Genomic DNA, 57671 nt, shown 5'->3' with positions numbered 1-57671 from the left:
TCAAAATTGAAGTCTGTAATATTTTCATTGTTAATATATTCTGCAGATTTATAATAATTATCTTGAGGTAAAAATACAAAATCATTATATACCTCTGAAATTTTCTTAACAATAGTTGTTTTGCCAGAACCTGAACCACCAGAAATTCCTATTATAAAAGCTTTTTCTTTCATTTTAAACTAATTTTTACTTAAATAAAATATTTCCGTCCATTTCACTTGGAATATCAATTCCCATTGTATAAAGAATAGTAGGACTAATATCTGCAAGTTTTCCATCATTTCTTAATTTTATTTTATCTTTTTGTAAATGAGTTAATTTTGAAATTATAGTAAACCAAACAGGATTTGAAGTGTGTGCTGTATAAGGTTTCCCAGATTCATAGTCAATCATTTGCTCTGCATTTCCGTGATCTGAAGTAAGAAATACTATTCCTTCTTTCTCTAAAACTTTGTTAACAACTTTTCCAACACATATATCGACAGTTTTACATGCTTTAATAGCAGCTTCAAGTACACCTGTATGCCCAACCATATCAGGGTTAGCATAATTAAGCACTATAAAGTCATAAATATCTTTGTCTAATGCATTTAATATGTTTTCTGTTACCTCATATGCACTCATTTCTGGTTTTAAATCATAGGTGGGAACTTTTGGTGAAGGAATTAATATTCTATCTTCTCCTTCATATACAGTATCTTGTTGCCCATTAAAGAAAAAAGTAACATGAGCAAATTTTTCAGTCTCAGCTATTCTAAGTTGTTTCAAACCTTTTTTTGATATCCATTCTCCCATTATATTTGTTAAGTTTTCAAGAGGGTAGGTTACGAATACTTTTGCTCTATTTGATTTCTGAATATTTTCATAATATTCGGTTGTGCATAAATAGCATAAATTATTTATTTTTTTTGTTTCAAATTCTTTAAAATCATCATGAATAAAAGCTTTAGTAATTTCTCTTGCTCTATCAAATCTATAATTGAAAAATATTATTAAATCATTATCTTGAATTACTTTAAATCCTTTTATTATTCGAGGTTTTATAAATTCATCTGTTTCATTATTATTGTAAGCATCATCTATTGCACTATAAACATCATTAAATAAGTTAGAATCACTTTTACCATAAACAAGCATATCGTAAAATAATTTAACTCTTTCCCATCTATTGTCTCTATCCATAGCATAATATCTACCTGTAATAGATATTATTTTCCCGAAATTAAATTTATGAATATATTCTTCAACTTCTTTAACATATTGATATGTGGATTTTGGTAAAGTATCTCTTCCATCAGAAATTATGTGGATATAGATTTTATCTCCATTATAGTTTTTAAGTCTAAAAAATTCTAAATACCCAAGTAAATGCTTTGTGTGTGCATGGACTCCTTGATCTTGTACTAAACCATAAATATGGATATTTGAATTATACTTAATTGCATGCTCATAAGATTTTAATAAAGCTTCATTTTTAAAAAATGTCTTTTCATCAATTTCTTTAGATATTTTGACTAGATTTTGATATACAATCCTTCCTGCTCCCATATTAAGATGGCCAACTTCTGATGATCCTTGATTTCCTTCTGGTAATCCTACAGCTAATCCCGAAGCTTCAATTAAGACTGTAGGAAAATTATTTAAAAAATAATTATGATTTTCTGGATTGCATAATTCTATAGCGTTATATTCTTTTTTGGGGTTAAATCCCCATCCATCTCTAATTAAAAGCATATAAGGTATTTTTTTTCTCATTTTTTATTCCTTATTAATTTATTTTTTAATCTTTAAGTTGACCCCAGTCTTTCCCCGAAGAAATATTTACTTTAAGTGGTACAATAAAATTTGGTAATTCAGATTTTAAGTTTTCCATAATTTCTTTTATTTCTAATTTTATCTTTTCTACAAAAGAATCTTCTATTTCAAGAATAATTTCATCGTGAATTTGACGGAGTAAATAAGCTTTTTCTCTATACGTTTGGGTAAGGAAATCATAAATTTGGATCGTTGCAATTTTCATTATTTCTGCTGCTGTCCCCTGTATTTGTGTATTAAGAGCTATTCTTGCTCCCATTTGTTGATCTACTTTATTATTTGACCTTATTTCTGGAATATATCTTCTTCTACCAAAAAGAGTATAGGTATAACCATATTCTCTAACAAAAGATATAAGTTCCTCTTCATATTTCTTTAACCTATTAAATTGTGAGAAATATTTGTTAATAAAATTACTTGCTTCTCCTCTTGAAATTTTTAATTGCTGTGAAAGTCCAAATGGTGATAAACCGTATATAACTCCGAAGTTGATAGTTTTTGCAATATTTCTCTCTTTTGGGGTTATTTCATCAATTTTTTTATTAAATATAAAAGATGCAGTAGATTTGTGGATATCTTCGCCATTTATAAATGCATTTATTAAGTTTTCATCTTTTGAGAAATGAGCTAAAACTCTAAGTTCAATTTGAGAATAATCCGCAGAAATTAAAGTAAAGTTTTCTTTTGATATAAAACCTTTTCGTATATTTATGTTGTAGTCATCATAAACAGGAATATTTTGTAAATTTGGATCATTTGAGGATAATCTCCCAGTAGTTACAAAAACTTGATTATAATTTGTATGTAGCCTATTATTCATATCTTTAAGATTCAATATTGGTATTATATAAGTAGAATAGAGTTTAGATAACTTTCTCCATTCTATAATTTTTGCAGGTAATAAATGCAAATTGCTCAATTCTTCTAATACATCTTCATCAGTAGAATAACCAGTTTTACCTTTTTTAACTGGAGGAAGATTTAATTTTTCAAAAAGGATTTTTTGAAGTTGTTTTGGGGAGTTAATTGTGAATTCTTCACCTGCTATTTTATATATTTCTTTTTCTAGCTCATTCAACATATTTTCAATTGTTTTCTTCTTTTCTAGAAAATAGCTTTCATCTACTAAAATACCATTTATTTCCATATGAGCTAGTATTTTTATTAATGGCATTTCAATTTTGTAAAAAAGTGTGCTTAAATTATAATCATCCAATAGTTTTTTAAATTTATTATATAGTTTCAAAGTTACATCAGCATCTTCGCAAGAATAATCTTTGACTTTTTCTATAGGATAGTTTGAAAGATTATAACCTTTTTCTTTTACAATATCATCATAATGTATTGTTTTATATCTTAAATATTTTTCTGCAAGATAATCTAAATTGAGTTTACCAGCATCACCAAGAAATAGTTTAGCTGCAATTATTGTATCAAAGAAAATATTTTTTATTTCGATATCATATTTTTTTAAGACTTTGTAATCAAATTTTATATTATGCCCAATTATAAATATATTTTCATCTTCAACAAAAGATTTAATAAGTAATAGCAAATTATTTTTATTCTCTTTTAGAAGGGATACATAATATGCTTCATTTTCTAAAAATGAAAAAGATACACCAATTATTTCATCCATTTGAAAATTGAATCCAGTTGTCTCTGTGTCCAATGCTATATATTTGATATTATTATTTTTTATTTTTTTTAATATCTTATTTAAATCTTCTTCTGTTTCAATAAGGTAATATTTTGAATTATCTATAGTTTTAAGTTCTGCTACTTGATCAAAGGGTTTGTTGGTAATTTTTTCATAAAGTTTTTTTAATTCATACTTTTTTAAAATATTTAAAGATTCTTCTGAAAATGAGGTAGGAATTTTAAAATCTTCTATTGAAAAATTGTAAGGTATTTCATTATTAAGTATTACAAGCTTTTTTGAGAGATAAGCTTTATCTTTGTTTAGTAATAGTTTTTCTGCAACTTTTTTACTTTCAATTGTATTTATATATTTGTAAATATTATCTAAAGTTTTATATTTATTAAGCAAATCTCTAGCGGTTTTTTCACCTATTCCTATTACTCCTGGTATATTATCAGAAGAATCACCAATTAAAGCAAGGAAATCTGTGATCTGTTCTGGATAAACACCAAATTTTTTATAAACTTCATTTCTATCTATTATTATTTCTTCCTTTGTTGAAGTTCCTGAAGCTATCATAAAAGTTCTATCATCTACTAATTGCATTAAATCTTTATCAGATGAATAAATATAAGTAGTGATATTACTATTTGTTTTAACTTTATTTGAAATATAAGCTATTATATCATCTGCTTCATAACCAGGAATAATTAATGTAAAAAAGTTAAGTTTATTTAATAGGTCAATGATTATGGGTGTTTGTCTATTTATTTCTTCTGGAGCTTTGTTTCTCGTTTCTTTATATGAAGGAAAAATCTCATGCCTAAATGTTTTTTCTTTAGAATCGAAAATAATTGCAATATATTCTGGCTTAAATTTTTCAATAATTGAAAAAATTTTTGTTAAAAAACCATTAATTATTGTAACATTTTCATTATTGGTTGTAAAAAGAGGGGTTTTGATCATAGAAAAATGTATCTTATAAATAATTGAATGCCCATCTACAAGAATAATTTTTTTATTTTGATTTTCCATAATTAAGTTAAATTATTTTTAATTTTATTTTTTCATAAAAAATTAATTTAATAATATTTATAATATATCTAAGATATGCTTAACAGAATTTATATAATTTATGAGTAGATTATTTAATTCATCATTGTAGGTGAAACCTTTAAAATTTCCAATATATAATCTTAAATCAAACATTTCAATTTTTAAATAATTATAAGGCCTATTATAAATTTTTGTAAATCCATATATATCTTTTGAAATTCTTATTATTTCATTAATAAAATTTTTATTTTTTAAATTTGTTATTATATTTTCATTTTTATTTATAATAAAAATATCAAAAAAAATTGTTTTTTTAATTTCATCTAAGATATTTAAAATATATTCTTTTATTTGATTTTTATTTACTGAATTTATAATATTTAAATTGTTTTTATTTTCAAAACATATTTTATTTAATAAACTGTTGTGTATATCTACTATTTTTAAAAGAGTTTTTATATTTTCCTGTGTTTTAATTGGGTCTCTACATATTAATCCATAAGTTTTATCTGTTTCTAATATATTTATTTCAAGTGATGGAGAATATTTTATATAAGTATTTTTCCCTTTCCTTTTTCCAATTCTATTAGCGATTTCTGCTTTTTGAATTAATATATCAAGAATATTACTGTCTTCTGGATAAACCGAAATCCCTATTGTTACAGATATTTTTCTATCAGAAAGAATTGTAGAGCTATTTATGTTATTTTTAATTCTTTCAGCTATAAATTTAGAATTTTCATAATCAAGATTTGGAATAAAAACTAAAAATTCTTCCCCCCCATATCTTCCAACTATATCATTTGCTCTTAACCCTGTTTTAATAATCTTTGCTATTTCATGTAAAACCTTGTCTCCATAATTGTGACCAAATGTATCATTTATTTGTTTAAAATTATCAATATCGATAAAAAAAAGAGAACCTTTTTTGTAGTTTGAAAGTGATATTTTAACTCTTTTTATAAAAGAATTTCTTAAATAAACATTTGTTAATGGATCGTAGAGATTTTCGAATAAAATATCATTATATCTCGTAGCAAATGAAAGTAGATTAGAAATAAAGTAGAATACTTCCTTGTTAATATTCCAAAAAGGATTTATATAAAATCTAGATTCTAAATGTATATAGTATCTAAAAGTATCTAGATAATAATATGAGGTTGATTTTCTTTTTTGGTTTATATTTTCTGTTAGAATAGGTATCAAGCAAATAAATATTGGGTTTTTAAAATTATCAGGGAGTTCTAAGTGTGTAATTGGTTCACCAGTAGAAATTAATTGGTTAAAAAATGAAAAAGAAAACTCTAAATTTTTATTTTTAAAAATTCTTGATTGAGTTTCATATATTTTCTCTATTTTATAATAATTGTTAATTGAATAAATTGCAGCATATGATATTTTCCCCCACTGAAATAAATATTTTATTATTATTTTTATTTTTTCTATTATATCAATATTATCTTCTCTAATAAAAGGCTCAAAAGTTTTAGTTATAAGTAAATTGGTTATATCATATTTGGTTTTTGATAAATATTGAATTTTTTTTGTTAACTTTTCTTTATTTAATATTTCTTCTAAAAGAAAATTGCTTTGTTTTAGTAAATTTTTTATAGGTTCTAAGTTAATAAAATTTTCTCTGTATAAAGAAGTAATTTTGTTATATGAAATTCTTAAATAATTTAAAAATTTATATAAAAAATCGTCTTCTTTAAAGATTATTCCAAGAATTCCTAGAATTATTAGATAATCAATTGAAAAATAAAAATTATCTAGTTCTATAAGTTCAGATATAAAAAATTCCTTTAACTCATTATTAATTCCATTTGTTTGGTAATTTTTTATAGCATTATAATATTTTAAAATATCGTTTTTATTTTCAATATCAAAATTTTTGATAGACTCAATATAGTTAACTAATGATTCTTTCAATTTAATCTTTACATTATAAACTACACTGTATAATAAAAAATAGTATAAATAATCTTTAATAACTTCTGAGTTTTCTTCTGAATAATTTTTATCAAAAAAACAATAAAAAGTATTATTTAGCTTTTTAAAATTTTTAGTAAGAAAATATACTTCTATTTTACAAGAAATAAATAATGAAAAATGTTCTGAAAAATTGCTATTATTCAATAAATTATTACCTTCTTTTATATAAGCATCAAGAACACTTTTTTTAGAAAAAATTGTTAAATAAAGTAAATATAAAGAAATAAACCTTAATTTATAAGGAATATCTGGATTCTTTTGAAATATATCTAATAGCTCTTTAGCAGTTTTTCTATATTTATAGAAATTAAAATGCTCAAAATATTTTATCATGAGGTTTATTAAAATAAATGCAAGTGTATCTTTGTTAGTATTGGAGAGCTTAGCATAATATAGAGACTTTTCTTGGTACTCTAAAGATTTTTTAGTATCATATAATGTTGATTCATGTATTACAGTAAGATTATTATATGTTAGAGCAAGTTGACTATACATTTTGAATTTTTTATAAATTGTAATAGATTCATTATATAAATTGATTGATTTCTGTATGTATTTAATCTTGTCAATTTTTTCAAGTATATATGCTATATTATGTTTGACCTTAGCAGAAAGGGGATATAATTTTATTTCTATAGAGTCATTATAAATAATATCAGAAATAGTTAAAAATGCTCGGTTCTTTTCTTCATAAGAGATAGATTCCTTTTTTTGAATTAAATGTGAGAGGCTAAATAATAGAAGGCAAATTTCTATATTATTTAAATAAGTAATATTTCCTTTTTTTAGTAGTAGTTCAAAAAAATATTCTATATTTTCATTAATGTCTAAATGTATTGAAAAATAAAATAATTCATTAATGAAAAAGTACAAGTTGTTGTTTAATATAAAATTTAAATCAATTTTTTTATATTCAGTTTTAAAATTTTCTCTTTTATAATCAAAAAAAATTAAAAATAAATCTATTAAAATTAAATAATTGTAAATTAATTTATCTTCTTCTATTTTTTTGTAATTTTTTAACCAATTTTGTAATTTAATAATAAAATATTTATTCAAGCATATTCTGTGAAATAAATAATAATTATAAATTAAAAAAATTATGTCATCATAATTATAGTTATTAATATCAATTGAAAACACGAATTCATATATGTCTGAAAATTCATCATACCAAGAATATATAGGATATTTTTTAATAAATTCAATTAACTCTTTTATTAACAAATCATTTTTATTTACTTGATATAGCAATTCAATATAAGTTTTTTCTTTAATAGGAGTAGTCTTATTATTTTTGAGAAAAAATATACCAAAGTTATTGAAAAACTTTTTATTCTTTGAAAAAAGAACTTTATTAAAAAGATATTTTAAAAAATTATTATAAAGTTCAAAAAATTTTAATTCATTTTGAATAATAATATTTTTTTTAAGTAATTCTGAAATCTCATTATGATTTAAATTTGGATATTTTATTTTAAAAATTTCATCAAGAAATAATGGTGTATCAGATATACAAAATAGATATATTATTAACTTTTGAGATAAGGTTAAAGTTTCAAGATTAAATCTTTGATTATAGAAATTTATTAAATTCTGAAATATTTCATTTTTTAATTTTCTTAAATTTTTATTATTAAGTATTGCAGAACAGTAAGAAAAGTATAAAGCATAAATATGTGAAGGATCATTTTCTATAAATTCTGTTGGAATTTTAAAATTCAATAAATTAAACATTTGTTTAAGAGCTTCCTGACCATCTTTCTCTTGAATACCTATTCTTAGTTTTTGTATACTTTTGTTGAATGATATTTCTAGTTTAGAGGAGAAAACATATAGTTTTATGTTTTTTGATTTTTGGATAAATTCGTTAATGATAAAATAAATAATTTTCCTACTTTTATTATCTAATGAAAAGAAATCATTTGTTACAATGTTTAAATTAAATTTATAAATAAATTCGGATAGAATTAAAAGCAGATTATTTTCATTTATATCTTTATTTGTTCTTAAATGGAGAAAGGTAATTAAATCATTAATATTATTAAAATAGATAGTATTATTTAATTGTGGTTTTAAATAATTGAAAAAATTATTTGAAAATATTTTGACAAAAAAAGTGTCATGATAGGCTATTAGGAAAAAATTATTATCATCTTTAATGATTTTATCAAAAAATTTTTTTAAATGAAAAGTAGATGAGTCTGGGATAATATTTCTATTAAAAAAATATAATTCCGGTTTTTCTGATAATATTCTTGAATAATATTTATAAATTAGCTCAAAGTTATAATTTGAATTTTCAAATTTATTAAAAAAATTGATAACTTTAGGTAATTTAATATTTAATGATAATACAATATTTTTTAAGTTTTTATAATCAATGTAAAATAACTCCTTCTCAAGATTTATGGGAAATAAATCTAAGAGTATAGGATCATTGGAGTCTTTATTAATTAAAATATTATATTTTTGTATATCGTTATGGGAAATATTAAAGTAATGCAAATAATTAATACTTGATATTATCTTAAATAGTGTTTCTATGATTAGTTTTTCATCTTTGGAATTTTCTTTAATAAAATTATCAATTGTAAGAGAATTTTTAATAAAAGGCATAGTATAAAAATAAGCTTCATGATCAAAAGTAATATCATCTAAAAAATAAACTTTATCTATAGATATTGGTTTTATAATAAAAGGATGATTAATATAAGATAAAAGTTTAAATTGTTCGATTAATTGAAAGTTTTTCTTTCTTGTAATTAAATTAAGATCAACAATTTTAAGAGCTACAATTGAATCACTCTCTATATCATGAACTTTATATGTTATACCATAATTACCTTTACCAAGTAGCTCTAAAATTTTGTATCTTTTATTAATTATTTGCATTTTTTATTAAATTTAATACTAAAATTCTAAAAAACAACTCTATTTCTAATTATGTATAATTATATTTTATTTGAAATAATTATAAATATTTTTTATTTAAAAATTTTACAATTTAACTATAAACTTAACTTTAAGCTTTTATTTTTATCTTCCATTAATATAGTTTCAATTACTTCTTCAACTTTATATTCTTTTTGTTCACCTGTATCTCTATTTCTTATAGTAATTGTATTTTTGCTTATTTCATTATCACCAGCTATCCCTATATAAGGATATCTTTCAAGTCTTGCTTCTCTAATTTTTTTAGATAGAGATTCTCCTCTTAGATCTATATTAACTCTTATTCCACTACTTTTAAATTTTTCATAAATAGACATAATATAATTATTATGAATGTCTGAAACTGGAATTAAAATTATTTGCTCGGGAGCTAGCCAAATAGGAAATTTACCTTCATAATGCTCAATTAAAAACGCCATAGTTCTTTCAAAGCAACCTATGGATGATCTATGTATTATTATAGGTCTCTTTTTGCTTCCATCAGAATCTATATAAAAAAGATCAAATCTTTCTGCAAGGGCAAAATCAATTTGAACAGTAAATGCAGTATCTTCTTTTCCATATACATTTGTCAGTTGAACATCAATTTTAGGGCCATAAAATGCAGCTTCTCCTTTCTCAACAGTATAGGGAAGATCAAGTTCTTCACAAATTTCTAGAATTATTTTTTCTGCTTCCTCCCAAAGTTCTGGAGCATCAATATATTTTTCCTTATTTTCTCTATCTCCAAGAGAAGCTCTGTACCAAGCTTTACTAGAAATTCCAAGAGTATCCATCATAAATTTAATTAAATCGATTACCTTATACATTTCCTCTTTTATTTGATCTTTTCTTAAAATAATATGGGCATCTGCTAATGTGAAATTTCTTAATCTTATTAGTCCAGTAAGTTCTCCTGATTTTTCATATCTATATAGAGGGGAAATCTCGGCATACCTTATTGGAAGTTCTTTATATGAGTGAATTTCATTTTTATACATAATAAAGTGATGAGGGCAAGTCATAGGTCTTAATATAAACAATTCTCCATCAATATCAAGAGGAGAATACATTGAATCTTTGTAATGATCAAGGTGTCCTGATATTTTATATAACTCAATACTTCCTAAAACGGGGGTGTAAACATGAAGATACCCTCTTTTTAACTCTTCATCAATTGTAAACCTTTCTAATATTCTTCTTAGAGTTGCACCTCTTGGAAGAAGAAGTGGTAAACCTTTCCCAATTATATCAGATATCATAAAAAGTTTCATTTCTTTTCCAATATTTCTATGATCTTTATTTTTTGCTTCTTCCCTTTTTCTAAGAAACTCATCTAACTCTTCTTTTTTGTCAAAATATATTCCATATATTCTTTGCATCATTTTGTTTTTTTCATCACCTTTCCAGTAAGCCCCAGATACTCTGTCTAATAAGAAACCATCGATATTAATTTCCTTTGTTTCTAAGACATGTGGGCCTTTACAGAGGTCATAAAATTCACCTGAATAATAAATTGAAACTTCTTTCTCACCCTCTTTTTCCAATTCTTCTAATAATTCTAATTTATAAATTTCCTGATCTTTTCTAAATATTTCTTTAGCTTCATCTATATTAAAAATCTTTTTTTCAAATTTAATGTTACTTGAAAGTAGTTTTTTGATTATTTTTGAAATTTCTTTTAAATCTTTTTCAGAAATAGGATTTTCAATATCAAAATCATAATAAAAACCGTTTTCAATTGCAGGACCAATGCCTAATTTAATTTTAGAATCTTTAAAATACTTTTTAACTGCATATGCCATTATATGAGCGAGAGAGTGTCTTTTTTTTTGCAAATCCTCAGATACTTTTTTTTCTTTTGAAATTAAAGGCATACTATCTCCAATTTATAAATTATTTGGTTTAATAAAATTAAATAAAATTTATTTTAATTCAAGCATTTATTTTTATAATAATAAATCTGCATTTAAAAACAAAAAATAAATATAAAATTAAAATTTAATTATTGGTGGGTAACCAGCAAAATAAAGTAAAATAGAAATTGAAAAATTTAAAATAAAAAATAAGAGTAATTTTATATACACATTTTTGTATGAAGTTTTAAAGTATTCTCTTGTTAATGATAAACAAAGATGAACAGGTGAAAGCATAACCCCCCAGAAACCAGATATTACAGAAATCATAATTAGTGAATAAATTAAATTGCTTCCTGAAAAATAAAAAGTTTTAAGTATTGGAAATGTTACTCCAACAGAAGCAACAGTTAAACCAGTTAAAAATCCAATTAAAAAAGGAGGAAGTGCGACAATTATAAAAGGATTAACTGATAAACTTGTCAATATTTTAGGTAATATTTTTAAAACATCTGATATAGTGATAAGTTCCTTAAAAAAAATTATTGATATAATTGTTAAAATTGTTGATAAAGAAAAAGATTTTTTAAAATTGCTTAGAATAACATTTGGTTTGATTTTGTTTACTATAAAAAATATGATTAAAATAATAGAAACTATAAAATTTATGTTTGTTTCAAAAGCTATTAAAATGATTAAAAGAACTATAATTGGCCAAAAGTTTATAAAGAATAGAAATAAAAAAGAATTTTTAAAATAATTAATAGAATTGATAAAAAAATTATTGAATCTTATATTAGTATTCTTATATAAACTCTTTTTTTCGATTTCTTTAATTGTTCTTTTATTTTTAATAGGAAATATAAAAATTATTAATGCTATTATTACATAGATAATAGAGTATAAAACTTGGTTATATATAATATTTTTAATTGAAATTTTAAAAAAGTTATTAATCAATAGAATAGCTGGATAAGTTGGCCAAAAGAATTCCCAAATATGTCTAAACACATAATTAATATGATGTTTTTCTTCTTGGTTTAGGTTTATTATTTTTCCTCCCTCTTCTACCATTGGGGCAGAAAAAAGTGCACCTCCAGGCATTGGTATAAGGCCTATTAATGCAGGGATTATTGCTAGTGTATATTTTAATTCTTTAAATTTGGATGAGAAAAGAATAAAAGTGTTTTTAAAATTTCCATTAGAGGATAGAACTTCACCAAAAAATGTTATTAAAATAACTGCTAATATTAAATTAATATTTGAATAAGAAAAAATAATATTTTTTAATGAAGCTATTACTATGTCTAAATTTACTTTATATAATAGTATGAAAATTAAAGAAACTATAAAAACAGATAGGTAAACAGATAATTTTAATCTTATAAAAATTATTAAAATAATAATTAAAGATAAAATCTTTAATAATTCAATCATTTTTTAAAATACCTAATATTATTTTAATTAAGATAACTTAATCTTTTATTTTTTCAATATAAAGTTTTTATTAAAAAATTAAAATATAAAATGTCTTAGAGTTATTAAAAAAATAGATTTTATAATTAATTAATGAAAACAATTTATTTGAATAGTAAATATGGAAATATTCTTGAGAATTTGATTCAATAATATTTTCGTTGATAATAGATTCTTCAAATTGGGGTAAGGTAAAGTTTAAAATGTCTTGATAAAGCTTTGGATTATTCTCAACTGATTCAGTTGAAATAAAAAAGATAGGTTTGTTTTCCCTTTTTATTATATAAAAATTATATTTTTTTTCTGAAAAGTATTCTAATATAAAAGAAAATAAATTTATAAATGCTGCAATCAATTTAAATTTATCTAATTTAATGTTTTCTTCAAAAAAATCATAAAATTCAATTTTTAAAATATTATTTTTTATAAATTTTAGAAAAAAAGATTTGATTAAATTAATGATTGAACTTGAGTGAAAAATTACCTCTTCTTTTATTTCATCTTTATATTTTAAAGAATAAAACTCAATAATTTGGTTTATATAAAAAAGTAGAGTTTTACTTGAATCATTAATTGCTTGGATATCTTCTTTAAGTTTTGGAGAAATATCACCCTCGATGCCTTCAAGTATGATTTCTGAAAAACCTATTATAGTATTTAAAGGAGATCTTAATTCATGGGCAAAGTTTGGTAAAAATTCTCTTAAAAAATTTAATTCTAAAGTGTTATTTTTAATATTTTGTTCATTTTTTAACATTAGAATATTTAATTCTTTTTCCTTAAATAGATTGCAGATAAATTTTATTGAATTAATATTGATCTCAAAGCAATTTTTTTCTGATTTAATATTTAAAATCAATTTATTAAAAGAATCACTATCTAATTTTAAATCTTCAAAACTAATAGGATAATTTATTTGATTAGTTTTATTGACTTCATTATTATTAATATTTAATAACATTTTTGCAGAATCATTTAAATATATAATTTTATAACTATTATCAAAATAAATAAATGAATCAGTAGATTCTTTAATTATATTTTTTATTATTTCTAATAATTTATTTATATACTCATTATCTATTATTAAATCATTTCTTAAAATTTTAATTTTTTCTATTAATATATCCAACTCTTCTATTAAAGATTTTTCTATATTAACATTTAATTCTTTATTTGTTAATGAATTTAAGTATAAATATATTTTGTGAATATTATTAACAAACCTTCTATAGTATCTAATAGTAAATCTATAAAATAGATATAGAAAAATAATAATAGATAAAATAAATAGAAAGATAAAAATAATTTGAAGGTTAAAAAAGGTTTTAAATGGAATTTCAAGAATAAGATATTTTTCTTTATCTAGAAATGTTAAAAAATAAAATTTGTAATTAAAATAATAATAGAATATACTTTTTTTTATTTTATAGGTAAATTTTTCATTTAGATCTAATCTATTATAGAAAATAAAATTAGAATCACTGTTTTTATTTTTTTTTAGTGTTATTGAGTAACAATTTATATTATTTTTAGCTGTATTTTCAATTAATAGTAATTTTATTTCTTCGAAATTTTCGAGGTTTTGCGATATAAATTTATGGATAATGATGAATTCTTCAGGACAATTAATATAAACATCTTTATATATATTTTTTTTTTGATTAAGATCAAGAAATTTAATAAAATCTTCTCTAAAGTTAAAATTTAAATTTTGAACAAGATTACTATAGAATTTAATATTTATTTTATAAAGGTAAATAGTAGTAACTATAAAAAAAGATAAAATAAGTAAGAAAATTATTAAGAAAATTTTAATATTATATTTTATTAAAATTTGTTTTATAGAATTCTTTACATTTGCCATTTTTAAAATAACCCATCAATATTTCCATTATCATCTATAGTAATATTTCTATATGCTGCATTATAATTATATCCAGGCATTCTAAGTATATCTCCTGTAATAGGGATGATGAATCCAGCTCCTGAAGCTATTTCGATTTCTCTAACTGTAATAAGAAAATCTTTTGGTCTTCCAATAAGATCTGGGTTATCTGATAGTGATTTTTGAGTTTTTGCAATGCAAACAGGTAATTTATCAAGGCCTAGCTTTATAATTGTTTTTAAATCTTCCTTTGCTTTTGGTGTAAAATCTATAGCTTTTGCACCATAAAGTTTTGATGCAACTTTAAATATTTTTTCTTCAACAGAATCAGTAAGTTCGTATAAAAATTTATTATGACATGACTCATTTTCTTTAATAGATGAAATAATCTTTTCTCCAAGATCAATTGCACCCTTAGAACCATTTTCCCATGCAGTAACTAATGAATATTTAATTTTTCTATCTTCAAGCATTTTTGTTAATAATTTTATCTCGTTATCGGTGTCACTGCTAAATTTATTTATAGCAACAATTGGTTCTTTTCCAAATAATCTTATATTATTAACATGATGCTCTAAATTTTCAAATCCTTTTTCTAAACTTATCAAATCTTCATTATAGATTTCTTTAAGTTTTTTACCACCATGGAATTTTAGAGCCCTAATTGTTGCAACTATAACAACACAAGAAATATTTATGCATGTTTTCCTTGCAACAATGTCAAAAAATTTTTCGGCACCAAGATCGAAACCAAAGCCAGCTTCAGTTACGGCAAAGTCTCCTAATTTCATAGCCATGTTTGTTGCAATAATAGAGTTTGTGCCTTGGGCAATATTAGCGAAAGGACCACCATGAATGAATACAGGGTTATTTTCAAGACTTTGAACTAAATTTGGTTTAAGAGCATCTTTCAATAATGCAGCTGCAGCTCCATCTACTTTCAAGTCTCTTGCATAAACTGGTTTATCATCATATGTAAATCCAATAAAAATGTTTCCTAACATTTCCTTTAAATTTTTATAATTAGAAGCAAGACATAAAATAGCCATCACTTCAGATGAGGCAGTTATGTCAAAACCAGTTTCTCTAGGGAATCCGTTTTTTGTCCCACCTAGACCAATAACAATGTCTCTTAAACTTCTATCGTTAAGATCTATTACTCTCCTAAATTTAACAGTTCTAGAATCCAACCCAATTTCTCTGTAAAATAATTCTACATCAACAGCAGCAGCAATTAAATTATGTGCTTTTTCTATTGCATTAAAATCTCCAGTAAAATGAAGATTTATATCTTCTATTGGTACAACTTGTGAATAACCACCCCCAGTTGCACCTCCTTTTACTCCAAAAACAGGACCTAAAGAAGGTTCTCTTAATGCAAGAAAACTTTTTTTCCCTAAAGCATTTAAGGCATCATTTATAGCAATAGAAATTGTAGTTTTACCTTCTCCAAGTGGTGTAGGGGTTATAGCTGAAACTAGAATTAAATTTCCATTAGGTTTATTTAGAATAGAATTATAAAAGTCTAAATTTACTTTAGCTTTGTATTTACCGTATGGTTCTATAAAATCCTCAGGTATATTTGCTTTTTTTGCTATTTCAAATATGTTTAATAATTTAGCTTTTCTACTTATATCTATATCTTTCATTTTATTTCTCCAAAATTAATAAAATTAAATTATAATATTTATTAATTAGCTATATATTATGAGATAATTTTTTTTTTTCAATAATAAAAATATTTAAATAAATTTTAAATAAGTGATTAAAAAGATGAATAATAATGAAAAAATTTAAATAAAATAGAATTGAAAATAAATAATTATTTTGTATTTTTTTTTTATGATTCTTCCAGATATACATAATAACCCAGCAGAAAATAAGATTCCTATAAATAAAGTTGGAGTAAAAGGTTTTAAATTTCCTATAAAGGTTTATGATAAACTAAATAAATATCAACATTCAATAGGAAATATTACTCTTCTTGTTGATCTGCCTTCTCACTTTAAAGGTACCCACATGAGTAGATTTATTGAAATTCTTAATGAAGAAGGACATGATGAAATATCAGTGGATCATTTAAAAAAATTACTATCAAAAATAAAAGATAAACTTAATGCTAAAGTTTCTTATATAGAGATAGAATTTCCATACTTTATAAAGAAGGAATCTCCTATAAGTAAAATTAAAGCACTTTTAAATTATGAGGTTAAATTAATTGCTAAGTATGGTGAAGAATTTGATTATGAGATGGTTGTTAATGTTCCAGTCCATATTTTATGTCCTTGCTCCAAAATTATTTCTGAATTTTCTGCCCATAATCAGAGAGCAAATGTGACAGTTTCTTATAAAGCAAAAAAAGTTATATGGATTGAAGATATTATACAAGTTGTTGAAAATTCAGCTTCTTGTGAGATTTATCCAATATTGAAAAGGAATGACGAAAAATATGTTACAGAGAAAGCATATAAAAATCCGAAGTTTGTTGAAGATATAGTAAGGGAGATTAGTATTAAGTTAGATAACTTTCATGATATATTTTATTATAAAGTTGAAGTACAATCTATAGAATCTATTCATAATCATGATGCTTATGCTTGTATAGAAAAAGAAAAAAAGATCCCTTAAGCAGGGATCTTTTCTTGTTGGATTCCGATTTTTTGAGTTTCTTCAAGGATTACTTTTGTTCCCTTGTCGAACTTTTCAATTTTAGAAGCAAGTAAGTAAAAATAAGGTAATTTTTTTGATTCGATTTGTGTGGTGAAGAATTTAAGTTTTCCATAAACTATTATTTTCTCACCTTTTTTCAAGCTATTTAATGTTAGGTCTTTTAAATTTCCATAGCAGTGCACAGTTATTATAGTGGGATCGTTAACCCATTTATTATCTTCTTTATAGAAGTGATTAGAAATTATTTTTAATAATACAAATGGTTTACCATTTGAATTATTTTTTGTTTTTGGTTCAGATAATAAATTTCCCTCAATAATTACCATGTTAAAAGGTTGCATATTTTCCTCCTAAAAATTATTTTAATTATATATACTATCAGGAATAAAAAATTATTTCATTATTTTAAAAATATTTTTTACCACAAAATTGAAAAATTAAATTTTTTGATTTAACTTAAATTAAATAAGATAAAAATTAGATTAGGAGAAATAAAAACTGGAAAATGAAATATAAATTTTTTGGAATACAAAATTTTAATATTAAAAAATTTTCAGGAATTTTTTTATATTCATATTACAATAAAAAAATTAAATTTTTAGCAGCTTATAATTTGCTTTTTATTTCAAAGGATAAAGAGTTTTCATATAATCTTAAAAAATTAATCTCATTTGGGATTACTCATCCAATTTCTTTCATATTTTCAGAAAAAAGAAACCTCTATAACACTATTTTTTTTAATAAAAAGTTAAGAAAATTATTGTTTAATGAATTTAAAGAAGAAAAATATTTTTTATTTATAAAAACCATATATAAGGATTTTTTTGAAGCTAATTTAGAAAGAAGAAATTTTATAACCAGAAATGGAAACATATTAAAAGATCCCATGTATTCTTTATATAGAAAAGTTTTAATTGATTATGATGGCTACAAAATTTTAAATAAAATTTTATATTTTTATGAAAGAGAAACCTATAAATTATTTTTTTATTGCTCATCTATAAAAAAATCGAAAATTGTAATAAATGGAAATATATTAAAATTTAACTTTTTTGAACTTTTTCTAAAAAGACTAGAACTTTTTATCCAAGATATAAGCTCAAAAAATGAAAAAATAAATAGGGATTCAATATCTATTAATTTTGAAGTTTTAAATAATAATAAAAATTTAATTTATGAGTATTTTATTGATATCTTTAAAAATTTGATAGATTTAAATTTATCTTGTAATTGCAGTAACTTAGAGTATAAGATTAAAACTATTTTTAATCAAAAAAAAGTTTTATTTATAGAAGGATTTCCTTATTGGGAAATTGAGAAATGGATCTATTTCTTTAATAGTAACAATAACTTTAATAATTGGTTATTAAAAAATATGTCGGTAAATTCTAATTTATCTTTTCAATATTTGAAAAATTATATCTTTTATGAAAAAGAGATACCAGAATTTTTAGAGTTATATATTAAATTTATTGAAATTTATAAATTGATAATTCATATATTTAAAATTTTTGGTTTCAAGATATTTTTAGATGATTCTTATACATCTTTTAGGATATCTCCAATATTGGAATATTTCAATTACAATAAAGAATATGACAATATAGATTTAATAATAAATAAATATAATAAAGATGGAGAAAATCTTTATATTAATAAAATAAAGGATAATATTATAGAATCTAAAGAAAAAAGACCAGACTTATATGATTTTTATTTATTTGGATCAAATTTAGTAAATGGTTTAAACTTTAACATAATTTTATTTAATGATAATGTAAGAACTGAAACATATAAAATAGATAATTCATGCAAAGATAAAGAAATTAATAATTTTGGTTTTAGAGAAGATAATGTATTTTGTAATAAATTTATGTTAAAATTGTTCAAAATATTTTATTTAAAAATTTTAAATAAGGATTATTATAAAAATTATTATTTTTATCTTAATTTGATTTATAGAAAAATTAAAAAAATAAATAAGTATAATTTAATTGGTCCATATAAAAATATTTATAATAATTTGCCTAATTCAGATAATCTAATAAATAAAAAATATAAAACAAAAAAAGAAAAAATTGAAAAAAAATTTTATTTCTCATTTTATAATTATGGGGTATTACCTTTGAAAATGAGAGATCAAGATTTTAGAGCAATTATTTCTATATTATAAAAATTTTTTATTAAAAAGTACAAAAGAATAATTTAAAGAATTAGCAAATTATTAAAATATTAATTTTATTATAAAATTTAAAATAAAATATATTTAATAAGCTATAAAAATTAGAAGGAAATAAATATTATGTATTTTTTTCCTATATTAGACATGATTATCGGGATATCTTTAGCATTTGCATCTGTTTACTTTTGGTCTAAAAATAGGGATAATGATAATTATTTTTTAATTGTTTTATCTGCTTTATTTAATTATCTTTATTCTTTCTTTAGGGTTCTTGAAAATGTTGAACTACTTCCATCAGATTGGTTTATGAGTATAGGTAATATACCAATAATAAAAATTTTAATAATACTTCTAACTATGTTTTTTTTATTGCTTGGCATATTGAAAATAGCTGTTAAAGAAAATTAAAATATTTATAAATCTCATTTAATTTTTTATGTGTAAAAAACTTGTTGTAAATAAAAGGAAATCTCTCTTTTTTTTATTATTTATAGTTATTTTCTTATTCTTATTGTCTAGTAAATTTCAAAACCTAGAGTCTTCCCCAATAATATATGCAGAACAGTATTATCTTTTATATGTTGATGGGATGACTGATAACCAAATAGTTATTTTTAGAAATATAGAATACTTACAGAAGGCTCTTGAAGCACCTTTTGCACCAGTTGTTCAAGCTTTAACTAAGATAACTTCTCAAGAACAATATATAAGATATAAGTTTCTTTTTAAAATGCATATTAATCTATTAATTGTTAAGTGTTATCTTCAACTTGGTGCAAGATTTGATAAAGAAAATATCTACTTTTATAATTACCTTTATAAAGAGATGATTATAGAAAGTTTACAATATGCAAAATATTTTTATTCATGTGTTCCATATTACTATGATGAAGCAAAAAAATTTCAGAAAGAAGCTGAAAGATTCCAAAAATGGAGAATTGATATTGATTTATGGGAAGATGAATATTACAAGCTAAAAAATAATAAAATGACTGATTATAATAAAATAGCTATGGAAAGAATAAAAAGAATAGACTCATATATAGAATATTTAAAAAGTTGGCCAAATCAGTTTTATCCTGAAAATAAGTAAAAATATTTTTTTAATACTTAAAGTTCCATAAAATTTTTTTCTGAATTACTTGATATATTTAAATATAATTTTATATTTTAATAAATATACAAATATGAATATTATGTTAATTATAATAAAAAATTTATTATATAAAAATTTCTAATTCTAATTAGTCATTTTTATATAATTGTGTTAAAAATTATTAAGGTTCTATTTATGAAAAAAACAATATTACCTATTTTTATTATTCTGGTTTTAATTTTTTTTTCTTTTGAAATACCTAATTATTATAATTATGTAAATGATTTTGCAAATTTAATTAGTGATAGTTATGAAATTAAAATTAATAATCTTCTTAAAGTATTAGATGAAACTACATCAGTAGAAATAGCTATATTGACACTAAGTTCAATAAATAATAATAGTATAGAGGAAGTAGCTGTAAAGGTTTTTGAAAAATGGAAAATTGGCAAAAAAGGGAAAGATAATGGGATACTTATAATTTTAGCTTACAATGAAAGAAAAGTAAGAATTGAAGTAGGCTATGGTCTTGAAGGCGATATTCCTGATATAAAAGCAAAAGATTTTCTAGATAGTTATGGGGTCCCATATTTTAAAGAAGGCAACTTTAATGATGGATTTTATATTTTAACTTTAAGGCTTGCAAAAGAAATATGTAAGGTAAATGAGTTAAAATTTGAAGATATTTTGAAAAAAGCGCAGATAGAAGAACAGAACTATGATAAATATTTTAAAAATAATGAAGATGAATATGGAGGTAAGAGTGATCCAATTTTTATTATTTTTATAATAATAATGTTTTTGTTATTTTTTAGATTTTTTCCAAATTTTCTCCCATTCTTAATTTATATGAATATTGGAGGTGGTGGTTATTTTGGCAGAAACAATAGTAATTTCAAAGGTGGTGGTTTTGGTGGTTTTGGAGGTGGAAGGTCTGGTGGAGGAGGGGCTACTTCATCTTTTTAATTTATTCAAAAATTTTTAAAAATTTTTATAATAACTCTTAAAATAAAAATAAATTTTTATAGTTTTATTTTATTAAATAAAATGTCTATATTAAAACTTTTATTTTAAATATTTATCATATGAAATAAATATTTAATATTAAAAATAATTTTTTTAGTATTTTTTATACTATAAAAGAAATCTTAAATGTAAATTATAGTTAAAAATGATATGGAGTAAAATATGAAGATTGAAAAGAGAGAAAGATTAAAAAGAGTATTTATTGAAAATTTAATAAAAGAATTTAAAGATGTTAATTTAAAAGAAATAAGAGAAATAGAAAATGATTTCTTAATAATTATTTTTGAATTCTATAAATTTGAAAATAATAAAGTAATAAAAAAAGTTTTGAAATCTTATTTTAAATTTTATAAATTTTTTCCTTTAATAATTACAGAAGAATTTTTGAGAAATGGCATTGATGTTTATGGAGCAAGTATATTTTTTATCAAAAATTTATCAAAAAATATTTATGGTAAAAGTATTATAAATGATATTGAAATTGATAATAAATTAATAAGAGTTGAGATTGAGAGAGAATTTAGAAATTTAATATTTAATATTATAAATAAAAGTGTGTTAATAAGAAGTAAAAAAGAAAGTATTAAAATTTTAAAAAATACAATTAAAAACTATAATTTTATCTTTATTTCATTATTGTATTTATTAAATCTTGATTATTCATTAGATAGTTATGAAAATATTAGAAAATTAACAGAACATTATAACATAGAAGCTGGAAATAATATATTAAAAATCTTAAAAGAAAAAATAAATTTTGATGATATTAATTTTGTTCTGGATAATTTTTATATTTTTATTAATTATTTAATTGCTAAGGTTGATAAAATTTAATTATTTTAAATTATTTTTGAAAGAGGTGTAAATTATGAACAAAAATTATATTTTAATTGGTATCGTAATAGTTATTTTTCTTATGATTATTTCACTGATATCTACTTATAATTCAATAGTAAGACTTGATGAAGAAGTAAATGCAGCATGGGCTCAGGTTGATGTACAATTGAAAAGACGGGCTGATCTTATTCCAAATATAGTAGAAACTGTTAAGGGTTATGCTAATTTTGAAAAAGAGACATTGACTTCTGTTATTGAAGCAAGGGCGAAAGCACTTGGTGCTAAAACTATAGATGAAAAAATAGATGCTAATAATCAATTTGGCCAAGCCATTTCTAGGTTACTGGTTCTTGTAGAAAATTATCCAGATCTTAAAGCTAATGAGAATTTTAAGGCTTTGATAACAGAGCTTGAAGGAACAGAAAACAGAATATCTGTAGAAAGAAAAAGATATAACGATATCGTAGCAACATATAATAAAAAAATAAGACAATTTCCAATAGTTTTTTTTGCTAGAATGTTTGGGTTTACTCCAAAAAAATATTTTGAAATAACAGAAGAGGAAAAACAGGTCCCAAAAGTTAAGTTTTAATTATCTGTTTGGAAGTCATTATGGAAGAATTTTTTAAGATTGGTAAAATAGGAAATGATCTTTTAATTGTTTTACCTAAAGTTTCAAATTTTAAAATATCATTGGTTTTTAAAGAAACTATTGAAAACGAAAAAAATTATGAGAATCTTATTTTGATAATGTCAGATATAACATATATGGATTCTTCTTTTATAGGATCACTTGTACATATTAGCTTGAAAGTTAAAAACGAAAAAGCTAAAGTTCCAATAATTTATGGAAATAATTATGTTGAAGAAATATTTAAAAAATATTCTTTAACAAATTTGTTTATATTAAAAAAAGATATTATTGAATTTAATGAAGAAATTTTAAGAGAAGTAAAAAGTATAAATGATGATGAAATAAAATATCTTAAATCTGTTCTAAATGATCATAAAATTCTTTCAAGTCTTTCAGAGAAAAATTATGAAACTTTTAAATCTCTTATTGAATCTCTTGAAAAAGAGATAGAAAAAAGGAATAATAATGGTGAGTAGGCTTTATGGATTTATCTTGTTTGTCAAAAAAATTGAAAGAAATTGTAGATGTATTGAGATCTGAAAATGGGTGTCCATGGGATAAAAGTCAAACTATAAAATCTCTTTCACAATATATACTTGAGGAAGTTTATGAAGTATATGATGCAATGGAAAATAAAGATATAGAAAATTTGAAAGAGGAACTTGGTGATATACTTTCCCAAGTATATATGATATCGAGAATAGCTGAGGAAGAGGGTTTATTTTGCTTAGAAGATGTATATACAGGTATAATAGAAAAACTTTTTAGAAGGCATCCCCATGTTTTTGGAGATAAAAAAGCTTATTCATCATCAGAAGCTCTTAAATATTGGAATGAGAAGAAGAATGAAGAAAAAAAGAATAACAAAATTAGAGCATTACCAACATTAATTTATGCAATGAAGATTATTAATAAAAAAGGCTTAATTTATAATAAAAATATATTAAAACTAATTGATGATTTTAAAAAATTATCAAATAAATTCGAAATTTATTTAAATAAAACAATCGAAAATAATAAAAGAAATAATGATAAGGTAAACTTATTTAATGAAGAATTTGAAATGGTAATTGCAGAATTTTTATTTAAAATAATCTTAATAGCATTACTGATTGGTTTTAATCCTGATTTTGCTTTGAGAAAATATTTAGAAGAAAAATTTAGTGAAAGCGAAGATGATAAAGAATCTTAAAGTTTATAGATTTAATGAAGATGCACTTCCTCTTAGCAATAATGGAGAGCTAACTTTATATTTTCTAGGTTGTGGATCTGCTTTTGCAAAAACTTTATATCAAAATAATTTAGTGATTATTAAAGGAAATACATCCATTTTCGTTGATTTTGGTAATAGAGCTCCGGAAGCATTGGCTAAAGTTGAGCTAAATGTTTCAAATATTGATAATCTTATATTGACTCACTCTCATGCTGATCATATAGGTGGAGTAGAAGAGATTGCTTTAATGAATAGATATTTTTATAAAAGAAAACCTAGGCTTTACATAACTGAAAAATATAAAGATATTTTATGGAATGAATCCCTTGCTGGAGGATGTAAATATAGCGAAAAAAAAGAAGGAAAATATTTAGAAATAGAAGATTTTTTTGAAGTAGTATATCCAAAAAAAATAAAGCTTAATTATGATTTTAAAGAAGATAGGGATGTTTCAGAGATTGAGATAGGTAGTATAAATATAATTTTTTATAGAACAAAACATATTCCATCGGGATATAAAGATTTGAAAGATTTTCAAATTTCTTATGGTTTATTAATAGATAAAAGAATTATTTTTACATCAGATACAATTTTTGATAGTGAGTTATTAGATATTTTAGTTAAAAATTTTGAAATAGATGCTATATTTCATGATTGTCAATTTTTCCCTGGTGGAGTTCATGCTTCATATGAAGAACTTAAGACCTTATCTGATAATATAAAATCAAAAATATTTTTAATGCATTATGGAGATAATTATTCAACAATAATTCCTGAAAAAGATGGTTTTGCTGGTTTTGTTAAGCAAAATTTTTTTTATTCTTTTTTATAAGGTATTTTTATATCTATTTTAAATTTACAGTTTAAATGTAAATTTAAGTTATTGTTAATATATTTAATTTCTATATAATTAAACTAATATTTTATTTTTAATAAATTAAAATTTATCAAGTCTTTACATTAGTAAAATAAATTGTATACTTATTGTCGTGCATTAAAATATTATATTTCTTTTTAAATTTAAAAGAAAGTATTCTAAAAAAGTGATATTTTTTATGAATATTTGCGAGGAGAAAATATGATATATTTATCTATCAAGGAAATATTTAAAAAGGATAAAGAATTAAAAGATATTATTGTTAGAGGGTGGGTTAAGACAGTAAGAAATTTAAAAGATATTTATTTTATAGAACTTAATGATGGCTCCATTATTAATAATTTACAAATTGTTTGTGATAAAGAAGTTGAAAATTATGATTCTTTAAAAAATTTATCAACAGGGAGTTCTGTTGAGTTTATAGGAGATATATCATTATCTCCTGCTAAAGAGCAAAAATGGGAAATGAAAGGTAAAAAAGTAAAAATATTTTCTATTGCTGATCCTGAAAATTATCCTTTGCAGAAAAAGAGACACTCTTTTGAATTTTTAAGAACAATAACACATTTAAAACCTAGAACAAATACTTTTGGTGCAATAATTAGAGTTAGAAGTCATCTTGCATATGCAATTCATAAATTCTTCTATGAAAGAGATTTTTATTATATTCATACCCCAATAATAACAGGTTCAGATTGTGAAGGGGCTGGAGCAATGTTTCAGGTTACTACATTAGATTATGAAAAACTTTTAAAGGAAAAAAGAGAAATAGATTGGAAGGAAGATTTTTTTGGAAAAAAAACTTTTTTAACTGTTTCCGGGCAACTAGAAGCAGAAATATATGCTTGTTCTCTTGGTAAAGTATATACTTTTGGGCCAACATTTAGAGCTGAAAATTCAAACACAACAAGGCATCTTGCGGAATTTTGGATGATTGAACCTGAGATGGCTTTTTATGAATTGGAAGATAATATAAAACTTGCTGAAGAATTTATAAAATATATTATAAAATATGTAATTGAAAATGATAAAGAAGATATGGAGTTCTTTGATAAATGGGTTGCTAATGGGCTATTAAAGAAACTAGAAGATGTTATAAATAGTTCTTTTGAAGTTGTTGAATATTCTCAAGGTATTAAAATACTTGAAAATTCTGGAGAAAAATTTGAGTTTCCTGTACATTTTGGTGTTGATTTGCAATCTGAGCATGAGAGATATTTAACAGAGAAATATTTTAAGAAACCTATATTCTTAATTAATTATCCTAAAGAAATCAAAGCTTTTTATATGAAACAGAATGATGATGGAAAAACAGTAAGAGCAATGGATTTGTTGGTTCCACAGATTGGAGAGATTATTGGGGGATCACAGAGAGAGGATGATTATGATAAACTTTTGGAGGCTATAAGAAGATTTGGACTAAATGAAAGTGATTATTGGTGGTACCTTGATTTAAGAAAGTATGGTTCTGTTCCTCATTCTGGGTTTGGGCTTGGTTTTGAAAGATTAATTCAATTTGTTACAGGTATGTCTAATATAAGAGATGTTATTCCAATTTATAGAGTTCCTGGATTTGCAGAATTTTAAAAATTATTTACAAGATCTTGCTTTTAAATTTTTTATTCTATTGTAATTTTTGTATATATTAATAAGATCAAAATAATCTAATTCTGTTTGAATAGTTAGATTAAAACAGAGATAAATTATGAAATTTTAATTTATTTATATAAAATATATTTAATGGAGTTTTAAATGTTCTTAAAAAACATATTTGGTTTTAATGAACTTTTGTGGTTTATTTTTTTAATAACAGACCTTTCATTTTGTTTATTGTTATTTAGGTTTTTTGGTAAAAACGGACTATATTCTCTTATTGCTGCAAATATTATTCTTTGTAATATTCAAGTAACAAAACTTGTGAAATTATTCGGTGTAACTGTTACACTTGGAAATATATTATATGGTTCAATATTTCTTGCAACTGATATACTATCCGAATATTATGGGAAAGATGAAGCTAAAAAAGCAGTTTATTCTGGATTTTTAATTTTAATTTTCATGACATTTACTTTTCAGATAACTTTATTATACAAGCCTGATCCTGCTGACCTTGTTCATAATTCTATGAAAAACATTTTTTCTTTTATTCCAAGAATTGCTATTGGTTCACTAATAGCATATTTAGTATCACAAATACACGATGTTTGGGCTTTTCATTTTTGGAAAAATTTAACTAAAGGGAAAAAATTGTGGATAAGAAATAATTTTTCTACTATGGTTTCTCAAGCTATAGATTCTTTCATTTTTTGTTTTATTGCTTTTTATGGTATTTATGAAAAAGGTGTTTTTATTCAGATTTTATTAAGTACATATTTAATAAAATTTTTAGTTGCTCTATTTGATACCCCTTTTATATATCTTTCAAAAATTATAAGCAGAAAAGTTAATGATATAATGATTCAAAAAGAGAGCATTTAATATATTTTTTTAATAGAATTTTTAAATGAGGAAGAATAATGAAAAAAAAGTATTATTATTATGTTGTATTTTTATTTTTTGTAATATTATTTTTTTCACTCTTTATAAATATTTCTTCTTGTAAATTAAAAAATAAGGGGGGTGATGAAAGTTTACTTGTTGGAGATGATGAAGGAGAAAAAATATTTATAGTTGAACAAAGTGATCAATATCAAAATATTAATTGGGATGAAGAGATGAAAAAACTTCAAGGTATAGGTAAAATACCTGATGTTCCTACATATTGTACTATTATAGCAATTATTGCTATTGAATTAAGAAAAGTTGAAGATGAAATTTTAGCAAAGAATATTTCTCAGGAAGAAAAAAATAATCTTATGTTAAAGAAAAGAGATGAATTATTAAAATATTTTAATATTTCTCAAGAAGAACTTGATGATTATTATGAAAAAAACAAAGTAATGATTGAAAACTTTATTATAACTCATAATGCTTTTAGGAAGGCTATTGAAGTAGAGTAGAAAGTATAAAAATATATGAAAAAAACTTTATTAAATACATTATATCTAATTTTTATTTTATTATGTTTTTTATATCTTTTCTCTTGTAATACAGTAGGAACAGCAGTCAAAAGAGAAAAAAGTTTTGAAGAAAAGATAAAAGAAACTCCCATTTTGGCTTTATTTTATGTTTCTGAAATTGAATATAGAGGTTTTCTTGTTATTGAAAAATCTAGCATTCCAGAAATTAAACCTGGCTCATATGATTTTTATTTAAAATATTTAAAAAATAATTTTATTAAATTAAGTCTATATATTAAATTTTTATCTAAGGAAGTGGAGATATTGCACTTTGAGTATAATTTTCTGAAAAATGAAGGTTTTTATATTTTTATGCAAGAAGGACTTAAAAAAATAGACCAAAATTTTTTTTATGAACTAAATTTATCTCCTGAAATTTTTATCTATTTTATTAATAATATCCTATTATTGTTTTCTGATGACCAGAAGGATATTATTAAAGTTAAGGAAGGAAATTTTGTTTATAATGAATTTGAATTTGAATTAAAAGAGAAGAAAATTCAAAAATCTAGAATTGAGATTTTTATGTATTATTTTTATTTTAATTATTGTGATTGGAGAAATTACGATATTTTATATTATCCTCAATTAATAAAATATGATTTGAGTGGTAAAATATTTGGTTCTATTATAATTTCAGAAGTAAATTATAAAATAACTAAAGATTGAATAATAAGAAATAATTTTAAAATTATAAAAGTTTTGTTAATATTTTTAGTTAGTTAAAAAATTAAATAACTAAAAATTGAAATTAAATGATAATTCTAAATTTAATCCTAATTTTTCAATATTTTTGTCATAAACTATCTGTTTAATACAGAAGTAAAAAGTTTTAAACTTTATTCCAATTCCAAAATTAATTCCATATTCAGGTTCTGTTCCTAATACTTTCATTAAAAGAAATCCAGAATATAAAAAAATTGATTTTGATTTTATATAAAAAGATAACCCTAATAAATCAAAATAGGAAGTATTTAAGTAGGGAAATAGAATGAGGACATTATTCTTAAATAAATAATAATGATTTTGAGTAAAGAAAACAGCAATATTATAATAAAATTTTTGTTTAAATAAATTGAAATAAAAATCTTCATGATTTATATTAAAAGATATTCCAAATGGTGTTGCTTTAGATGTCTGTATATTTTCATATGTAATTTTATCATTGCTAATATCTGAAATATTAATAAAAAAATAAATTTCAATAAATGGTATTTTAATAGAAGTTTCAAAAGAAATTAATAATGGGATATAAAATTTTTCAGAAGTTTTATCAAATAAAAATATTGAAGAAATTTTAAATATTAAGAAATTTATTATTAAATTTTCAATAATATAATTATCATTAATATAATATATATTATTTGAAAAAAGATCAGTATTAATTCTTAATAAAAAATAATTTCTTTTTATTTCTAGAGGTAAATTGCCTTCATAAAAATTATGAAAGAAGTGATTATTTTCTATAAATGAAAGGTTATTGCTTTTTAATCCATTCTCAAACTCAATATTAAACGAATCAAAAATTAAAACATTATTAAATTCAAACAATCTTATTTTATAATATACTTTTTCTATATAGATATTAAAAGTGAAATTATTTAAATAAATGTTATTAAAAAACAGATATGACAATAAATTTCTGTTAAATATTGTCTGAATTTCAAAATATAAAATCTTGCTATTATAAACCAATGAATTATAGATAGAAAAATTAAATTTTAAATAGTTAAAATCGAAGTTTACTTTAGTTATAGTAATAAAGGAGAAGTAATAGAATAATTTATCTATATTACTTAAATAGTTAAAGCTAATATTTTCTGAATTAGCAAATGCATTAATAGAAAAAATAAAATTTATTATGATAAAAATTATTGATAAGATAATTAAATAATATTTAGAAATATGAATATTGTTAATAATTTCTTTTTTTTGCATTTTTTTCAAATATAAATTTTTAAAATAAAATTAAATATTTTAGTAAAAAGTTTATTAAAAAGTTGTTTTAATTCCAACTCTCAAATATGTACCATTGTATAAATTGTGATTGCAAATTGGAATTAAATCTGAAAATGAGATAAAGAAAGGATAAATCTTTAATTCAGAATAGAAATCTACGAATATAGTATTAAATTGGTTATCTAACTCAAAAGCATAGAAGGGAATTAGGACAATGTGAAGAAAATTTAGTATTTCTATAGATATTTCTCCACCAAATCTTCTATAATTTTTAAGGTTTAATTTGATAGCATTTGATAATCTATCAGAAATAAAAGATATAGGATTATAAATATTCAATGAATCAAAAAATAGTGATAATTTGGAATTAATTTTTATATTAAAAATGTTAAATGAAAATTTGTAACTACTTTTTACTGCAAAATCAACATATGAATTATTTTGATTATTGTTATTATAGTTTATTAATTGAGCAAATCCATATATATAAAAATTTTTAAATAGTGCGAGTGCTTGAAAATAGATTAGACCATCAAATTTTGGAGGTGAATTTTTAATTGGAGGAGAAACTATAGATGCATTTATTTTTAAAATATCAATAAGATCGAGATTAATATAAATGAAAATAGAATTTGTTGAAAGATAGTAAATATTCAAATCTATTAAATTAAATTTTAGATTAAGATTTATAAATGTCTTATTAATAAAAATATTGGACATACCATAATAGCCATTTTCGAATTCTGTGTCTATTAAAGAATTATAAAGTAAATCTTGTCCAAATGATAAATTTATTTTTAATAAGTTAATGTTTAATAGATTTGATATATTTAAATTATAAATTAATTTATTAATATAGATGTTATTTAAAACAAGGTTGTTACTTAAGTTATTTAAATATATAACATTATCTTCAGTTGAAAGGTTAAAGTCAAAATATAAAGTTGAGAAGGAAGAAAAATAGTATTGATATTTAAAATTCAAAATATAGTAGTATAGAAATAGATTATTTGGCAAATAAATATTTGAATTGTAATTGTGATAATTAAATCTAATGTTTGTCCAGAATGAAATTGAAAATTTGGATTTAGAGAGTTCATTTATCTTTTTTATAATGTCTTCTAAAGTATAAATTTCATTGTATTCTGAATCCTGTGCTAAAACATTTAAAACAAAAATTTGAAATAGAAAAAATAAAATAAAAATAAAATATGAAAAATAAAGTATATATTTAAAATTTAAATTTATTTTAGGTATACAAAATTTTTTCATAATTATCCTCATTTAGAAACTATAATATTATTATAATTTAATTATTAAAATTATCAATCTAAAAATTTAAAAAAATAAAAAATAGTAAAATATATTAAAACTTTGCAAATAAAAATTACTGAGATTTTTCATAAGAGTTAAATTCCATAGAAAAAGTTCCTTTGCCAGATGTCAAAGATCTTAAAATTGTGGAATATCCAAAAAAGTTTTTTAAATAACCCATTGCTTTAATAACTTTATAATTTGTTTCTTCGATTATATCTTCAAGTGAAATGATATTATTGCTCCTTTTTAATAAATCATTATAAACTTCTGAAAAATGTTCATAAGGGCAGACTACTTCAATTTTCATATATGGTTCTAATAAAACTGGCCCAGATTGTTCTAGTATATTAATTAGAGCTTTATTAATAGTTTCTTGAAGTATAATTTCAGAATTTTCTTTATTATCTATACTAACTTTTTTTATTGTTATTTTAACACCAAATAAAGGATATCCGAATTTTATGCCTGAAAGAAAAATTGATTGTATTATACTATCAATGAAAGGGTAATAGTTTTGTGTTAAATTTTTATCATCAATAGAATAGGAGTTTGAATTATTAGGAGATACTTCTATTTCAACTTCACATTTTAATAAAACACCTTTAATTTCTTTCTTTAAATTAAATGATATGCTATTTGTTTTTGAAATTGATTCTCTATAATTTATTAATGGTGTTCCAACTTTTGTTTTTATCTTAAATTCATTTTCAATTCTATGTTGAATTATTTCTAGATGAAGTTCACCCATGCCAGAAATGATAATTGTTGCTGTTGATTCATCTAATTTAAATTTAAAAGAAGGGTCTTCATTTTCAATTATTTTTAATATATCTATTAATGGATAAAAATCTTTTATAGAAAGAGGTTCTATTCTCATTGAAATCACAGGATCAATAAAATCTTTTTTATTGAAAATTATATCTTTTCTATCAGATGAAAATGTATAAAAAAGGTTTAAATATTTCGAACCAATTATGCAAATAATATCTCCTTCTTCACATCTATCTATTTCATTCTTTTTATTTGCATGAACTTTATATAAATGAGGTAATCTGTCAAATTCTTTTATATCTGGTATATATATTTTTTGATTTTTCTCAAAATGACCATTGTAAATTCTAGCAAAGAAAATTTTACCTGCTTGTTTATCATAAATAATTTTAAAAATGTAACCAAGGGAAATATTTTGAGGAATTTCTATAAAAGTATTTTTATTAATATCAAGGACTTTTGGCTTTAAAATATTATATTCTGGGGCAAAAAGAACTATGCCATCAAGTAGGGAGTGTATTGCAATATTTTTGTATGCTGACCCACAAAAGACAGGGAAAAGTTCCCTATTTATACAAAGTTTATATATTTCATCTACAATTGCTTCATAATTTTGTCCAATGATAGAATAATTATCTGGTTGGTTTAAAAAATGGTTTAATATTTTTTCACTTTTTGAAGATAAAGTATCAATAAAATATTGTAAAAAAAAGTTTATATCATCTTTAAAAATGAAATCTTTAACATTTTGTAAGACTTTATTGTTATCAAATGTAAGAAAATTATTTATAACATTATATCTATCACCTTCTAAATTTATATTATATATATAAGCATTATTATCTAAAATATTATAGACCCCTATAAATTTATCATCCTTAGTGTAGAGTGGTATTGTAATCGGAATAAAATATTTATTAAATTTATTAAGTAAAGATTCGAATGATTTTGTAAAGTTAGATGTGTTTCTATCCATTTTGTTAATAAAAACAATAAGAGGTATGTTGAGTTTTTTACATAGATTGTATAGAGTTTCAGTCTGAGCTTGGACATGTGAAGTGCCACATATAACTAAAATACAACAGTCAACCACAAACAAAGATTTTCTAACTTCTTCAATAAAATCAATATGGCCTGGAGTATCTATTAAGTTTATAATTGAATCTTTCCATTGAAAGGAAGTAGCTGCAGATATAATAGTAATACCTCTTTCTTTTTCTTCTTCTAAATAATCAAGCTCAGTTGTTCCTTCATCAACGGAACCTATTTTATGAATTTTCCCAGAATAATATAAAAATCTTTCAGAAAGTGTAGTTTTACCTGCATCAATATGAGCAATAATTCCTATATTCTTAATACTTTTTGCTTTCATAATTTTAAATTCTAAATTTTTTTATATTAAAAAAATGAGATATTAAATTATCAGTTATTTAAAATCTCGAAGACAAATTTTTCGACATAAAATCTTTGTAAAAAATCTATTCTTTTAATTATTTTTTTAGAAAATTTTGTTTGAAAAATATATGTTTTATTTTTAATTTTTAATTTCCCTTTTTTATAAATTTTTAGCATCAAAATAAAAAGTAGTTCATTATAATTATATTTTATGATCTCATTTTGATCAGGAAAAATTAATTCTTTATTTTTATTAATTTTTTTTAAAATAGATATTGTTGGTTTTTCAATATTAATAACCAAATTTTCCACATTATTTATATTATTTTCATTAGAATTTAAAAAAATTATTTTTTCTTTTATGTATTTATAAATTTGAAACAAATCTTGGAATTCAACAAAAGAATTAAAGAAATTGTTAAATTGTTTTTCTTTTAATTCTATATAAAGGTGGTTTATAAATTTTAAAATTATAAATTGAAAAAATATGTTTAATTTAATTTTAGGATAACATTTTACCAAAATAGAAAAAAAATAAATTAAAGTCAATGGGTAATAATCTAATTTTAGAATCAAATAAATTAATATTTCTTTTAGTTTGTTTTTATTTTCAAATTCTTTTTGATAAATAAGATTAAATAATAAATAAATTTTATTATTTACAAAATTTATTATATTCTTGAATTGAATATAATATTTAAAAGCAATTTCATGATCATTAAAAATAAAAAAGTTTATAAATTTAATTAAAGAATAAATGTAGGATGGAATATCATTAATAGATTTTTTAAATTCAAGAACTTTATCCATTATTTGTAAAGAAAGAGATATATCGTTATTTCTTAAATATAAAAGGGAAATGTTACTGTAAACATAACTTAGAAGTTTTTTATTATTAGAGATAGATGATTCATTTTCAAGTATTTTAAAATATTTTAAACTTTTTTCGAATTCCCCAAGCTCATAAAAACATATGGCGATGTTGTTGTCTAATTTTAGTATTTTTTCATTTTGTCTAGCAGGAATCTCTTTTTTTAATGCAACAAAAAAATGCCTTTTGGCTTTGTTATAATAACCATTATAGAAATATATATTTCCAATAAAATTATTAAGTTCTCCAAGAATATCATCCTTAAAAAAATTTTTATAGTTTTCTCTTTTTATGAATGCCAATAGAAATCCAAGGTTATTTTGTAGTGTTTCTAAATCATATTCAGTAATATATTTAAAATTATAAGATATGAAAAAGTTTATAAGTTCATTATAATTTTTTTCTTTTTTAAATATTTCAAAAATATCTTCATTTAGATCTTTTACTGAAGTTATACTATTTTTAACTAGGATCTGAACTTCTTTTAATTTAAGTTCTTGATTCTGATTTAAAAAATCCTTAAAGTCATTAAAAATGGTATTTATTAGTTCTTCACATTTAATATATTCTAAATTATTATAAAGGTAGTTTATATAGTAAATATATAATTCAATTGTTTGATGAATTTTTTTAAATTTTAATCCTAAATCTATTGCTTTAATATAAAAATATTCAAAATCAGAATCTTTTATTTCTATAAATTCATCTCTATTTTTCAATTTTATTATTTCAATAAGAAGATGAAAAAGTTCTATATCTCTAATCTTATATTGATTTTCAAAATATAATGTCTTAATATAATTTAGTAGTTCGTATTTATTATAATAGATATTGCTTTTTAAAACATCTTCAATAAATTCAAAAGATTTTAAAATATTAAAAGGTAAATTGCCACTATTCAAATAAATTATTTTATTAATATCTTCCATATTAAAAATTTTAGATTAACAAGATAAGATAAAGAAAATATATTTAATATAAAAATATATTATTTAATTATATCAATTACTCTAAGTAATTGGAAAATAGAAGAAAAGTGTAAAATAAAGTAAATATATGGTTTATCTTTGTCATCTTTTGCAAAAAGAAAAATTAAAAAGTTAATTGCTGTTATAGCAGAACAAATTAGAAATAAATTTTGAATATGTTTTATTATATTAAAATATACACCTATTATAAATAATTGAGCTATTAAAGGAAGAATCATAAATATTTTGTCCTTTGAATGTTTAAAAATAAATATTCCTATTAAACTAAAAACAAAAATAATAAAAGAGAAAAAATATATTGTTGAGATAGGAAACATATTACCTCCTTAAATTTTAATAATATATTATAAAATTATATTAAATAAAAAAAATTTAAAGTAAATATAAAAAAAATAAATATGTGAAGGAATTCTAAAATTTATTTGAAAGTAAAAATTTATAATTATTATCTTAAATTATAAAATTTTTTATATTTTAATAAAAGTTATAAATTTGCAAATGTAATATTCTTGTAAAAATCATCAATTGAATTAAAATGTAAATCATCTGGTTTAAGTAAATTTTTATCTATATTTGATCCTATTCCTATAAATTTTATATTAAAAAAATTTGCAGCTTCTTGATCTGAAATTGCATCACCAATATAAAAAATATTACTCTTTTTTATTCCAAATATAAATGAATAAGAGATAGATTTTAGAAGAATATCTTTTCTTTCAGTTTCATTTTCACATGCTCCAATATAATCAAAATATTTTAAAATAGAAATTTCAGATAATTTTAAAATTGCTGTTTTATAAAAATTACCAGTTGAAATTGATAAGATATGACCATTAGTTTTTAATTTTTTTAAAAGTTCTTCTAAAAGTGAAGAGTAATCCCAATTGTTTATCTTAGAATTGTATTTTTGCTTTAATAAGTTTTCATAATTAAAGATAAACTTATCAGGATCTTTATATTCAATTTTAAAAATTTCAAGTAGCTTTTTATAAATATTTAAATCCACTCCTCCAAGAAAAGATAATCCAAAAAAATTTTCAGGGATATTTACATTAAATGTTATTTCGAATGCTTCTTTAAAGGCTTTTTTACCTGCATAATTTGTGTGAAGAAGTGTTCCATCAATGTCGAATATATAATTATTCATATTAATTTTATTGATATTTTCTATTTTTGTTTTATACTTCTAATAAGATATTATAAAATTATATTAAGTCAATTAAGTTAATAATTTCAAATATTATGATAATATTTTAAGTTTATAATTGAAAAAGATGGAAAATATTAAAATAGTTCATAGAAATAAAAAAGCATTTCATGATTATGAAATTATAGAAAAATATGAAGCTGGAATTGTTCTAAAAGGAACTGAAATAAAATCAATAAGAGAAGGGAATTGTAATTTGAAAGATTCATATGCAAAAGTTACAAAAAAAAAAGAAGTTTATCTTTATGGATTTCATATTTCAGAGTACAAGAATTCTGGATATGTAACTCATGACCCTTTAAGACCAAAGAAGTTATTGCTTAATAAAAGAGAAATTCTTAAATTGTCCAAAAGAACTGAAAGAGAAGGATATACTCTTATAGCTCTTTCTATTTATTTAAAGAATAATAAGGCAAAAGTAGAACTTGCAGTTGCAAAAGGTAAAAAAATTTATGATAAAAGAGATGATATTAAAGACAGAGAAATAAAAAGGTCTATTGAAAGAGAGGTTAAAAAATGGCATTAAAAAGAGTATTAATACCAATAGATTTTTCTCATAATTCAAAAAATCTTGTTGAATATGCTAAAGAATTTAAAGATAAGTTTAATAGTGAAATATTTTTTTTACATGTTCTTGATAAGAGAACTATATCTCAAGTTCCAATTGATTATATGTATCCAGAATTAAATATTAATTTAATAGATGAGAAAATATTTTCTGATTCATTATATAAAAATGCTGAGTTTTTAATAAAAAAATTTAAAGATGATTTTGATTTGAATAATAATTCTTATAAATTCTTTATAGAATGGGGTATTCCATATAGTAAGATAATTGAATTTGCTGAAGAAAATATGGCTGATCTTATAATTATAGGAAGTCATGGAACTTCTGGATTGAAACATTTACTTTTAGGATCTGTAGTGGATTATGTTGTACACCATTCTAAAATTCCTGTATTAGTAGTTAAAGTAAAATAGAATTTTAATTTTATTGAATTCTTTATTAATTTATATTTAATTTTATAGAAAATATAAAATAATAATAATCATCAAATTAATGAGTTTAATTATTGGAGAAAAATTGATGTTAAAATTTAATTCATATATATTTGCTTTTAAGAAAAAAAATTATATAAGGAGTGAAAAGAGAAAAGATATATGCCCTTTGTGTTGTATATATGAAAAGTGTCAGAAGAAAATTGATTTCTATGAAGTAAATAGTGAGCTTGTTACTTTTATATCTGAAAAACTAGTTGGTTGCGTAAATTTATATCCATATAATAGTGGGCATGTAATGCTTTATCCTAAAAGGCATATTACAGATTTAAGAGAGTTAGATGAGCTTGAAGAAAAGGAGATAATTTTTTTTACAAAGATTATGTTATCAATTTTAGATGAATTATATAGACCATCAGGATATAATGTTGGGTTTAATATTGGGGAATTTGCAGGAGCTTCAATTGATCATATCCATTTACATATTATACCAAGATTTAAAAATGAACTTGGCCTTATAGATTTAATTGGAGGAGCTAAAGTTTTGATAGAAGATCCCCTTGAAACAGTTAAAAAAATAAAAGAAAAGTTAAATGTATATCTTAAAGATGGAAAGTTTAAAGCTTATAATATTGATATTATTAATTAGTATTATAATTTAATTTGTTTATAAATATAACAGAAAAGTTAAAATAAGGATTAATTAATTTATGTTTTATTTAAAAGTAATAATTTAAATTATGTATAAAGGAGATAAAGATGGAAAAAGAAAAATTAATTGAAATTGCAATTAAAGAGTTTTCAAAGAATGGTTTAAAAAATAGTAGACTTGAGAATATTTTGAAAGAAGCTAATGTATCTTATGAAAAATTTAGTGAATTATTTAAAACAAAAGAAGATTTTTATTTGCAGGTTGTTGATTATGGTCTACAATATCTTCAAGGTGTTTTTGATGAAGTTATGGCATCAAATGACCCAACTATTGTTAAACTTGAAAAGTTATTAAATCATGCAATTGAGTTTTCCTTAAAATACCCTGATCTTGTAAGACTATACAATGAAATAACAAATGAAGCAGATAACCCATTTCTTGTTGAACTTGCAAAAAAACTTGAAAGTTTATCAATAAATGCTTATAAAAAAATAATAAATGACTCTAAGGAAAAAGGGGAAATTCCACACATAGAAAATACAGAGTTTCTTGCATTTTGCTTAGACTCGTTATTTGTAATTACCCAATTCTCATTTATTCCTGGTTATTTTCAAGAAAGAATGAAAGTCTATATGGGTGAAAAATATTTAAAGGACCCAAAATCTTACAAAGAAGAAATGATGTTCTTAATATCAAGAATGTTTGGCCCCGATATAGATGAATCTTATTAAAATATTTATAATATATAATATTTTTTTGAATTACTTATATTATTTTTATAGAAAAAATAATTATCAAATAAAGATCTTAAAAATAAATATATTTAAATGAATATTGCATATTTTAGTATTAAATATTTTATATTGTGGGGTTTTATTTTTATATTATACATTTTATAGTTAAGTTTTTTATATATTAATTAACTATTATAATTTTTATTAAGTTTAGCTATATTAAATATTTTCCAGTAGCAATAATGTAAGAAGCTCCTATTAAATAAACTAATTTTTTATCTTGATTAACTTCTATTTCTATAAAACCACCTCTTTTTGAAGCTTGATAACCTTTTAATTTATTTTTTTTAAGTTTATCAGACCAGTATCTTGCAAGATAAGTATGAGCTGATCCTGTCACTGGGTCTTCGTTTATACCAATTGCAGGGGCAAAAAATCTACTAATAAAGTCATAATTATCTTTATTATTTGAATTTGCAATAGCTGAACAGATGAATTCTTCCCTTTTTGTTTTTTTCATAAATTCATAGTTTGGTTGTAAATTGATAATATCCTCTTCTTTTTCAAATATTAGAAGATAATAAGTTTTATCATAATATATTTGAATTGGCTTTATATTATTGAAACAATTTTCTATAAATTCATCATCATTGTTAAATTTATTTAAATTACCTAATGGAAATTCAAGTTTAATATAATTTATTGAAAATTTATTTTGAGATTTCTTTTTTATAAAGAAAAAACCTTTGTTATTTTTATTTGTTTCTTCTTTTCTAATAAAATAAGATTTTAGGATAAAATCTTTAGTATAAAAAGTGATTGGAAATCTTGGATCTGCTATTTTAAGAGAGAATAAAACAGCTGAAGAAGCTAATGTTGCATGACCGCACAAGTCAACTTCATTTGTTGGTGTAAACCATCTTAAAAAAAATTCATTATTTTTTTTATGAAGGATAAATGCAGTTTCTGACAAGTTAAATTCAGAAGCAATATTCTGCAAAAGTTTATCATTGTAAAAATTCTGTTTGTCACAAAAAAAAACAGAAGCTGGATTACCAGAAAAAGGGTTATTTGTAAATGCATCTACAATAAAAAATTTATTGTTGAATTTTGTTATCATAAAAAATATTTCATTTTGAACTCATGGTTGTTGCAATGTTCTTTAATTTTTCATGAAGAGTTTTAACATCATTTATAAAAGGAGTAGCTGTAAACCAAAGAATTATGGCACAACCAAACCAGAATATAGAACAAACTGTTAGAGAGTACGTTAAACTTATTGCAACAGATAGGATACCAGCTACCCATTTCCCAAAACCCATACCAAGAGAGTCTGTAAGATTAAATATTGAGAATATAGCTCCTCTATTTTCAGGTACATTTGTATCTAAAAGCATAGATCTCATATTTGGTCCTGTCATTGATATTAGAAAAGCAACAAAAATTCCAGTTAAGGATATTAGAATAAAATTTGAAGGTATATATAGATATATAAGTATTATAAAAAAAGCCCCAACAGCAGTTGTAACAGAACAAAATCGTGGTAAATATTTTAAATTTTTTTTGCTAAGAATTCCACCAAAATATCCACCGAGAACAGTCCCAGCAACATTTCCGACTGCAAATATCAGAAATATCAATGTTGCAACTTCTTTTTTAAATCCTTTAATATCTTCAAGGAATTTATTTAAAAAAGCAATAGCTCCCCATGGTATAGTTCCAAGAATTCCTTGTAAGAAAAGATAAATATTTGTCTTTATTTTAATTAATCCTTTATAATCTTCTAGTTTTATAGTTTTTGGATAAATTATACCTTTTTCTATAAGATCAGCCAACTCTTTTTCAGATGCTCCTCTTTTAGGTTCAGGAATTAAAAAATAAAATAGAATAACAAGTGGTATGTTTGGGCTTGATGCAAGTAAAAATGATAATCTCCAGCCAGTTAAAATCCCTGCTTGTATATTTGTTGTAAATCCAGCAAGTAATATACCAATTATTTGCCCGACTGAAAAAGCAGTAGTTAAGATCGCTGTAGCAAGAGGTCTTGATTCTTCACCATATATATCTCCAATCATTGAAAAAACCAATGGAAAAGCAGCTCCAACTCCTATTCCTGTAAGAATTCTTAAAATATAAAAAGTAACCCAGTCTTTTGCAAATGCTGTTAATAAACAAGGAATTTCTCCTATTAATACTGAAAGGACAAATAGAGTTTTTCTTTTTGTTTTATCAGCCATATAGCCCCATAGAATTGAAATAATGGCTCCAATGACTGTAAATAATCCCATCATAGCCCCAATATGAGCATCTGTTACTCCAAACTCTTTTTCAATCATAGTAATATTAGGATTTATAACATTTCCATCTGCATTAAGGAAAATTAATACAAGACTCATAAAAGCTAAAGTAAAAATTTTTTGAGTATTTTTCATAGATAACCCCCTTTTAAAAAAACTTATAAAATAATTAAAATAGTAAAAATTTAATTTTCATATTAATAAAAAAAAATTTTATTTTAATTAAATTTAATTTATTTTTATAATTATTTCAAATAAAAAATATTTTTTAATAAAAATAATTTAAAATTAAAAAAAAATTAGTTAAAATTAGATAAAAATAGCTTTATTTTAATTAAAAAAAAGAAAATTTTGACTAATATTAAAAAATATGTATTTTATTTGAAAGAAAATTAATATATTTATAAATTTTCGGAGGATTTAATGGTTGATGCTTCTTATATAAGAGAAAGCTTTTTAAGATATTTTGAAAAATATAATCATATAAGATTTCCATCTTCATCTTTAATTCCTTATGATGATCCAACTCTTTTATTCACAAATGCTGGAATGAACCAATTTAAAAAAATATTTTTAGGAGAGATAAAAAGTGATTTAAAAAGAGCAATATCTGCTCAAAAATGTATAAGAGTATCAGGTAAACATAATGATTTAGAAGAGGTTGGGAAAGATGGGAGACACCATACATTTTTTGAGATGCTTGGGAACTGGTCTTTTGGTGATTACTATAAAAAAGAAGCGATAATATGGGCATGGGATTATTTAACAAAAGAATTAAATCTTTCAAAAGATAGATTGTATGTTTCTGTTTATAAAGATGATGAAGAAAGTTACAATATATGGAAAGATGTTATAGGAATAGAACCTTCAAGAATTTATAAACTTGGAGATATTGAAAAAGGAGATGAAGAAAACTTTTGGTCTATGGGAGATACTGGCCCATGTGGTCCATGTACTGAAATATATTATGATCAAGGACCAAAAGTTGGTTGTGGAAGGCCTGAATGCACACTAACTTGTTCATGTGATAGGTATCTTGAATTGTGGAACCTTGTTTTTATGGAATTTAATAGAGATGAATCAGGGAAGCTTACTCCTCTTCCATTTAAATCTGTTGATACGGGAATGGGGCTTGAAAGAATAACTTCTATAGTTCAAGGAGTAACTTCAAGTTATGAAACTGATCTTTTTAAACCAATAATTGAAGAAATTGAAAAGATTTCAAAAAAAAGTTTTGAAGATAAAAATTTCAAAGTTCCTTTTCAAATAATTCTTGATCATATTAGGGCTATAGCTTTTGCTATTGCTGATGGAGTTATACCTTCAAATGAGGGTAGAGGTTATGTTATAAGAAGAATTTTAAGAAGAGCTTCTAGACAATCAAGAAAGCTTGAAATTAAAGAAGAGTTTCTTTATAAACTTGTTGATCCATTAATAGAAAAAATGGGAAACTTTTACCCTGAACTTAAAGAAAACAGGGACAAGATAATACATATAATTAGAGATGAAGAAAGAAGATTTAATAAAACACTAGATAATGGATTGCAAATTTATGAAAAAATAAAAACTGATTTAAAAAAGGAAGGAAAAAATATTATTGATGGGGATAAGGTATTTTTGCTTCATGACACTTATGGGTTCCCTGTTGATTTAACAAGACAAATAGCATCAGAAGATAATTTTCTTATTGATGAAACTGGTTTTTATAAAGTTATGGAGATACAAAAAGATAAATCAAGAGTTATAAAGGAGAATCTTGATTTATCTAAAGTTATGGGTGATGGTTGGACTGTTTTTAATAAGAGAAATACAAACATAATGTATTATGATAAATATTTTTTAAAAACAAAAATAAATGCAATTAATTTTGATTTTGATGTTGAAGAAAGTTTTGATATATTTTTTGAAGATTCAGTATTTTATCCTTTATCTGGAGGACAGGTATCTGATATTGGTATAGTATTAATAAAAAAGGATGAAATAACTGAAGAAGAGAGTAATTTTATAATAAATAAAGTATTTGAAATAGACATATTTGAAATAGATGATGAAAAAAGAAAAAATATTTTTTATTCTTTAGGGGAAGAGTTTGTTTATAAATTTTACAGTGAAAAAAGTTTACTGAAAAATTATATAATTCTTTTTATTAATGATGTTTTTAAAACAAATTATGGCCCAATGCATAGAGGATACATAATAAATACAGATTTTATAATTGATGAAATAAAAGATAAACTTCCAAATTTAAGAGACTTTAATTGTTTTTTAATAATAGATAAAAATAGAAGATATAATATTATGAGGAATCATACAGTTACTCATCTTCTACATCAATCATTATATAATAATCTTGGTTCTCATATAAAACAGGCAGGATCTTATGTTGGATCAGATATTTTAAGATTCGATTTTACTCATTTTGAAAAAATTCCAGATGATAAATTATTTCAAATTGAAAAAGAAGTTAATGATAAAATATCAAAAGACTTAAAAGTTACCATATATGAGAATATTGATATTGAAGATGCAAAGAAAATGGGAGCTAAAGCACTGTTTGAAGATAAGTATGCTGATAAAGTTAGGGTTGTTAAAATAGATGATTATTCAATAGAATTATGTGGAGGGACTCATGTTCCTCATACTTCTTTTATTCAGAATTTTAAAATATTAAAAGAGGAGTCTATATCCTCAGGAATAAGGAGAATAGAAGCCATAACAGGTCCTGCAATTTATAAATACTATAAAAATAAGGAAAACATTGTTAAAGAATTAGTTAATTTATTTAGCCAAAAAGATGAATATAATTTAATAAAAAAAGCAAAAAATTTGATTGAAGAAAATAAATACTTAAAAAAAGAATTACAAAAATATAATAAAGAAAGAATTAAAGAAATTTTTAATGAAATAAAGAATTCTTATCAGGAAGTAACTATTAAAAATACTAAAATTAATTTATATTCTGGAGTATTTGAACAAGGAGATATTAAAATGATAAGAGATTTTATAGATGGTATAAGAACTTCAGATAAAAATTCTATTATAATTATAGGAAATATAGTGGATCAAAATGGGGAAGTTGTTGTTTCATCTTCAAAGGAAATTTCTGAATTATTTAGTTGCTCTGATATTTTAAAGAATTTAGCTTATTATTTTGAAGTAAGAGGTGGTGGAAGAAAAGATTTTGCAACAGGTGGAACAAAAGATTTTGAAAGGATGAGATTATTTTTTAATTATACATTAAAAAATTTGAAATTTGATAAATTATTTTAACATTTTATAATTTAAATGAAAACTTTATTTTTGATATTTATTTTTTAATATCTTAATTTATGGTTCAATAAATATTTATTATAATTTAGTTGGTATAAATTAAATGTAAATAAACTAGAAAATTAATAAATTTTATAAAAAAATTTAATAAATAAAAATTGTAAAATAAGAAAACATAAAATGAATAAATTATTTTTTTTAAAGTAATTCTTAAAAAAGTTGATGATAGATATGGTTTTTTTTATTGAGAATAGCAAAAAATATTATATATTAAAATCTCTTGATGGAAATCATTATAAAATAGTTAAGAAAATATTTAATCAGTTTAATACTGGTTATAAAAGGGGTGACAATAAAATAGATATCGATGAAGAATTTTTACTTTCTATTTATAAAGAATCACAACTTTTGGATGCTTATAATTCTGTCTTAAAGATTATTTATAAAAGAAGGAAAACTCTTTTTCAAGTCCAATGCTACCTTTTAAAAAAAGGTTTTAATAAAGAGATTATAGAAGAAACAATTCAAAAATTAAAAGAAGAAGGTTTTATAGATGATCTAGATTATATTGAAGATTTTATACGATATCAAAAAGAAGAGAAATTGGTTTCTAGGATTAGTTTAAAAAGAAAATTAATTTATAAACTTGGTAAAAATTTTGAGGATGAAAAATATAATAATTACAGTATTAATGGTATACTAGAAAAAATATATCCTCTTTCTGATGAGGTTGAGGTAGGGCTTAAATTACTTGAAAAGCATAAATATTTATCAAAATTGAGAGAGTTAAATAATAAAAAAAATCAAGATATTGAAAAAGAAAAGTTAGAAAATATTTCAGATATTAAAAAAGAAATAATAGAAGAAATAAAAAAATACTTAAAATCAAAGGGATTTAATTTTAACAATATTACAAAGATTTTAAATTATTTAAAGATTTAAATCAAATATTCTCTTTTAATTCATCCATTCTTTTATTTATTTCTGTAAAGTTTTGGTTTACTGTAATTATAAAGTCATTAATCATATTAATATTATTGAGAATAGTTGTTGTATCTTTATTTGATTTTGTTGATATCTCATTTAGCTTTTTTATATTATTTACAATATCTTCTGATAAAGAACCAAAGTTTAAAGTCCCTTCTCTTATCTTTTCTGTTAAATTTATTAGATTTTTTAGATTATCATTTGTAATTTTAGAGTTATCTAATTGATTTTTAGAATTAATAAAAAGCTCTTCAATAATTTCTTTAGAGTTTTTAACAGAATCAAGAATTTTATTAAAAATATTATTAAGATTGTTAAAATTTTCATTGATTAAAATAATTTTCTCGTCCATGTTTTTAATTATAGAAACAATTTCAACAGATGAGGTAGTTGTATTTTCTGAAAGATTTCTAATTTCATTTGCAACAACAGCAAAACCTTCACCGAATTTACCAGCATGTGCAGCTTCTATAGACGCATTCATAGAGAGAAGATTTGTCTTCTCAGCTATAGAATTAATTATGCTAATAGTTTTGTTTATTTTTTTACTAAAATCTCCAAGATCTTTTACAATTTTTGAAGAGATTTCTACTTGCTCAAAGCACTTATTAAATAAAGCAAAAAGATTTTCAAATTCTTCTTTTGTTTGAAGTGTTTTAGAGTTTGTGTTTTTTATTTCTTCAAGAAAATCATTAATTTTTTTGTCAATTTGATTAATCTTCTCATTTTGTACTTCAATATTATCAATAGTAGTTTCTATTATTTTTATTGTTTCATTTAATCCTGTAGTAACATCTCTTATTATTTTGTCTTGAGTGTTATAATTTTCTTCTAATATTTTTGAAGATTCATGTAAAGAATTAAAAATATTTTTTGATTCCTGTAGCATGTTATCCATATTTGATATACTATCCGATACAAACTTTGTATCCTGTTTTATTTCATTAAAAATTTTTTCCATATTATCTATTATAATATTCATTAAAGATGTGAGATATCCTACATCATCAAAAGAATTAATGAGAATCCTTTTATTAAAATCAAATTTTCCTTTTGCTAAATTATAAACTTGAGACAGAAGTTTTTTTAAACTGGTTTGATATTCTAAAATTATAATAAATATTATGACACAAAATATAAAAAATAAAAGTAAGTAGATCCATAAAGCTTTAATTATAGTATCTTTAAATGAGATAAATTTAACTGAATTAAAATAAATAAAGAATATGCTAGAATTTATGATCATAAAAAATAAAAAAAGAAGTGGTGTAAATAATCTTTTAGTTAATGAAAAGTAATATTTTTTAAATATATTATCATCTAGTTTATATATTCCAAGGTCATTTCTAATTTGATGTAGAATAATTTCAAGTAGCCTTGCTGTAATTAAACCATTTATAAGTCCCCAATTTATTGCTAAAATATACCTTGATAAAATTTCAATAATATTTGATTTATCCAAATTTATAAGTAAATGTAAAGTGTTAACAAAAGTTCCAATGGGATAGAAAATGACACCTACATAGAAAATAAAAACAGTTATCCCATTTGTGATAGATAAAATTTTGAAAAATTGATTTTTATCATTGTTTTTTAAAAATAATTTCATAAATTTCTCAGTTGGTTTGTAATACAGATAAACTATTAAAGAAGCAAGAATCCCAATAATTAAACCATTTGTAAACATTTTTTTTATAAAATGAATTGTTTCATTTGGATTATAAAATAAAATTCTTGGAACCAATAAACTATAAAGTATTAAGGCTATAAATATAGAGAGAAATGTAAATAAAAAAATCTTAAAACCATAGTTTTTATTTAAATTCATCTTTATTTCCTAATATTTTGTATTAATTTTTTATAGATTAATAAATTTTATTTAAAATATTTCCAAATTTATAATTGTCAATTAATAGTATAATTGAGAAATTGAAAATTTAAATATTTTAATATTATAAAAGTTTAAACTTTCATAAATTTATTGAAAAATTAAATATTAATAATAATTTATATATAAATGGGTAGTTTGTATATAGTTAGCACACCTATTGGAAACTTAAAAGATATAACATTTAGGGCTATAGAAATCTTAAATAATGTTGACATAATATTATGTGAAGATACAAGGATATCATTAAAATTACTTAATCACTATTCGATAAATAAAAAATTAATTTCACTTCATTCATATAACGAAAATAAGCTTTCTGATAAAATTATTAATATATTGATAAAAGAGAAAAAAAATATTGCTTTAATCACTGATAATGGTACACCAACAATTTCTGATCCAGGTAATATATTAATTGGAAAATGTTATGAAAATGGTATAGAAGTTGTTCCAGTTCCTGGAGCTTCTGCTTTTAGCTGTGCTTTATCTATATGTGGGTTTTCAACTGATTCATTTTGTTTTTTAGGGTTTCTACCTAAAAAAGAAGGAAAAAAAAAGAAAATTCTATTACAGTATATCAACTTCAATGGGTTAATTGTTATTTATGAATCTCCATTTAGAGTTATGGAAACTTTAAGAAATATAGAAGATGTTTTTGGCAATGAAGTATTTGTTTTTATTGGAAGAGAACTTACAAAAAAATTTGAGCAAAAAATTAGAGGAAAATTGAAAGATATCAAAAGTATGATAAGTGAGGAAAATATGAAGGGTGAATTTGTTATCATTATTAATAACTATAATAAAAAAAATGGATGAAAAGAACATAAAAAAAGAAACAAAAATTATTTATTTATTTATTAAATTAATACGAAAATATTAAAAAATAAAAAAGATTAAATTATTTAATTTTAATAGTTAAAAAATTTAATAAATTTATAAAAAAAATAGTAGAATGTTAAATAATTATTTTTTAACTTTTGTCGATAATAGAAACAGGAGGACTATAAGATGAGCATTGATAAAATTAATGGTATTAATAAAATTTATCCACAATCAGAAGTTAAGCCTCTTAAACCAAAAGAAAAAACTAATACTGCAAGTGATAATATATCAATTTCTGAAGAAGCTAAAGAAATGGCTCTAAGAGATAAATATTTTAAAATTGTTAAGGAAGCTCCAGAAATTGATAATAAGGAAAAGATAGAAGAGCTTAAATCTAAAATTAATAAACCAGATTACATTACTCAGAAACTCATTGATGACATTGCAAAAAAAATAGCTGAAAGTTTAGGACTTTTATAATATGAATTTTTTCTCCTTTTCAATACCAACTGAAGTTGTCTTTGGGATTGATTCTGTATTGATGATGGGAGATTATATAAAGAAGCACGGAAATAAAGTTATTATTATAACAGAACAAAAATTTTATGAGACTCACTATATATCAAAAATTGAAAAAATATTAAAATCATTTTTAATTGATTATTTAATTTATGATGAAATTACTTCTGATTCTGGTTCAGAAGATTTAAACAATATTAATATTTTAACAAGAACTTCTAGAGCTGAAGTAGTTATAGGAATGGGGGGACAAAGAGTTTTGAATATTGCTAAACTTGTTTCTCTTTTTGCATACAATGAAAAAAGTTTTTATTATTATATTAAAAATAAGGAGGAGTTAAAAGAAAAGATACCTGTTATTTTAATCCCAACAACACCTCGTGATTATTTTGCATTAAGTGATTCCTGCTATTATAAAGATCAAGATATTGGGCATATTAGATTATTCTCCGATAGAAAACTATATGCAGATTATATTTTTATTGATCCAACATTTTCTGTTGACATTTCAAAGAAAATAATGAGTGCAATGCTTATTGAAATGATTTCATTTTCTATTGACTCCATAATTTCAAAAAAATCTACAATTTTTACAGATACATTGCTTTTTAAATCAATAGAAACTATTAATAAAAACTTCAAAAGTGGTATAGAATACCCTGAAGATCTAGAAATAAAAAAAGAACTTTCTTTAAGTGGGCTTTTTTTAATGATAGCTGGTAGAATAGCTGGCTTCTCTCTTCTACAAGCTCTGTCTTTAGCTGTTGCTTCAATATTAAAAATACCAAAACTTATGGCTTCCATTATATTATCACCACACATTGTAGAGTTTAATGTTTCTTTTCATAGTGATAAATTAACAAAGGTAGCAAACTGTTTGAATTTGAAAACAGAAGGACTTTCACCTCTTGAGTCTTCTCTTCTAGTTTCTGAATATTTACAGAAGATTATCTCTGATAATGATCTTCCATCTAGACTTTCTTACTATAATGTGCAAAAGGAAATTATTGGTAAAATTGTTGATGAAGCTTTTGAATTCGATATTTTATTTAATAGTAGTAAGATGTTTTCAAAGCAGGATATTTTCAACATTATTTATGCTTCTTTATGATGTCTTTTATTATTTTAATTTTTTTAAATTTGAGTAAGCTTTAAAATAAATAAATTAATTCAGAATAATATAATTTTCATATTTAAATCTATTTATTAAAATGAAATCAAAATTGGTCAAAAAAGAAAAAAATTAATATTTTCTAAAAATGAGTACAGATTCCTTTTTGTTATTTTATCGTTTTGTAGTTTATCTATACTTTCTAGATATAATTTTGTTATTTGGTCATCTTGATATAATGATAAAATATTTTCTCCTATTTCTTTGGCTTTATCAAACTCTTTATTATAAAAATATTCTAAAAATTTTGAAAATAGTTCATTTGTTTTTATTTTTTTATTAAAAGTTTCAATATCATAAGAATTAAGTAATTCATAAATTTTAACAGGTATCTCTTTCCCTTTGACTTTAAATTTACCAATAAATCTAAAATTAAATTCTTTATTATTTTTAACAATATCATAAATATCTTCACTTATTAAGACATTTGTTCTAAATATTTTATTTAAATTCTCTATTCTTGAAGCCATATTAACACAATCAGCAATAACAGTTCCCTCCATTCTTTTTTCACTTCCAATTGTTCCAAGCATTAAATCCCCTTTGTGAATACTTATTCCAATTCTAATAGGAACATAGCCTGTTTTTTTTCTATGTATATTGTAAATTTCGATTTCTTTGTGTATTTCAATTGAACAGTTTATAACATCTTCAATTTTAATATTATCAGAAAATAAAGCCATAATAGCATCACCAATGTATTTATCTATGAAACCTCCATATTTATGGATTATTGGAGAGATTCTTCTTAAGTATGAATTGATAAAATTAAAGTTTTCTTCCGGATTCATCGTTTCAGATAGTGTTGTGAAGTCTCTAATATCACAAAATAGTATGGTCATGTTTTTTCTTGAGTGATCACCAAGAGAAACATCAAGAATGTTGGTTTTATTAATTTGTTCTAAGAACTCTTTTGGAACAAATCTTTGATAAGCCTCGTTAATTTTGGCAAGTTGTATATGTGTTTTTATTCTTGCAAGAAGTTCTGGTTTATTAACAGGTTTTAATAAAAAATCATTTGCACCTACTGAAAAACCTTCTATAAGGTCAGATACTTGATTTTTAGCTGTTAATAGAATTATGGGGAGTTCTGTTTGAAGATAAGTTTTTCTTATCTCTGAACAAACTTCATAACCATTAAGTCCTGGCATCATAATGTCCAAAATTATAAGATCAATTTTTTGTTCTTTTTTATTCAGTATATTTAAACATTCATAGCCTGAGGATGCTGTAATTACTTTGTAATTGTTTAATATAAGGTAATTGGTTAAAACCTGTAAATTTACAATCTCATCATCAACTATTAGGATACTATATATTTCCTTTTCATTTGAAGCAACTAATGATTCCATTGTTTTTTTAGAAATTTCTACATCTTCTCTTAATCTTGAAAGAAGAACATATTCATCTTGAGATATTTTTTCTATTTTACCCTTATATAATGGAAGATATATGGTAACTTTTGTTCCTTCATTTACTTTTGATTCTATTTTAATATCTCCATTTAATAATTCTAATAATTTTTTAGTAATAGGTAAGCCAAGACCAGTCCCTTCAATATTAGTTAAATCAGTTATTCTATTATAGTGATCAAAAATAGTCTGAAGTTTTTCTTGTGGAATACCTCTTCCTGTATCAGAAATGGTTATTATAGCATTATTATCTTCTGTAGTTCCGTATATTTCAATAAAACCAGATTCTGAAAATTTAATTGAATTTCCTATTATGTTTGTCAAAATTTGTTGAAACCTATTTTTATCAGCTAAAATAAAAGGAAAGTCTTGGGCGATATAATTTATAATTTTTAAAGGTTTATTTTTTACTAGAGGTTTTAGTATAGATATTGTTAATTCAACATTCAAATAAACATCTACAGGTTCTATGTTTATTTTTAACTCATTATTTTTAATCATGGAAAAATCAAGAATATCGTTTATAAGTGTAGCAAGTCTTTTTCCACTAGAAATGATAAGCTTTAAATTATTTTTAACTTCATTGTTTATTTCTCCACAGGCTCCTTCAAGAATTGATTCTGACAACCCTATAATTCCATTTAATGGGGTTCTAAGCTCATGAGAGGTATTTGCTAAAAATTCATCTTTAAGTTTGTTTGTTTTTTCAAGAGTTTCAAGAAGCATTTTTTGTGATTTTTCTTTTTCATTTCTTAAAGTATTTATTCTATCAGCAAGTCCAAAAGAAAGTAATAAATTCTCAAAAAGGAAGCCATATTGTAAGCTTAGTTGAAGTGTAAATTTATTTGTGGGTAAAATTTTGAAAGCTCTAAAAACATTCATAAGTATTGCTACTAAAAAAATAGACCATGCGTATAAAAAAAACCTTGAATATTTGAATCCTTTTTTGTATGATATATAGCTTCCAAAAATTAAAAATATAACAGATGGTAATATAAAAAAAGTGGTAATTTTGACAGATAAGCTATACCTTAAGAATAGAGGGATAATAGTTACAATAATTCCAAAAATAACAAATATTCTATAGACTTGAAAAAGTAATGGCGAGTGGGTATCAATATTTAAATAAAATCTTAATAAAAATATACCTGTTAAATTGGTTAAAGCCATTAAAAAAGGATTTAGTAGATTATTTAGTATGATATTATTACTTATAAAGTATTGAAAGAAAAGTCCATCCCAAACTGATTGGTAAATGATATAAGAAATAGAATGAAATACATAAAATAGGTATGAAAGATCTTTTAAGGCCAAGAAAAGAAAAAGATTATAAAACAACATTATTATTAAAATACCATAAAAGATTCCTATAAATAAATTATTTCTGTATAAATACTCTATAAATGCTTTTTCTGAATATATTTTAATTGGTAAAACAGCAGAAGATTCTGTTTTTAATTTAATAAATATAGTATATTCTTTTTCATCAGAATTTAATTTTATAGGGAAAATGAAATTTCTGTGAAAATATGGCCTCTTTTCAAAGTTAAACTTATCACCTGTAATAAAAGTTATATAATTATTATTTTCATCCTGAAAATATAGTTCAATATAATCAAGAGGAGGAAAAGCTATTTCTATAAAAAAAAGGGGTGGAACATCTTTATTTTTTTTTACCTTAAATTTGAACCAATATGTGTAACTTGAATAGCCAAAATTTGGGAACTCTTCAGATGAAAGGATGAAAATTTTTTCATTATTTTTTATATTTTCAAAATTATAGATATCTTTTTTATCTACAAAATAATAAATATACCCTTTTAAATTATTTATATTATCATCTAATATTTTAACTGTATCTTTTTTATTTATATAAGTTTTATTATCATTAGTTCTGTTATAAAAGCACGAATTTATCAAAAAAAATGAGATTGAAATTATTATCAATAAAATATTAAAAATAAAGAAATTAAAATAGTTTAATAATTTATTTTCTTTCATAACCACAATCTAATTTTTAAAAAATATAAACCATTATTATAAAAATTTTATCATTAGAAATATTAATTTATATTCTTTAAAATTTCAATACAAAATTATAAAAAATAACTAATACGATAAAATTTTGAAAAATAAAAAAAAGATATTAAAATTAATAATATATAATATCTTAATAATATATACATTATGAAAATATCAAAAAAGTTTATCATTATTAATATATTGATTGCAAGCTTAATTATTTCTATTTGCTTTTTAATTTTTATAATAGTGGATTATTATTATCAAAAACAAAAAATATTAGATGAATTAAAAAAAACAAATGAAATTTTCATTTCAACAGTTGATGTTTATTTTAACTTAGCTATAGAAAATCACTTAAAATTAATTTCTGAAAATAATAAAATCTATATTTTTAAAGAGATTGAAGATTATAAAAAAGGAATTATTGCAGAAAAAAAAGCAAAAGAAAATATTAAAAATTACTTGAGAAATCAGAAAATTGGGAAAACAGGATATATTTTTATATGGAATATAAAAGATTATCCTTATAAGGTAATATTAGATTTACATCCAGAAATTGAAGGTGAAGATGTTAGTTATGTTGATTTTGTAAAAAAAGGAGTAGAGCTTAAAAATGGATATATGGAATACTTATGGGCAAATCCATCAGATCCATATCCTAAATATAAATCAATGTATTTAAATTATATTAAAGAATTTGATTGGATTATATGTGTTTCTTCGTATAAGGATGAGTTTTATTATCTTTTAGATATTGATAAATTTAGAAATATTATACTTAATATTAGAAATTTTGGAAATGGGAACTCTTTTATTATTGATTATTCTGGAAATATAATAATTCATTCCTTTGAAAAAGGTAATTTTCTAAATGCAAAAGATAAAAAAAACAAGGAAATGATAAAAGAGATAGTTAGAAAAAAAGAAGGTTATATTGAATATTATTGGTATGATTATAAAAAGGATAGAATAAAACAATATAAAAAATTAGCATATTTTAGTTATTCTGAAAAATTTAAATTTATTATTGTTTCTACTGTGTTTATAAAGGATGCATTTTCTTATTATTATAAACTCTTGTATATAGCTCTTTTTATTCTTTTTTCCTTTATTTTACTAACAGCCTTTATAACATATAATTTGACTCATTTATTGCTTAAGCCATTTTATTTATTACAGAAAAATATTTTAAATATACTTAAATTAAATAATTCAAAAAATAATAATGAAGAAAAATCAATTGAGAAAGATTTTAACTTTAAAGAAGATGAAATTGTAAGTTTTTCAAAATTTTTTGAGAAAATATTAATTGATTTAAATGAGATAAATTTAAAATTAAAAATAGAATATCAAAAAGAGAAAATTTTTAGGCAAGAATATGAAGATCAAAAAAATCTTCTGTTCCATTTAATGAATTTACTACCATCAGAGCTTATTACGATAGATCAAACAGCTAGTATTATAAATTATAATGATAAATTCTATAATAATTTAGTTCAGCCTAGATATAAAGAAAAAAATGCAAATATTTATGATTATAGTTTTTATCAAATTCTTGATATTTATAGAGATGATGATGAAAAAAGGGAAGGTTTAATTAATGAATTAATTTCTGAGACTAATAAAAACAAAAATATATGTAAAAAACAGGTTAGATTTTTATTAGAAAATGGAGAAGATAGAGTTTATAATATTACAGTAATTCCATTTTTTGAGAAAAGTAATATTAAATATTTAATATTTAAATTTGATGATATTACTGATGAATTAAGAAAAATTAAAAGGGATATTGAAGTTCAAAAGATAGAATCGATTAGCAATTTAATAAGAGGTTTATCTCATGATATCAATAATTATTTAGGGGCTTTAATAGGAGGAATTAATTTACTAAAAATGGACATAGAAGATGATTTATCATATATAGAAAACACCATTAAACAATATTTAAAAATAATAGATTTTCATAAAAAAAGAAATTTTACAAAGAATAGAGGTGCTGATTTAAATACTAATGGTAAAGAGGTTTTAAATATTAGAGATGATTTAAATTATATAAAATATAGATTAATGGACAATTACCTTCAAAGTATCTCAATAATAAGTGAATCAGTTAAAAAAGCTTCAAATCTGATTTCAAAATTAAGTCTTTTAACAAGAAAGAAAGAAATTGATTTTAAAAATATAAATATCAATGAAATAATAAATAGGGTAGTTGCAATAATAAAAAGTTCTACAGGGAAAAATCTTGAAATTGAAATATTTAATCCAAACAATAAAGAATATTTTGTTAGTGGAATAGAAGAACATTTAGAAAGTGTATTTATTAATTTGCTAATAAATTCTTACCATTCTATGACTATTATGTATGAGAATGGAATTAGAAAAGATTTTGAAATGTATTATAATATATCTGATGACTTACAGAGGAAGTGTATTTTAAGATATAATTTAATTAAAATTACATTTGAGGAAGTAGAGATTGAAAATAAAAATTATTTAAAGGTAACAGTAAAAGATAATGGAATTGGAATTCCAGAGGAGATAAAGGAGAGAATTTTTGAACCATTTTTTTCAACAAAGACAAAAGATAAAGGAGAAGGGCTTGGTCTTTATATAATAAAACAGATAATTCAGAATCATGGGGGTTTTATTGATTTTAAGTCAAAACTTTATGAAGGAACAGAATTCTATGTTTATTTACCTATTATTAATAATATTAATAATAAAATTGAGAATGATATAACCCAATTTTCTTCTATAGATCAAGTTAATTTGGATGTTAAGCTTAATAAAGAAATTAATAAACAAATCAATGAAAAAAAAATAAATATACAAAATATACTAATAATCGATGATGATGAAAATATTAGGTATTTCCTTAAAAAAGGACTTGAGAAAATGGGTTTTCATGTAAAAGAAGCAGAAAATGGTGTAAAAGGGATTGATCTTTATTTAAGAGAAAAAGATTTTATTGATATTATTATTTTAGACCTTATTATGCCAGGGTTATCAGGGAAAGATACCTTTCTTGAGCTTAAGAAAATAAATAAAAATGTAAAAGTAATAATGATATCTGGGTTTACTGAAGATGAAAAAATAAAAGATTGTATAGAAAATGGAGTTTATGGATTTATTTCAAAACCATTTGAGATTAATGTACTTATTGATAAATTTAAAAGTATAGATTAATAAATATATATTTTAATTTTAAGAAATTTTTAATTAATTTATAAAAATTTTTTAATTTTTTTAATTAACAATATTTGTTAAACTATAAGATATTATTGTATGGATTTAATTTAATATTTACGTAAGATTAAAAATTAAGGAGAAATATTATGAAAAAAATTAGAAAAGAAATATTAATAATTCTAATTTTATTTTTTATAATTTTTACTTTATTCTATTTTTTTAGAATAAATAAAAGTTTAACTAAAGTACAAACTCTAAATAAAAAATTTCAAACTAAAACAAAAATTGGAGTTATATTTGGTTATGGAGGTTTAGGAGATAAATCATTTAATGATATGCAGTATAATGGTGTTATAAAAGCTAAGAATATGTTTAATATTGACATAACTTATTATGCCCCAAAAGATAAAAATGATATAATTAATAAAATAAATCAATTTGTTGGTGAGGGCATGAAATATATAATAGTTGGTGAAGGATATGATGGTTTGGAAGTGATAAAAGAATTAGCTCAAATTTACAAAAATATTCATTTTATACTTCTTGATAATAAGTTTGATAAATATTTAAATAATATGTCTTCTGTTTTATTTAAACAAAATGAGGTTTCATTTCTTGTGGGAGCACTTTCATCTTTAGTAAGTAAAAAAAAATCAATTTTGTTTTTTGGAGGTATGAATTTAGATGTAATAGATGATTTTTATGTTGGTTTTGAACAGGGAGCCAAATATGTGGTTTCTGATATAAAAATTAATAAAGTTTATTTTTCTGATTATATTGAAAGTGAAAAGGTATGGAACTCTCCAAAAGAAGCTTTTGAAGTTATTGATAATTTATATAATAAAATGAAGTTTGATATAGTTTATGCAGTTGCTGCTGGAACTAATCTTGGTGTTTTTAATGCATGCAAAAAGAATAATATATTTTCAATTGGTGTT

At 22.1% G+C, this 57671-nt stretch carries 44 protein-coding genes (1 of these 44 running past the window's edge); 25 read left to right on the top strand and 19 right to left on the bottom strand.

What is annotated here, in order from left to right; genetic code table 11:
- From udk to N3A58_02860, 8 genes are all read right to left on the bottom strand, one after another.
- Positions 1-173 carry the 5' portion of a uridine kinase gene (gene udk / locus N3A58_02895; GenBank protein ID MCX8058346.1) on the bottom strand. Its footprint begins 448 nt before the window's first position, so the window shows 173 of its 621 coding nt (coding positions 1-173); its start codon is at positions 171-173; its stop codon lies off the left edge, out of view.
- A 13-nt stretch (positions 174-186) separates the two neighbouring features.
- Positions 187-1755, bottom strand: coding sequence for a 2,3-bisphosphoglycerate-independent phosphoglycerate mutase (gene gpmI, locus N3A58_02890; GenBank protein MCX8058345.1), 1569 nt, complete (start codon positions 1753-1755; stop codon positions 187-189).
- Between the two features lie 25 nt (positions 1756-1780).
- Positions 1781-4492, bottom strand: a complete 2712-nt coding sequence (gene polA, locus N3A58_02885; GenBank protein ID MCX8058344.1) for a DNA polymerase I — start codon at positions 4490-4492, stop codon at positions 1781-1783.
- Between the two features lie 57 nt (positions 4493-4549).
- Positions 4550-9400 (bottom strand): diguanylate cyclase, encoded by a 4851-nt coding sequence (locus tag N3A58_02880; protein ID MCX8058343.1) that lies wholly within the window; start codon positions 9398-9400, stop codon positions 4550-4552.
- 116 nt (positions 9401-9516) lie between these two features.
- Positions 9517-11316, bottom strand: coding sequence for a threonine--tRNA ligase (thrS, locus tag N3A58_02875; protein ID MCX8058342.1), 1800 nt, complete (start codon positions 11314-11316; stop codon positions 9517-9519).
- Positions 11317-11433: 117 nt separating this feature from the next.
- Positions 11434-12732: a DUF401 family protein gene (locus tag N3A58_02870; GenBank protein ID MCX8058341.1), complete on the bottom strand. Its 1299-nt coding sequence runs from the start codon at positions 12730-12732 to the stop codon at positions 11434-11436.
- 70 nt (positions 12733-12802) lie between these two features.
- Positions 12803-14638, bottom strand: a complete 1836-nt coding sequence (locus N3A58_02865) for a hypothetical protein (GenBank protein MCX8058340.1) — start codon at positions 14636-14638, stop codon at positions 12803-12805.
- Between the two features lie 2 nt (positions 14639-14640).
- Positions 14641-16308, bottom strand: a complete 1668-nt coding sequence (locus N3A58_02860) for a formate--tetrahydrofolate ligase (GenBank protein MCX8058339.1) — start codon at positions 16306-16308, stop codon at positions 14641-14643.
- A 193-nt stretch (positions 16309-16501) separates the two neighbouring features.
- On the opposite strand from N3A58_02860, the gene folE2 reads away from it, so the two are divergent.
- Positions 16502-17287, top strand: coding sequence for a GTP cyclohydrolase FolE2 (folE2, locus tag N3A58_02855; protein MCX8058338.1), 786 nt, complete (start codon positions 16502-16504; stop codon positions 17285-17287).
- Here folE2 and N3A58_02850 read toward each other — a convergent pair.
- Positions 17284-17670, bottom strand: coding sequence for a single-stranded DNA-binding protein (locus tag N3A58_02850; protein ID MCX8058337.1), 387 nt, complete (start codon positions 17668-17670; stop codon positions 17284-17286). The genes folE2 and N3A58_02850 overlap by 4 nt on opposite strands.
- Before the next feature lie 164 nt (positions 17671-17834).
- Between N3A58_02850 and N3A58_02845 the strand changes: the two genes are divergently transcribed.
- From N3A58_02845 to N3A58_02785, 13 genes are all read left to right on the top strand, one after another.
- A complete protein-coding gene (locus N3A58_02845) occupies positions 17835-19502 on the top strand; it encodes a hypothetical protein (protein ID MCX8058336.1) in 1668 nt (555 codons plus the stop codon).
- Positions 19503-19631: 129 nt separating this feature from the next.
- A complete protein-coding gene (locus N3A58_02840) occupies positions 19632-19919 on the top strand; it encodes a hypothetical protein (protein ID MCX8058335.1) in 288 nt (95 codons plus the stop codon).
- Positions 19920-19947: 28 nt separating this feature from the next.
- Entirely contained in the window at positions 19948-20604 is a 657-nt protein-coding gene (locus N3A58_02835; GenBank protein ID MCX8058334.1) for a hypothetical protein, read from the top strand.
- A gap of 198 nt (positions 20605-20802) precedes the next feature.
- Positions 20803-21573: a TPM domain-containing protein gene (locus N3A58_02830; GenBank protein ID MCX8058333.1), complete on the top strand. Its 771-nt coding sequence runs from the start codon at positions 20803-20805 to the stop codon at positions 21571-21573.
- A 222-nt stretch (positions 21574-21795) separates the two neighbouring features.
- The gene (locus N3A58_02825) at positions 21796-22467 is read left to right on the top strand and encodes a hypothetical protein (protein MCX8058332.1); all 672 of its coding nucleotides are present in this window, start codon (positions 21796-21798) and stop codon (positions 22465-22467) included.
- 34 nt (positions 22468-22501) lie between these two features.
- Complete coding sequence (locus N3A58_02820) at positions 22502-23062, top strand: LemA family protein (protein ID MCX8058331.1); 561 nt, start codon at positions 22502-22504, stop codon at positions 23060-23062.
- Positions 23063-23082: 20 nt separating this feature from the next.
- Positions 23083-23580, top strand: coding sequence for an STAS domain-containing protein (locus N3A58_02815; protein MCX8058330.1), 498 nt, complete (start codon positions 23083-23085; stop codon positions 23578-23580).
- Positions 23581-23585: 5 nt separating this feature from the next.
- Positions 23586-24296 (top strand): MazG family protein, encoded by a 711-nt coding sequence (locus tag N3A58_02810; protein ID MCX8058329.1) that lies wholly within the window; start codon positions 23586-23588, stop codon positions 24294-24296.
- A complete protein-coding gene (locus tag N3A58_02805) occupies positions 24280-25149 on the top strand; it encodes an MBL fold metallo-hydrolase (GenBank protein ID MCX8058328.1) in 870 nt (289 codons plus the stop codon). The genes N3A58_02810 and N3A58_02805 overlap by 17 nt, the downstream gene beginning before the upstream one ends.
- A 246-nt stretch (positions 25150-25395) precedes the next feature.
- Entirely contained in the window at positions 25396-26781 is a 1386-nt protein-coding gene (gene asnS, locus N3A58_02800; GenBank protein MCX8058327.1) for an asparagine--tRNA ligase, read from the top strand.
- Between the two features lie 165 nt (positions 26782-26946).
- Positions 26947-27672 carry a queuosine precursor transporter gene (locus tag N3A58_02795; GenBank protein ID MCX8058326.1) on the top strand — a complete coding sequence of 242 codons (726 nt, stop codon included), beginning with the start codon at positions 26947-26949 and terminating at the stop codon, positions 27670-27672.
- A gap of 38 nt (positions 27673-27710) precedes the next feature.
- On the top strand, positions 27711-28193 hold the full coding sequence (locus N3A58_02790) for a hypothetical protein (GenBank protein ID MCX8058325.1): 483 nt from the start codon (positions 27711-27713) through the stop codon (positions 28191-28193).
- 15 nt (positions 28194-28208) lie between these two features.
- On the top strand, positions 28209-28922 hold the full coding sequence (locus N3A58_02785; GenBank protein ID MCX8058324.1) for a hypothetical protein: 714 nt from the start codon (positions 28209-28211) through the stop codon (positions 28920-28922).
- 69 nt (positions 28923-28991) lie between these two features.
- Here N3A58_02785 and N3A58_02780 read toward each other — a convergent pair whose 3' ends face one another.
- The 6 genes from N3A58_02780 to N3A58_02755 form a co-directional block, all read right to left on the bottom strand.
- Entirely contained in the window at positions 28992-30191 is a 1200-nt protein-coding gene (locus tag N3A58_02780; protein ID MCX8058323.1) for a hypothetical protein, read from the bottom strand.
- A 54-nt stretch (positions 30192-30245) separates the two neighbouring features.
- Positions 30246-31484 (bottom strand): hypothetical protein, encoded by a 1239-nt coding sequence (locus N3A58_02775; GenBank protein ID MCX8058322.1) that lies wholly within the window; start codon positions 31482-31484, stop codon positions 30246-30248.
- A gap of 115 nt (positions 31485-31599) precedes the next feature.
- Complete coding sequence (locus N3A58_02770) at positions 31600-33672, bottom strand: TetM/TetW/TetO/TetS family tetracycline resistance ribosomal protection protein (GenBank protein MCX8058321.1); 2073 nt, start codon at positions 33670-33672, stop codon at positions 31600-31602.
- Between the two features lie 50 nt (positions 33673-33722).
- Positions 33723-35495 (bottom strand): tetratricopeptide repeat protein, encoded by a 1773-nt coding sequence (locus tag N3A58_02765; GenBank protein MCX8058320.1) that lies wholly within the window; start codon positions 35493-35495, stop codon positions 33723-33725.
- A 59-nt stretch (positions 35496-35554) separates the two neighbouring features.
- Positions 35555-35872 carry a hypothetical protein gene (locus N3A58_02760; GenBank protein ID MCX8058319.1) on the bottom strand — a complete coding sequence of 106 codons (318 nt, stop codon included), beginning with the start codon at positions 35870-35872 and terminating at the stop codon, positions 35555-35557.
- 167 nt (positions 35873-36039) lie between these two features.
- Positions 36040-36702, bottom strand: coding sequence for an HAD family hydrolase (locus tag N3A58_02755; protein MCX8058318.1), 663 nt, complete (start codon positions 36700-36702; stop codon positions 36040-36042).
- A 127-nt stretch (positions 36703-36829) separates the two neighbouring features.
- Here N3A58_02755 and smpB point away from each other — a divergent pair, with 127 nt between their 5' ends.
- From smpB to N3A58_02735, 4 genes are all read left to right on the top strand, one after another.
- On the top strand, positions 36830-37288 hold the full coding sequence (gene smpB, locus N3A58_02750; protein ID MCX8058317.1) for an SsrA-binding protein SmpB: 459 nt from the start codon (positions 36830-36832) through the stop codon (positions 37286-37288).
- Positions 37279-37743: a universal stress protein gene (locus N3A58_02745; GenBank protein ID MCX8058316.1), complete on the top strand. Its 465-nt coding sequence runs from the start codon at positions 37279-37281 to the stop codon at positions 37741-37743. Before smpB ends, N3A58_02745 begins: the two co-directional genes overlap by 10 nt.
- A 106-nt stretch (positions 37744-37849) precedes the next feature.
- Positions 37850-38410 carry an HIT domain-containing protein gene (locus N3A58_02740; protein MCX8058315.1) on the top strand — a complete coding sequence of 187 codons (561 nt, stop codon included), beginning with the start codon at positions 37850-37852 and terminating at the stop codon, positions 38408-38410.
- Between the two features lie 110 nt (positions 38411-38520).
- Positions 38521-39144, top strand: a complete 624-nt coding sequence (locus N3A58_02735; GenBank protein MCX8058314.1) for a hypothetical protein — start codon at positions 38521-38523, stop codon at positions 39142-39144.
- A 217-nt stretch (positions 39145-39361) separates the two neighbouring features.
- Here the strand turns inward: N3A58_02735 and N3A58_02730 are convergent, their stop codons facing one another.
- Both N3A58_02730 and N3A58_02725 read right to left on the bottom strand, forming a co-directional pair.
- Entirely contained in the window at positions 39362-40267 is a 906-nt protein-coding gene (locus N3A58_02730; GenBank protein MCX8058313.1) for a PhzF family phenazine biosynthesis protein, read from the bottom strand.
- Positions 40268-40277: 10 nt separating this feature from the next.
- A complete protein-coding gene (locus tag N3A58_02725; GenBank protein MCX8058312.1) occupies positions 40278-41579 on the bottom strand; it encodes an MFS transporter in 1302 nt (433 codons plus the stop codon).
- Positions 41580-41867: 288 nt separating this feature from the next.
- Here N3A58_02725 and alaS point away from each other — a divergent pair, with 288 nt between their 5' ends.
- Together alaS and N3A58_02715 are read left to right on the top strand one after the other, a co-directional pair.
- Entirely contained in the window at positions 41868-44714 is a 2847-nt protein-coding gene (gene alaS / locus N3A58_02720) for an alanine--tRNA ligase (protein ID MCX8058311.1), read from the top strand.
- A 222-nt stretch (positions 44715-44936) separates the two neighbouring features.
- Positions 44937-45656 (top strand): RecX family transcriptional regulator, encoded by a 720-nt coding sequence (locus N3A58_02715; protein ID MCX8058310.1) that lies wholly within the window; start codon positions 44937-44939, stop codon positions 45654-45656.
- A gap of 1 nt (position 45657) precedes the next feature.
- On the opposite strand, the gene N3A58_02710 is transcribed toward N3A58_02715, so the two are convergent.
- Entirely contained in the window at positions 45658-47529 is a 1872-nt protein-coding gene (locus N3A58_02710) for a methyl-accepting chemotaxis protein (protein ID MCX8058309.1), read from the bottom strand.
- Between the two features lie 189 nt (positions 47530-47718).
- On the opposite strand from N3A58_02710, the gene rsmI reads away from it, so the two are divergent.
- From rsmI to N3A58_02695, 3 genes are all read left to right on the top strand, one after another.
- Positions 47719-48408 (top strand): 16S rRNA (cytidine(1402)-2'-O)-methyltransferase, encoded by a 690-nt coding sequence (rsmI, locus tag N3A58_02705; GenBank protein ID MCX8058308.1) that lies wholly within the window; start codon positions 47719-47721, stop codon positions 48406-48408.
- A gap of 192 nt (positions 48409-48600) precedes the next feature.
- The gene (locus tag N3A58_02700; GenBank protein MCX8058307.1) at positions 48601-48894 is read left to right on the top strand and encodes a flagellar biosynthesis anti-sigma factor FlgM; all 294 of its coding nucleotides are present in this window, start codon (positions 48601-48603) and stop codon (positions 48892-48894) included.
- 1 nt (position 48895) lies between these two features.
- Positions 48896-50044, top strand: coding sequence for an iron-containing alcohol dehydrogenase (locus N3A58_02695; protein MCX8058306.1), 1149 nt, complete (start codon positions 48896-48898; stop codon positions 50042-50044).
- A 116-nt stretch (positions 50045-50160) separates the two neighbouring features.
- On the opposite strand, the gene N3A58_02690 is transcribed toward N3A58_02695, so the two are convergent.
- Positions 50161-53517, bottom strand: a complete 3357-nt coding sequence (locus N3A58_02690) for a response regulator (GenBank protein MCX8058305.1) — start codon at positions 53515-53517, stop codon at positions 50161-50163.
- 186 nt (positions 53518-53703) lie between these two features.
- On the opposite strand from N3A58_02690, the gene N3A58_02685 reads away from it, so the two are divergent.
- Positions 53704-56730 (top strand): cache domain-containing protein, encoded by a 3027-nt coding sequence (locus tag N3A58_02685; protein ID MCX8058304.1) that lies wholly within the window; start codon positions 53704-53706, stop codon positions 56728-56730.
- A gap of 149 nt (positions 56731-56879) precedes the next feature.
- Positions 56880-57671, top strand: a 792-nt coding sequence (locus N3A58_02680; GenBank protein MCX8058303.1) for a BMP family ABC transporter substrate-binding protein, incomplete at its 3' end; no start/stop codon positions are given.

Source organism: Spirochaetota bacterium (assembly GCA_026415295.1).
GTDB lineage: Bacteria > Spirochaetota > JAAYUW01 > JAAYUW01 > JAOAHJ01 > JAOAHJ01.
The sequence above is the reverse complement of the archived record's forward strand: the minus strand, read 5'-3'. Positions and strand labels throughout refer to the sequence as shown.

Excerpts from the sequence above, each read along its gene's own strand:
- gpmI (MCX8058345.1), bottom strand. The coding sequence starts at position 1,755 with ATGAGAAAAAAAATACCTTATATGCTTTTAATTAGAGATGGATGGGGA.
- polA (MCX8058344.1), bottom strand. The coding sequence starts at position 4,492 with ATGGAAAATCAAAATAAAAAAATTATTCTTGTAGATGGGCATTCAATT.
- N3A58_02880 (MCX8058343.1), bottom strand. The coding sequence starts at position 9,400 with ATGCAAATAATTAATAAAAGATACAAAATTTTAGAGCTACTTGGTAAA.
- thrS (MCX8058342.1), bottom strand. The coding sequence starts at position 11,316 with ATGCCTTTAATTTCAAAAGAAAAAAAAGTATCTGAGGATTTGCAAAAA.
- N3A58_02870 (MCX8058341.1), bottom strand. The coding sequence starts at position 12,732 with ATGATTGAATTATTAAAGATTTTATCTTTAATTATTATTTTAATAATT.
- N3A58_02865 (MCX8058340.1), bottom strand. The coding sequence starts at position 14,638 with ATGGCAAATGTAAAGAATTCTATAAAACAAATTTTAATAAAATATAAT.
- N3A58_02860 (MCX8058339.1), bottom strand. The coding sequence starts at position 16,308 with ATGAAAGATATAGATATAAGTAGAAAAGCTAAATTATTAAACATATTT.
- folE2 (MCX8058338.1), top strand. The coding sequence starts at position 16,502 with ATGATTCTTCCAGATATACATAATAACCCAGCAGAAAATAAGATTCCT.
- N3A58_02850 (MCX8058337.1), bottom strand. The coding sequence starts at position 17,670 with ATGCAACCTTTTAACATGGTAATTATTGAGGGAAATTTATTATCTGAA.
- N3A58_02845 (MCX8058336.1), top strand. The coding sequence starts at position 17,835 with ATGAAATATAAATTTTTTGGAATACAAAATTTTAATATTAAAAAATTT.
- N3A58_02840 (MCX8058335.1), top strand. The coding sequence starts at position 19,632 with ATGTATTTTTTTCCTATATTAGACATGATTATCGGGATATCTTTAGCA.
- N3A58_02835 (MCX8058334.1), top strand. The coding sequence starts at position 19,948 with ATGTGTAAAAAACTTGTTGTAAATAAAAGGAAATCTCTCTTTTTTTTA.
- N3A58_02830 (MCX8058333.1), top strand. The coding sequence starts at position 20,803 with ATGAAAAAAACAATATTACCTATTTTTATTATTCTGGTTTTAATTTTT.
- N3A58_02825 (MCX8058332.1), top strand. The coding sequence starts at position 21,796 with ATGAAGATTGAAAAGAGAGAAAGATTAAAAAGAGTATTTATTGAAAAT.
- N3A58_02820 (MCX8058331.1), top strand. The coding sequence starts at position 22,502 with ATGAACAAAAATTATATTTTAATTGGTATCGTAATAGTTATTTTTCTT.
- N3A58_02815 (MCX8058330.1), top strand. The coding sequence starts at position 23,083 with ATGGAAGAATTTTTTAAGATTGGTAAAATAGGAAATGATCTTTTAATT.
- N3A58_02810 (MCX8058329.1), top strand. The coding sequence starts at position 23,586 with ATGGATTTATCTTGTTTGTCAAAAAAATTGAAAGAAATTGTAGATGTA.
- N3A58_02805 (MCX8058328.1), top strand. The coding sequence starts at position 24,280 with ATGATAAAGAATCTTAAAGTTTATAGATTTAATGAAGATGCACTTCCT.
- asnS (MCX8058327.1), top strand. The coding sequence starts at position 25,396 with ATGATATATTTATCTATCAAGGAAATATTTAAAAAGGATAAAGAATTA.
- N3A58_02795 (MCX8058326.1), top strand. The coding sequence starts at position 26,947 with ATGTTCTTAAAAAACATATTTGGTTTTAATGAACTTTTGTGGTTTATT.
- N3A58_02790 (MCX8058325.1), top strand. The coding sequence starts at position 27,711 with ATGAAAAAAAAGTATTATTATTATGTTGTATTTTTATTTTTTGTAATA.
- N3A58_02785 (MCX8058324.1), top strand. The coding sequence starts at position 28,209 with ATGAAAAAAACTTTATTAAATACATTATATCTAATTTTTATTTTATTA.
- N3A58_02780 (MCX8058323.1), bottom strand. The coding sequence starts at position 30,191 with ATGCAAAAAAAAGAAATTATTAACAATATTCATATTTCTAAATATTAT.
- N3A58_02775 (MCX8058322.1), bottom strand. The coding sequence starts at position 31,484 with ATGAAAAAATTTTGTATACCTAAAATAAATTTAAATTTTAAATATATA.
- N3A58_02770 (MCX8058321.1), bottom strand. The coding sequence starts at position 33,672 with ATGAAAGCAAAAAGTATTAAGAATATAGGAATTATTGCTCATATTGAT.
- N3A58_02765 (MCX8058320.1), bottom strand. The coding sequence starts at position 35,495 with ATGGAAGATATTAATAAAATAATTTATTTGAATAGTGGCAATTTACCT.
- N3A58_02760 (MCX8058319.1), bottom strand. The coding sequence starts at position 35,872 with ATGTTTCCTATCTCAACAATATATTTTTTCTCTTTTATTATTTTTGTT.
- N3A58_02755 (MCX8058318.1), bottom strand. The coding sequence starts at position 36,702 with ATGAATAATTATATATTCGACATTGATGGAACACTTCTTCACACAAAT.
- smpB (MCX8058317.1), top strand. The coding sequence starts at position 36,830 with ATGGAAAATATTAAAATAGTTCATAGAAATAAAAAAGCATTTCATGAT.
- N3A58_02745 (MCX8058316.1), top strand. The coding sequence starts at position 37,279 with ATGGCATTAAAAAGAGTATTAATACCAATAGATTTTTCTCATAATTCA.
- N3A58_02740 (MCX8058315.1), top strand. The coding sequence starts at position 37,850 with ATGTTAAAATTTAATTCATATATATTTGCTTTTAAGAAAAAAAATTAT.
- N3A58_02735 (MCX8058314.1), top strand. The coding sequence starts at position 38,521 with ATGGAAAAAGAAAAATTAATTGAAATTGCAATTAAAGAGTTTTCAAAG.
- N3A58_02730 (MCX8058313.1), bottom strand. The coding sequence starts at position 40,267 with ATGATAACAAAATTCAACAATAAATTTTTTATTGTAGATGCATTTACA.
- N3A58_02725 (MCX8058312.1), bottom strand. The coding sequence starts at position 41,579 with ATGAAAAATACTCAAAAAATTTTTACTTTAGCTTTTATGAGTCTTGTA.
- alaS (MCX8058311.1), top strand. The coding sequence starts at position 41,868 with ATGGTTGATGCTTCTTATATAAGAGAAAGCTTTTTAAGATATTTTGAA.
- N3A58_02715 (MCX8058310.1), top strand. The coding sequence starts at position 44,937 with ATGATAGATATGGTTTTTTTTATTGAGAATAGCAAAAAATATTATATA.
- N3A58_02710 (MCX8058309.1), bottom strand. The coding sequence starts at position 47,529 with ATGAATTTAAATAAAAACTATGGTTTTAAGATTTTTTTATTTACATTT.
- rsmI (MCX8058308.1), top strand. The coding sequence starts at position 47,719 with ATGGGTAGTTTGTATATAGTTAGCACACCTATTGGAAACTTAAAAGAT.
- N3A58_02700 (MCX8058307.1), top strand. The coding sequence starts at position 48,601 with ATGAGCATTGATAAAATTAATGGTATTAATAAAATTTATCCACAATCA.
- N3A58_02695 (MCX8058306.1), top strand. The coding sequence starts at position 48,896 with ATGAATTTTTTCTCCTTTTCAATACCAACTGAAGTTGTCTTTGGGATT.
- N3A58_02690 (MCX8058305.1), bottom strand. The coding sequence starts at position 53,517 with ATGAAAGAAAATAAATTATTAAACTATTTTAATTTCTTTATTTTTAAT.
- N3A58_02685 (MCX8058304.1), top strand. The coding sequence starts at position 53,704 with ATGAAAATATCAAAAAAGTTTATCATTATTAATATATTGATTGCAAGC.